General features: G+C 64.1%; 43 protein-coding genes and 2 tRNA genes. 26 read left to right on the top strand and 19 right to left on the bottom strand.

Features of this window, described 5'->3' with window-relative positions; genetic code table 11:
- Positions 1-271: 271 nt before the first annotated feature.
- Positions 272-1840, top strand: coding sequence for a catalase (locus KBX19_RS10885; protein ID WP_255995915.1), 1569 nt, complete (start codon positions 272-274; stop codon positions 1838-1840).
- A gap of 129 nt (positions 1841-1969) precedes the next feature.
- Here KBX19_RS10885 and KBX19_RS10890 read toward each other — a convergent pair whose 3' ends face one another.
- From KBX19_RS10890 to KBX19_RS10915, 6 genes are read right to left on the bottom strand one after another with little or no spacing between them, the layout of a single operon-like run.
- Entirely contained in the window at positions 1970-2407 is a 438-nt protein-coding gene (locus KBX19_RS10890; protein ID WP_255995916.1) for a Na+/H+ antiporter subunit G, read from the bottom strand.
- Entirely contained in the window at positions 2407-2673 is a 267-nt protein-coding gene (locus tag KBX19_RS10895) for a cation:proton antiporter (protein WP_255998982.1), read from the bottom strand. The genes KBX19_RS10890 and KBX19_RS10895 overlap by 1 nt, the downstream gene beginning before the upstream one ends.
- Positions 2673-3074: a monovalent cation/H+ antiporter subunit E gene (locus KBX19_RS10900; protein ID WP_255995918.1), complete on the bottom strand. Its 402-nt coding sequence runs from the start codon at positions 3072-3074 to the stop codon at positions 2673-2675. Before KBX19_RS10900 ends, KBX19_RS10895 begins: the two co-directional genes overlap by 1 nt.
- Positions 3074-4624: a monovalent cation/H+ antiporter subunit D family protein gene (locus KBX19_RS10905; protein WP_255998983.1), complete on the bottom strand. Its 1551-nt coding sequence runs from the start codon at positions 4622-4624 to the stop codon at positions 3074-3076. Before KBX19_RS10905 ends, KBX19_RS10900 begins: the two co-directional genes overlap by 1 nt.
- Positions 4624-5013 carry a cation:proton antiporter subunit C gene (locus KBX19_RS10910; RefSeq protein WP_005287241.1) on the bottom strand — a complete coding sequence of 130 codons (390 nt, stop codon included), beginning with the start codon at positions 5011-5013 and terminating at the stop codon, positions 4624-4626. Before KBX19_RS10910 ends, KBX19_RS10905 begins: the two co-directional genes overlap by 1 nt.
- Complete coding sequence (locus KBX19_RS10915; protein ID WP_255998984.1) at positions 5010-7913, bottom strand: DUF4040 family protein; 2904 nt, start codon at positions 7911-7913, stop codon at positions 5010-5012. Before KBX19_RS10915 ends, KBX19_RS10910 begins: the two co-directional genes overlap by 4 nt.
- 231 nt (positions 7914-8144) lie before the next feature.
- Between KBX19_RS10915 and KBX19_RS10920 the strand changes: the two genes are divergently transcribed.
- Positions 8145-9791 carry an ABC transporter permease gene (locus tag KBX19_RS10920; RefSeq protein ID WP_255998985.1) on the top strand — a complete coding sequence of 549 codons (1647 nt, stop codon included), beginning with the start codon at positions 8145-8147 and terminating at the stop codon, positions 9789-9791.
- 50 nt (positions 9792-9841) lie between these two features.
- On the opposite strand, the gene KBX19_RS10925 is transcribed toward KBX19_RS10920, so the two are convergent.
- Both KBX19_RS10925 and KBX19_RS10930 read right to left on the bottom strand, forming a co-directional pair.
- Positions 9842-9918 (bottom strand) — tRNA-Pro (locus tag KBX19_RS10925).
- A gap of 322 nt (positions 9919-10240) precedes the next feature.
- A complete protein-coding gene (locus KBX19_RS10930; RefSeq protein ID WP_255998988.1) occupies positions 10241-11131 on the bottom strand; it encodes a metallophosphoesterase in 891 nt (296 codons plus the stop codon).
- Positions 11132-11155: 24 nt separating this feature from the next.
- Here KBX19_RS10930 and KBX19_RS10935 point away from each other — a divergent pair, with 24 nt between their 5' ends.
- On the top strand, positions 11156-11605 hold the full coding sequence (locus tag KBX19_RS10935) for a GatB/YqeY domain-containing protein (RefSeq protein WP_255996242.1): 450 nt from the start codon (positions 11156-11158) through the stop codon (positions 11603-11605).
- A gap of 12 nt (positions 11606-11617) precedes the next feature.
- Here the strand turns inward: KBX19_RS10935 and KBX19_RS10940 are convergent, their stop codons facing one another.
- Complete coding sequence (locus tag KBX19_RS10940) at positions 11618-14023, bottom strand: transglycosylase domain-containing protein (RefSeq protein WP_255998989.1); 2406 nt, start codon at positions 14021-14023, stop codon at positions 11618-11620.
- A gap of 208 nt (positions 14024-14231) precedes the next feature.
- Here KBX19_RS10940 and KBX19_RS10945 point away from each other — a divergent pair, with 208 nt between their 5' ends.
- From KBX19_RS10945 to KBX19_RS10960, 4 genes are all read left to right on the top strand, one after another.
- Complete coding sequence (locus tag KBX19_RS10945) at positions 14232-14591, top strand: WhiB family transcriptional regulator (RefSeq protein ID WP_255998990.1); 360 nt, start codon at positions 14232-14234, stop codon at positions 14589-14591.
- A gap of 66 nt (positions 14592-14657) precedes the next feature.
- Positions 14658-14810, top strand: coding sequence for a DUF4177 domain-containing protein (locus tag KBX19_RS10950; protein ID WP_005287216.1), 153 nt, complete (start codon positions 14658-14660; stop codon positions 14808-14810).
- 1 nt (position 14811) lies between these two features.
- Positions 14812-15267: a RidA family protein gene (locus KBX19_RS10955; RefSeq protein ID WP_255998992.1), complete on the top strand. Its 456-nt coding sequence runs from the start codon at positions 14812-14814 to the stop codon at positions 15265-15267.
- A gap of 10 nt (positions 15268-15277) precedes the next feature.
- Positions 15278-16099, top strand: a complete 822-nt coding sequence (locus KBX19_RS10960; protein WP_255998994.1) for an MBL fold metallo-hydrolase — start codon at positions 15278-15280, stop codon at positions 16097-16099.
- A 33-nt stretch (positions 16100-16132) separates the two neighbouring features.
- Here the strand turns inward: KBX19_RS10960 and glxR are convergent, their stop codons facing one another.
- Entirely contained in the window at positions 16133-16816 is a 684-nt protein-coding gene (gene glxR, locus KBX19_RS10965; protein WP_005287208.1) for a CRP-like cAMP-activated global transcriptional regulator GlxR, read from the bottom strand.
- 366 nt (positions 16817-17182) lie between these two features.
- On the opposite strand from glxR, the gene nth reads away from it, so the two are divergent.
- From nth to KBX19_RS10985, 4 genes are read left to right on the top strand one after another with little or no spacing between them, the layout of a single operon-like run.
- Complete coding sequence (gene nth, locus KBX19_RS10970) at positions 17183-18010, top strand: endonuclease III (protein ID WP_255996246.1); 828 nt, start codon at positions 17183-17185, stop codon at positions 18008-18010.
- Positions 18007-18609, top strand: coding sequence for a TlpA disulfide reductase family protein (locus tag KBX19_RS10975; protein ID WP_255998996.1), 603 nt, complete (start codon positions 18007-18009; stop codon positions 18607-18609). The genes nth and KBX19_RS10975 overlap by 4 nt, the downstream gene beginning before the upstream one ends.
- A complete protein-coding gene (locus KBX19_RS10980; RefSeq protein WP_255998997.1) occupies positions 18610-19341 on the top strand; it encodes a CoA pyrophosphatase in 732 nt (243 codons plus the stop codon).
- Positions 19341-20528, top strand: a complete 1188-nt coding sequence (locus KBX19_RS10985) for a MarP family serine protease (RefSeq protein ID WP_255998999.1) — start codon at positions 19341-19343, stop codon at positions 20526-20528. Before KBX19_RS10980 ends, KBX19_RS10985 begins: the two co-directional genes overlap by 1 nt.
- Positions 20529-20531: 3 nt before the next feature.
- Here the strand turns inward: KBX19_RS10985 and KBX19_RS10990 are convergent, their stop codons facing one another.
- The 3 genes from KBX19_RS10990 to KBX19_RS11000 form a co-directional block, all read right to left on the bottom strand.
- Positions 20532-21449, bottom strand: coding sequence for an alpha/beta fold hydrolase (locus tag KBX19_RS10990; RefSeq protein ID WP_255999001.1), 918 nt, complete (start codon positions 21447-21449; stop codon positions 20532-20534).
- A gap of 68 nt (positions 21450-21517) precedes the next feature.
- The gene (locus KBX19_RS10995) at positions 21518-22096 is read right to left on the bottom strand and encodes a phage holin family protein (RefSeq protein ID WP_005287193.1); all 579 of its coding nucleotides are present in this window, start codon (positions 22094-22096) and stop codon (positions 21518-21520) included.
- 141 nt (positions 22097-22237) lie between these two features.
- Complete coding sequence (locus KBX19_RS11000) at positions 22238-23095, bottom strand: HAD family phosphatase (RefSeq protein ID WP_255999002.1); 858 nt, start codon at positions 23093-23095, stop codon at positions 22238-22240.
- Positions 23096-23536: 441 nt separating this feature from the next.
- On the opposite strand from KBX19_RS11000, the gene ssd reads away from it, so the two are divergent.
- The 7 genes from ssd (at position 23537) to KBX19_RS11035 (ending at position 28303) form a co-directional block, all read left to right on the top strand.
- Positions 23537-24601, top strand: a complete 1065-nt coding sequence (gene ssd, locus KBX19_RS11005; RefSeq protein WP_255999004.1) for a septum site-determining protein Ssd — start codon at positions 23537-23539, stop codon at positions 24599-24601.
- Positions 24601-25746 carry a TadA family conjugal transfer-associated ATPase gene (locus tag KBX19_RS11010; protein WP_005287177.1) on the top strand — a complete coding sequence of 382 codons (1146 nt, stop codon included), beginning with the start codon at positions 24601-24603 and terminating at the stop codon, positions 25744-25746. The genes ssd and KBX19_RS11010 overlap by 1 nt, the downstream gene beginning before the upstream one ends.
- On the top strand, positions 25743-26543 hold the full coding sequence (locus tag KBX19_RS11015) for a type II secretion system F family protein (protein WP_156774781.1): 801 nt from the start codon (positions 25743-25745) through the stop codon (positions 26541-26543). Before KBX19_RS11010 ends, KBX19_RS11015 begins: the two co-directional genes overlap by 4 nt.
- A complete protein-coding gene (locus KBX19_RS11020) occupies positions 26540-27217 on the top strand; it encodes a type II secretion system F family protein (protein ID WP_255999008.1) in 678 nt (225 codons plus the stop codon). Before KBX19_RS11015 ends, KBX19_RS11020 begins: the two co-directional genes overlap by 4 nt.
- A 204-nt stretch (positions 27218-27421) precedes the next feature.
- Positions 27422-27631, top strand: coding sequence for a DUF4244 domain-containing protein (locus tag KBX19_RS11025; protein ID WP_040423996.1), 210 nt, complete (start codon positions 27422-27424; stop codon positions 27629-27631).
- Positions 27632-27647: 16 nt separating this feature from the next.
- Entirely contained in the window at positions 27648-27956 is a 309-nt protein-coding gene (locus KBX19_RS11030) for a hypothetical protein (RefSeq protein ID WP_255999010.1), read from the top strand.
- Positions 27956-28303: an Rv3654c family TadE-like protein gene (locus tag KBX19_RS11035; RefSeq protein ID WP_005287163.1), complete on the top strand. Its 348-nt coding sequence runs from the start codon at positions 27956-27958 to the stop codon at positions 28301-28303. Before KBX19_RS11030 ends, KBX19_RS11035 begins: the two co-directional genes overlap by 1 nt.
- A gap of 34 nt (positions 28304-28337) precedes the next feature.
- On the opposite strand, the gene KBX19_RS11040 is transcribed toward KBX19_RS11035, so the two are convergent.
- Positions 28338-30704 (bottom strand): DEAD/DEAH box helicase, encoded by a 2367-nt coding sequence (locus KBX19_RS11040; protein WP_255999013.1) that lies wholly within the window; start codon positions 30702-30704, stop codon positions 28338-28340.
- Positions 30705-30856: 152 nt separating this feature from the next.
- Between KBX19_RS11040 and KBX19_RS11045 the strand changes: the two genes are divergently transcribed.
- Positions 30857-31060, top strand: coding sequence for a cold-shock protein (locus tag KBX19_RS11045; protein WP_005287157.1), 204 nt, complete (start codon positions 30857-30859; stop codon positions 31058-31060).
- Positions 31061-31122: 62 nt separating this feature from the next.
- Here the strand turns inward: KBX19_RS11045 and KBX19_RS11050 are convergent, their stop codons facing one another.
- Positions 31123-31758: a DedA family protein gene (locus KBX19_RS11050; RefSeq protein WP_370687025.1), complete on the bottom strand. Its 636-nt coding sequence runs from the start codon at positions 31756-31758 to the stop codon at positions 31123-31125.
- A gap of 124 nt (positions 31759-31882) precedes the next feature.
- Here KBX19_RS11050 and topA point away from each other — a divergent pair, with 124 nt between their 5' ends.
- Positions 31883-34798 carry a type I DNA topoisomerase gene (gene topA, locus KBX19_RS11055; protein ID WP_255999015.1) on the top strand — a complete coding sequence of 972 codons (2916 nt, stop codon included), beginning with the start codon at positions 31883-31885 and terminating at the stop codon, positions 34796-34798.
- A gap of 55 nt (positions 34799-34853) precedes the next feature.
- On the opposite strand, the gene KBX19_RS11060 is transcribed toward topA, so the two are convergent.
- On the bottom strand, positions 34854-36380 hold the full coding sequence (locus KBX19_RS11060) for an adenylate/guanylate cyclase domain-containing protein (RefSeq protein WP_255996231.1): 1527 nt from the start codon (positions 36378-36380) through the stop codon (positions 34854-34856).
- A 96-nt stretch (positions 36381-36476) separates the two neighbouring features.
- On the opposite strand from KBX19_RS11060, the gene KBX19_RS11065 reads away from it, so the two are divergent.
- The 5 genes from KBX19_RS11065 to KBX19_RS11085 all read left to right on the top strand — a co-directional run bounded on the left by KBX19_RS11065 (position 36477) and on the right by KBX19_RS11085 (position 39487).
- Complete coding sequence (locus tag KBX19_RS11065; protein WP_255999017.1) at positions 36477-37688, top strand: DNA polymerase III subunit delta'; 1212 nt, start codon at positions 36477-36479, stop codon at positions 37686-37688.
- Between the two features lie 83 nt (positions 37689-37771).
- A complete protein-coding gene (locus KBX19_RS11070) occupies positions 37772-38338 on the top strand; it encodes a TetR/AcrR family transcriptional regulator (RefSeq protein ID WP_255996229.1) in 567 nt (188 codons plus the stop codon).
- A gap of 157 nt (positions 38339-38495) precedes the next feature.
- Entirely contained in the window at positions 38496-38681 is a 186-nt protein-coding gene (locus KBX19_RS11075; protein ID WP_255996228.1) for a hypothetical protein, read from the top strand.
- A gap of 26 nt (positions 38682-38707) precedes the next feature.
- Positions 38708-39265 carry a DUF4865 family protein gene (locus KBX19_RS11080; protein WP_255996227.1) on the top strand — a complete coding sequence of 186 codons (558 nt, stop codon included), beginning with the start codon at positions 38708-38710 and terminating at the stop codon, positions 39263-39265.
- Positions 39266-39411: 146 nt separating this feature from the next.
- Positions 39412-39487 (top strand) — tRNA-Thr (locus tag KBX19_RS11085).
- 133 nt (positions 39488-39620) lie between these two features.
- On the opposite strand, the gene KBX19_RS11090 is transcribed toward KBX19_RS11085, so the two are convergent.
- The gene (locus KBX19_RS11090; protein ID WP_255996062.1) at positions 39621-40769 is read right to left on the bottom strand and encodes an MFS transporter; all 1149 of its coding nucleotides are present in this window, start codon (positions 40767-40769) and stop codon (positions 39621-39623) included.
- Between the two features lie 64 nt (positions 40770-40833).
- Here KBX19_RS11090 and KBX19_RS11400 point away from each other — a divergent pair, with 64 nt between their 5' ends.
- Positions 40834-41175, top strand: a complete 342-nt coding sequence (locus KBX19_RS11400; RefSeq protein ID WP_370687026.1) for a MerR family transcriptional regulator — start codon at positions 40834-40836, stop codon at positions 41173-41175.
- Between the two features lie 177 nt (positions 41176-41352).
- Here the strand turns inward: KBX19_RS11400 and KBX19_RS11095 are convergent, their stop codons facing one another.
- Both KBX19_RS11095 and KBX19_RS11100 read right to left on the bottom strand, forming a co-directional pair.
- A complete protein-coding gene (locus KBX19_RS11095; RefSeq protein WP_255996009.1) occupies positions 41353-41751 on the bottom strand; it encodes a multidrug efflux SMR transporter in 399 nt (132 codons plus the stop codon).
- 27 nt (positions 41752-41778) lie between these two features.
- Positions 41779-41966: integrase core domain-containing protein (locus tag KBX19_RS11100; RefSeq protein WP_255999018.1), on the bottom strand; the 188-nt coding region annotated here is incomplete at its 5' end.

Raw genomic sequence — 41966 nt, forward strand, 5'->3', positions numbered from 1 at the left:
CAGAGCTCTGCGTCGCTGCTCCTTGGTGTATGAGCGGTTCATGATGGAATCCTCCAAGATTCCGTCCGCATCCCCTTTTGTCGTTTAACCCCTTTTCGAAGCGGCCGCAATCACCGATAGCGAGTTTGATGGGGATCTCTAGACCCTGCCCCTCATCCGCAGGTCAAACAAACGATTGAGTTAGGGCGAGCTTCCTTGAAGGCCTGTCAGAGCGTACGTAAGCTCGCGGGTATCCCCACCGGATAAACCTGACTTCGAGGAGGGCCATTTCATGGCTGACAACACCCCTGACAACATCCTGAACAAGGGCGAGCGTGACGCCGGCAACGGCAAGACCACTCGTCTTGGCGGCCAGCCGGTCGCATCCGAGAACATTTCTGTCACCGCCGGTCCGCAGGGCCCGAACCCGCTGACGGACATCCACTTGGTGGAGAAGCTCGCGCACTTCAACCGCGAAAACGTTCCGGAGCGCATCCCGCACGCAAAGGGCCACGGTGCATTCGGTGAGCTGCACGTCACCGAGGATGTCTCCCAGTACACCAAGGCGAAGCTGTTCCAGCCGGGCACTGTTACCCCGATGGCAATCCGCTTCTCCACGGTTGCCGGTGAGGCTGGATCCCCCGACACCTGGCGTGACGTGCACGGTTTCGCGTTGCGTTTCTACACCGAGGACGGCAACTACGACATCGTCGGTAACAACACCCCGACGTTCTTCCTGCGTGACGCTGTGAAGTTCCCAGACTTCATCCACTCCCAGAAGCGCGACCCGCGCACCGGCCTGCGCTCCGACGAGATGCAGTGGGACTTCTGGACCCGTACCCCGGAGTCCGCTCACCAGGTGACCTACCTGCTCGGTGACCGCGGCACCCCGAAGACCTCCCGCCACCAGGACGGCTTTGGCTCCCACACGTTCCAGTGGGTCAACGAGGCTGGTGACGCCGTGTGGATCAAGTACCACTTCAAGACCCGTCAGGGCTGGGAGACCTTCACCGACGAAGAGGCAGGCAAGATGGCTGGCGACAACGCTGACCACCACCGCGAAGACCTCTTCAAGGCGATCGAGCGCGGTGACTACCCGATCTGGGACGTCAAGGTGCAGATCATGCCGTTCGAGGACGCAGAGAACTACCGCTGGAACCCGTTCGACTTGACCAAGACCTGGTCCCAGAAGGACTACCCGCTGGTGGACGTGGGCTACTTCATCCTCAACCGCAACCCGAAGAACTTCCACGCACAGATCGAGCAGATCGCACTCGACCCGTCCAACATCGTCCCCGGTGTCGGCCTGTCCCCGGACCGCATGCTCCAGGGCCGCGTGTTCGCTTACGCTGACCAGCACCGCTACCGTATTGGACCGAACTACAAGGACCTGCCGGTGAACCAGCCGATCGTGCCGGTGAACACCTACGCCGAGCGTGGCCCGATGCAGTACTTCTTCAACAACGAGGGCGAGCCGAACTACTCCCCGAACAACACGGAGAAGGGTGCAGGCTACCTGGACAACGGTGAGGACTCCGCCTCCAACCACACCTCCTTCGGTCAAGCTCAGGACCTCTACGTCAACCCGGACCCGCACGGCACCGACCTGGTCCGCGCTGCTTACGTCAAGCACGCCGATGACGATGACTTCATGCAGGCCGGCATTCTCTACCGCGAGGTCTTTGATGATGCTGCCAAGGAGCGCTTCATCCACAACGTGACCAACAAGATGCTGCCGATCGAGAACAAGGACGTCGAAGAGCGCACCTTCGCCTACTGGGGCAAGGTCGACGCTGATCTCGAGCCGAAGCTGCGTGAGGTGCTCGCTCAGAAGCGCGCCGATGCGGCTAAGGACTTCTAGGAGGGCGTTTCCTTCAACGGCTAGCAGCTGCCGGCGCTTAAGCGTGAACCCCGCCGCGAGCTCACGGAATGTGGTGAGTGCGGCGGGGTTTCGCTATGGCGTGGATAGGCGACGCGAACGCGCGCGGTGTTACCAGCGTTCAGGGGGAGCTTGCGGCTCCGGCTCTGGTTCCGGGGCCTGCTCTGTGGGTGTCTCGCGCAGCTCGCTGTCTGCGTGGTCACGGCTGGGTTCACGCCGCCCGCCGGGGCCGATCGCGTCGGTGACGGTCACACCGTAGATGGAGCGGCCGATGATGAAGGAACCAACAGAGGCGACAATCCACACGCCGAGAATGGCGATGATGGCGCGAAGAAAGTTGTTCAGGTCGAAGCCTTCTGTCGACCATTCGTGGATGAGCATCGCGATGATCAGTGCCGGGAAGGCGACACCGACCAGCGGGCCCATGAGGTTGGCGCGGGTTAGCGCATTCGGGGCGCGCAGCTGCAGGACGACAGTGGCGACGGTCATGAACACCGCCACGAAGACGAACAGCAAGACAATGATCTGCCAGATGGTCAGTGCGGTCATTAGCGGCGCCCCCTCGAGATCACGCGGGCCATGGACAGGGTCGGGATCGCACCGCACACCAGGGCGGCCAGGATGGCGACTTCGTAGGCGATGAACGTGTCGTTGAACAGCGACCACGCGAAGAAGATGCAGACCATAGCGTAGAGGATGTAGTCGGCCATGACGGCGCGGGAAAGCTCGTCACGCTCGCGGAGGATGGCCACGAGGCCGACCAGCAAGCTGACGGCCATGATGGCTATGCAGACGGTCAGGATTGTCTCGAACATTAGGTGAGATCTCCTTTGGGTACGTAGGGCTCCCAGGCCACATCCGCGACGTCGAGAGGTGTGGACTTCACGGCGGGGGAGACATGCTCTTCCATGTCGATCAGGCCCTCGATCACGTCGTTGGCATCGTCGCCGAAGGCGGACTGGACCAGCAGGGTCCGGGGCTTGCCCGGTGCGACTGGTTCACGGAATCCCATGGCCAAAGTCGACGGTGTGGCGGTAATCGAGGTGGAGAACCAGAACAGTTCCCAGTCGGTGGTGAGCCGCAGTGGGTAGTGAATGACTATCGGCTTGAGACCGGCGTCCGGTTTGAACGCCGTGAAGGCGGTGTTGAAACCGGAGACGATGATCTCTTTGACAATCCAGAAGAAGTAGCCGATGCCGTGGATGATCTTGTTCATTAGCGCTGGCCTCCTTGCAGGGAATCAGTATCGGGTACGCCGAGCGGGTCCTCGCCGAGGACGGCGGAGGTGTAGGACGGGACGTCGAGAAGCGCGTCGGCGGAACCCGTCGCTGCGTCCCACAGCGGGCCGGCACCGAAGAACATCGCCAGCGAGATCCCCATCAGCACGGCGGACGGCGCAAGCAGCGCCCAACGCACCCGGAGTGTGTCGGGGTAGTGCTGCATGGGCTGGCCCCAGAAGACCTCGCGCCAGACGCGGAACATTGCGAGCATCGCTGCAAACGAGGCGATGATGATTGCGCCGATGGCCACCCAGGACCGAGCATCTCCGGCAGCCGCGGCGGCGAAGATGAGTGTGAGCTTGCCCCATAGCCCGGAAAACGGTGGGAAGCCGATCACCGAGAATGCGCCCGCTGCGAAGATCGCGGCGGTCCATGAGTCGCGGCGCATGAGACCCGACAGCTTTGACAGAGTGCCGGTGCCGTAGGTCTCCTCGATCGCACCGGAGTTCAGTGTCAGCGCACCAATGGTGATCATGTGGTGCAGCGTGTACATCAGGCCGGCGGCCAGCGCGTACCGGGCGGCGTCCGGGCCGATGCCCGGGCCGCCGGTAAATGCAAGCATGATGAGGATGAACGGCATGCCGTTGACCATCTGGTAGCCCAGCACCTGGCGGATGGTGGCTTCGCCCAGACCGGCGAAGGCGCCGACGAGCATGGATACGACCATGACGGCGATGATCAGCCAGTTCCAGCGCGGGTCCATGTCGAAGATGACCACCCAGATGCGGAACAGCATGTACACCGCGACCTTGGTGTGCAGTCCGGAGAACAAGCCCATCACCGCAGCGCTTGTCGACGTATATGTCCGCGGCAGCCACGTGTGTAGCGGGAACACAGCTGCCTTGGCGCTGATCGCGATGACAATCAGCCCCATCGCGACAGTGACCGGGCCGTTGCCGGCCGCCGCGCCCTGCAAAGCACCGATGTTCACCGCGCCGGTGACGGCGTAGACATAACCGACGCCCATCACCAGCAGGGTGGACGCAGCCAGGTTCACCAGCACGAACAGGCGAGCCGAGGACAGACGGAAACGCGTTCCCGTCATCGCGATCAGGCCGTAGGACGGCAGCAGCATGACCTCGATCATGACGAAGAAGTTGAACAGATCCGCTGTGAGCAGGGCGCCAGAGACACCGGTGATCAGCACCAGCGCCAACGGGACGTAGTACCGCGGCTTGGTGTCGCCGGAAACGATGGCGAACCAGTTGGAGATCACGGCCACCGTCATGGTTGTGATCAGCATGATCGCCGAGAACTGGTCGGCGGCGAACGAGATGCCCGCCCCGCCTTGGTAGAGGCCGATGACGTGGCCGATAGCGCCGTGCTCGGCCGTGTAACCGAACAGCCAGATGCCGCCGATCAGGTTGATGGCGGGGATGATGATGCCCAGGGCGTCGTTCAGCGGCTTGAACGGCGACAGCGCCGCGATGGCCGCGACGATCAGCGGCAGCGCGACAAAGACCGGCAGGATTGCGTTGATCTCCATTACTTGCGCACCCCCCTGTAAGCGGTGCGGCCGGTGGTGGTGAGCGCACCGGGGCCGATCTTTTCTGCCTGTTCAGCGTCGAGAATGTTGTCCAGGGTGTCGTCGTCGCGGCCGAGTGCTGCGAGCATGAGCAGAATCGTCGTGGTGGCCATCGCGATGACGATGGCGGTCAGCACGAACGCCTGCGGCAACGGGTCCGACATGTCTTCGAGACCGGTGGAGGAAGGAAACGCCTCCCCTCGCCATGCGCCGTTGCCGGCGGCGAGAATGGTCAGGTTCGACGCGTGGCCGAACAGCGACATGCCGAAGACGATGCGCACCATGCCGCGTTGCAGCACCAGGTAGACCGCCCCGGCCATGAGGATTGCGATTGTCAGTGCGTAAATCATGCTCGTGCCCTTTCCTCGCGTGCCTCACGCTCGCTTGTCGACGGATCCAGCGGCACCGGATGCGATTCTGTCGGGTGCTCCGGTTCCTCCGGCTCGGGGATGTCCGGCAGCGGGTTGTGCTCGTCGCGGCGGTAGTCCAGATTCTCCCTGTCGGTGCCTGGGCGCAGGTACCCGCCAAGGTCATTGATCGCCATGGTGAGCATGCCGAGGACGGCCAGGTAGATACCGGCGTCGAAGATGAGGGAGGTGGTCATGTGTTCCCCGGCGATCTCACCGTGGATGGCGTACATGAAGCCGCCCTCGATGAAGCCGAGGAAGCCGGAGCTAATAGCGACGATGATGCCGATGCCGGTGAGATAGACCGGGGTCATTGGCTTGACCACGTTCTCATCACGGCCCTTGGACATGTAGCTGAGCACGAACGCGGTGGCCAGCACCAGCGCGGCGATGAAGCCGCCGCCTGGGGCGGTGTGGCCGCGGAAGAAGATGAACACGCTGAGGATCACCAAGATCGGCATGGTGAGCGTGACCACCTTGCGCAGCGACATCGTGTTGAGCTGCGACTGGCCAAACGGTGCGGGGCGGGTTCCGGCCTCGAACCGGTAGCGCGGTACCGAGTTGGTCACCGCCGCGATGACCACGGCGGCCATGCCCAGCACGGAGAGCTCGCCCAAGGTATCGAAGCCACGGAACTCAACGATGATCACGGCGACGATGTTGTCGGCGCTGGTTACCTCGACGCCTTCGGTGAGGTACCAGTTGGCCAACTCGGAACGGTCGCGGCGACCCGTCAGGGCGTAGACAGCGGTGAAAGTGACCACGCCGGTGAGAACTGCCAGTGCCCCGGCCCATGCCTTGCGGCGCGCCGGGACCGGCGGGAACAACCGCGGCTGGTAGCGCAGCACCATCATGATGACCACGACGGTGAGTGATTCCACCGTGAACTGGGTCAGAGCCACATCGGGTGCGCCGAGCAGCATCATCTGCAAGCTCATGCCCACGCCGGCGGTGCCCAGGAAGACCGCGGCCGTCATGCGCTTCTTCGTCAGGACCAGGCCGAGGACGGAGATACCGATGATGGCCAACGGGAGGATGTCCCAGTAGTTGTCCAGGCCTTCGGTGCGCGGTGCGAGCGGCATGCCGTCGATACCGTCGGTAAGCAGCAGCGTGACCACACCCAACCCCAGCGTGGTGACAATGAGCCACACGAGGTGCTTCGACGGGTTGAACGTGCCGGCCATCTTGCCGAAGAACATGCCCAGGTCGCGGGAGCGGTCCACGATGCCAGCCAAGACGTCGTTACCGGTGAACGGCAGCAGCTGCTTGTTCTCCAGGGCCTTCCACACTGGCTTGCGGAAGAAGATGAAGGCCACACCTGCGATGAGAACCAGCATGGACACGATGAACGGCGCGGTGATGCCGTGCCACAGTGCCAGGTGGGAGTGGTAGTCCGCATCCGGGATGATGGCGTTGACGCCGGCGGTGATGGGGCCGTCGATAAGCGAAAGCACGAACACCGCGGGCACAGACATCAGTCCCGGGAAGGCGGCTGGCAGCCAGAAGCTGACCGGTGCTTCGTGCACCTCGCTCATGTCGCGCTCGCCGTCAACAAAGGCGCCGAAGACGATCTTCGCGGAGTAGACGAAGGTGAGGAAGGCGGCGAGACCAGCGAGGATGAGCAGCACGGTGCCGTACGGGCTCTCGTGGAAGGCCTCCAGGATGGACTCTTTGGACACAAAGCCGAACAGTGGCGGGACGGCGGCCATGGACGCGGCGGCAACGATGACGGAACCGAAGGTCCACGGCATCTTGTCGTACAGCTTGCCCAGGCGGCGCATGTCGCGCGTGCCCGTTTCATGGTCGATGACGCCGATGAGCATGAACAGGGAGGACTTGAACAGCGCGTGCGCGAGGGTGTGCGTCAGCGCGGCAGCAAGCGCCAGCGGGGTGCCGATACCGATCGCCGCGACAATCCAGCCCAGGTGGGACACCGTCGAGTACGCCGTGAGGTGCTTCAGGTCCGTCTTCGTGATGGCGAAGATCGCCGACATGAGTGCCGTGCCCAGGCCAGTGACGGTGAGCAGGATGTTCCACGTCGGGTTGTCGTGGAAGATCGTGGAGAACCGCACCAGCAGGTAGATACCGGCCTTGACCACGGCAGCGGCGTGCAGGAACGCCGACACGGGTGTCGCGGCCGCCATGGCCTCCGGGAGCCAGAAGTGGAACGGGAACTGCGCGGCCTTGGTGAATCCGGAGCACGCGATGAGCACTGCGACAATGGTGGTCAGGCGCGGGTTGTCGGCCCACACGTCGGAGGCGAGGATCTCGTGCAGGCGCGTTGTGCCCGTCGAGGTCGCAGCCAGGGCCAGGCCCGCCAGCAGCGTCAACCCGCCGAAGAACGTCAGGGCGAGGGTGCGGAACGAGCCGGCCTCACCCGACGATCCAGAGCGGGCGATAAGCAGGAACGACGCAATGGAGACGAGCTCCCACCCGATGAAGAGGAGCACGACATCGTCTGCAAGCACGAGCAGCAACACGGACAGCGTGAATGCCGTCATGATGGTGTAGAAGCTGGTGTTGCCGTCCTTCTCTGGCAGGTACGCGGCCGAGTAGATCAGCACGATACCGCCGATGATAAGGGCAAGCAGGGCGAAGAAGGCGCTCAGGCCGTCGGCGCGCAAGGCGAAGGACACCGCAGTGCCCTCCCCGAGAAGGTCATTAGCCCAGACAAGGTCGTAGGTCACAGGGGTGCCGGCGCGCAACGCGTTGGCTATCACGGCCGCCGCAGCGAACATGGCGGGTCCGGCGACCCACCCGACGCGGCGATCCATCACGCGCACGAGCACGGGGGAGGCCACCACTGTCGCGGCGACAATCCCGAGGGCGATTAGCAAAGCCATAGGCTGTATTTCCGTTTTGTTGGAGCGGCAGGGGGTCATGCAGTGTCGTGGCGCTGGCGGGAATTCACGCTAAGAAACCCTCAGCCAGGACAAAACAGTTCATAGGGTAACAGGGATGGGCGGGATCAACATGTCGAGTGAATTCGAGGGGGTGGGGTACGTAATGGCGGGAAGCCCCATTTCCCGCGTGTCACGCGCACCCCAGTAGCCACAACCGTTACATTTCTCTCTATGAAATGGAACGTTGTCCTGGCTTTTGCTGTGCTGTTGGTCGCCGCATTCACCCCAATGAATCCGGCATCCACGTGGGCCACGGGGGACGACACGTCTGGTGCCCCGGCTGCCTACGCCGGGCCCGATCAGCTTGTCGATGCCCGCCGCGCCGCCGGTGACGCCTCCGCCGAAGCCGGTTTCCTCACTCAGGGCACCAAGCAGCTCAAGGAGGGCACCGACCAGCTCAAGGACGGCTCCGGGGAGCTCGCTGAAGCTGTGCGCAGCGCGAGCGACGGCGCGGACAAGCTATCCAAAGGCATGGTGGAAATCCAGGCGGGCACCGGCCAGCTTGCCGACGGCGCTACCCGCGTCGCTGACTCCGTCGGCGGTGCGGTGGACCAAGTGGTCGGATTCGAAGCCGTGCGCGGCCAGATCCTCGGAGCACTGGATGACACCATCAAGGCCACCGAGAACAACCGCGACCCCCAAGTCACCGACCTGCGTAACCAGCTGACAGACCTGCGCGGCCAAGTCGAGACAGCCGAGCTGCCTGACGACATGAACACGCAGCTCACCGAGCTTCGCGACGGCTCCCGCGAGCTGGCCAACCAGCTCTCCACCCCCGGCTACGCCTACCACGACGGAATTTACTCCGCGACGAACGGCGCTTCCGAGCTGTCCAAAGGCCTGTCTGAAATGAATGGCAAGGTCAAGGAGGCAACCGACGGCGTGAACCAGCTTGCCGACGGCGGCAAGAAGGTCGACGAGATGGCCAACACCAACAAAGACAACATCGGGGCCATCCAACGCGCCCTGCCCGCGCCTGTGCCCGTCGCCGGAGCGTCGGGAACGACGACCGGCACCGCAGCTGGTGCAGACGGGCAAGCGGCACCTGCACCGGCGTCCGCCCTGGCGCCGTTGGCCGCAATGCTTGTGTCCGCTCTGGCGATTCTCGGCGGCGTGGTCACCGCGCTGGCCGCGTACGCCGGATCGCGCGCCCGCGCACGCTGGCTCATCCTCGGCCTGGGCACTGCCTTCAGCGCCGCAGCCGGACTCATCCTCGTGGCCATCCTGGGAACGAACCTGTCTGCGAGCGACCTGGCTATCGCCGGCCTCGCGCTTGTCCTGGGCACCTTGGCGTCGGCGGGTCTAACCTGGATCTTCCGCTCTGCATTCGGCACGATCGGTGGCGGTGCGGTCGCCGGCATCTTCGCCCTGCTGCAGATGGGTGTGGTCGGCTGGGTCTGGTCGTCCGCCGCGACCGGAGAGGTCTCCTTGCTGTGGAGGGCCGCCTCCCAGGCGCTGCCCATGCACTGGTCGACGGCAGCCATCTCCGCTGCCGGTAACGGCGGATCCACTACCGCCATGTGGACGGGCATCGGCCTCGCAGCGTTCATGGGTCTGATCGGTCTCATTGCCATGGCGCACGACATCCGCAATGACATCGGCCAGGGCGATGCGTACGACGATTACAACGACGAGGCCGATGTCTACGACGAGGCTGTCGAGACCGATGAAGCCGACCGATATGACGACGATGACTACCAGGTCTCCGAAGACGTTGAGACCGTCGATGACTATGACGACTACGACGCTCAGACTGAGGGATTTGCCGATGGGCTGAGCGGCAGCACGGTGTACGAGAGAAGCAGCCGCGTGCGGTGAGTAAGTAATGATAAATGGAGAAAACCCCCTGTTTACAGGGGGTTTTGTTGTGGTCGGGATAACAGGATTTGAACCTGCGACCTCTTCGTCCCGAACGAAGCGCGCTACCAAGCTGCGCCATATCCCGGTTGTACGTCCTAGGAGCCTCTGGTCGGGTGCACATCGGTTACCGTCAGTGCTCCTTGGTACTCGGAACACTCTAGTCCAACACCATGGGTGCGCCAAAACCGCTGTTCATGGCAGACAGGCCATAGTTTTCCAGGCTCGCGGTGAGGGGGCGCAGTGGTATGAGGGCTGTGCGGGCGGAGGCTTGCGGAAAAGTTGACAAACTCGATATCGATTTACTCCCTCGCGATGCTCTGACCAGCCGGGATAGAAAATGCCCGGTTTGGGGATGTCAACTTTTCCGCAATACGCCGCTGCCCGCCGCGGCCGCCGGCCCCCGAAACCTACGCCTCCCGCGCTGTGAGCTTGAGCAGCGCCGCAGATGGCCGGCAGAAGATCCGCACTGGCGCGTACTTGGAGGTGCCCAGTCCGTTGGAGACTTCGAGCCACATGTCGCGGCTGCCGTAGCGGTGCAGGCCTGAGGCGCGTTCGCGGTCGATGTCGGCGTTGGTGACAAGGGCGCGTTCACCGGGCAGACAGATCTGCCCGCCGTGGGTGTGGCCGGCGAGGACGAGCTGGTAGCCGTCGGCATCGAACTGGTCCAGTACCCGCCGGTAGGGCGCGTGAGTGATGCCAAGGGAGAGGTCGGCATCGGGGTTGGGGGTGCCTGCGATGAGGGAGTAGTCGTCGAGGTCGTGGTGGGGGTCGTCGGTACCTGCAATGGCCAGACGCACATCCCCAACCTTGAATTCGAGGCGTTTGTGGGTGGCGTCCTGCCAGCCGCGCTCGATGAATGCGGCGCGCATGCCCTTCCAGGGCAGGTCCACGTAGCTGGGCTCGCGCTTGGCGTCCAGAAGGTATGTGACTGGGTTGACGGGTCGCGGTGCCCAGTAGTCGTTCGTGCCGAAGACGAACACGCCGGGGCGGTTGAGCAGCGGCTCGAGAGCGGCCAGCACGTCAGGCACGGCATGCTCGTCCGAGAGGTTGTCGCCGGTGTTGACCACCAGGTCGGGGTCGAGTGTGTCGAGGGCAGAGACCCACGCGATCTTTGACTTCTGTCCGGGAATCATGTGCAGGTCAGAGACGTGCAGGATGCGCAAGTCGTCCACGCCTTCGGGAAGGATGGGCAGCTCGTAGGTTTTCAGGCGGAACTTGGTCAACTCGCTGTGGCCGAAGGCGAGCGTCGATAAGCCAAGGGCTGTCACCGCGCCGAGCGCTTGTGCGATCTTCTTCATTGGAACAAGGCTACCCTGGCAGCCATGAGTGAATTGAAAGATCAGATCCGCGCCGACCTCAAAGAAGCCATGAAGGCGAAGGAGAAGGAGCGCACGGGTGCGATCCGCATGCTGCTCGCCGCGATCCAGACCGAGGAGACGGAGGGCGCCAAGCACGAGCTTGACGACGCTGCTGTGCTCAAGGTCGTCGCCCGCGAAATCAAGAAGCGCCGCGAGTCGGCGGAGATCTACCAGCAGAATGATCGTCAGGACCTCGCCGACGCTGAGCTCGCCGAGGTCGCCGTGCTCGAGGCATACCAGCCCAAGCAGCTCGATGACGACGAGCTCGCAGCGCTTATCGACGAAGCAGTCGCCGACACCGGCGCCACCTCCATGAAAGAGATGGGGCAGGTTATGAAGGCCGCCACCGAGAAGGCTGCTGGCCGCGCCGACGGCAAGCGGCTGTCTGCGGCAGTCAAGGCGCGACTGTCGTAGCCGAAGCGGGCGCTATAGGTCGCCGAACAGGTCCGCAAGATCGTCGGCGAAACGGCCGATTTCGTCTTCGAGGTCGTCGCGGTAGCGGGAGGCTTCGTCGTCATCGTCGCGGCCGCGGTCATCGCGGGTGTCCCTGCGGTTGGGCGGGTTGTTCCGCGCCGGGGAGCCGTCCGAGACGACGAGAGTGACCACAGCGCCTTCGCCTGCGTTTTCAGGAGTGCGGGCCTCGACGACTTCGCCTTCGGGTTTGCCGGTGGCGGTGCCCTTCGTCTCCCGGACCTTGAACCCAGCTGCCTCTAGTTGGGAGCGCGCCTCGGCGGCTTGGAGGCCGACGACGCTGTCGAACAGGTCGTTGCGCGAAGCAGGGTCATACAGCGGGCTCGGGGTGGGGAGCCCAGCTCCTTGCACGCCCGGAATCTGCGTGGCCATCTGGAACCACGAACGGGCCGCTTCCTTACCGCCGAAGAGATCGCCGTAGTTGCACTGGCGGACCGGTCCGGAGCACAGCGGGGTGGTCTGGGTGCCGTCGTTGTAGATGTAGGTGGCGGCAGCAAAAGCGTTGTTGAAGCCGAGGAATGCCGAGGACTGGTGCGATTCCGTCGTTCCCGTCTTGGCAGCGACGGGGCCGCTCCAACCGTATGCCGCAGCCGCGTCTTTCGCGGTGCCGCTAACAGTGTCCTGGGCCATGCCGTTGGCCAGGCCGGAGGCGAGCTCGGGGGAGACAGCCTCCTCGCAGTCGGGGCGCTCGATGAACACTTCCTGGCCGAGCCGGTCCTCCACCTTGGCCACCGGGTTAGGCTCACACCACTTACCGCCGGACGCCAGCGTTGCCCCAACGTTGGACAGCTCCAACGGGTTCACGGCGGTGGGGCCAAGGGTGAAGGCGCCGAGGTTGTTCTGGCGGAAGTAATCCCCGATGGAATGGTCCTCGTCGAAGCTGCCCGGATCCTCGTAGGAACGCAGCCCCAAGCGCACGGCCATGTCGACGGTCGCTTCCACGCCGACTTCCTCGAGAAGCTCGATGAACGTGGTGTTGGGGGATTTTGCAAGGGCGTCGCGAAGCGTCAGCTCGCTGGGATAGGATCCTGCGTTTTCCACGCAGTACGCGCCAGCCGGACACCCGGTAGCACCGCCGGTTCCCATGCCGTATTTCACGGAACGCTTTGGCACCGGCAGCTTGGCGTCGAGGTTGTATCCCTGCTCCAAGGCTGCTGCGGCGGTGAAGATCTTGAACACAGACCCAGCACCATTCCCCACCATGCTGGACGTCTGCGGTAGGACGGTCTGACTTTCGTCGCCATCCAGGCCATACGTGCGCGACGAGGTCATGGCCAGGATGTTGCGGGAGTTTTCGCCGGGCTCGATGACATTGATCACCTCGGCGACGCCATGCTGGCCCGGGCTAACTGCACTTGCGGCGGCGTTGTGCGCAATCTCTTGAACTCCCGGGTCCAGCGTGGTCCTAATGGTGTAGCCGCCGCGCTCGAGCTCCTCCATGGGCAGACCCTTGCCGGCGAGGTACTCCAGTGCGTAATCACACAGGAAACCCGCAGAACCAGCAGAGATGCAGCCCTCAGGCAGCAAGGCGGGTTCTTCGAGGACTCCGAGGGGTTCGCCCTTGAAGCGGTCTGCCTCATCTTGCGCGAGGTAACCGGAGGTGACCATTGCCTGCAGCACCGTGTTGCGGCGCTCCGTGGCCCCTTCGGGGTTGGTGTACGGGTTGAGCATTTCGGCGGACTGCAGCATGCCGACGAGCAGCGCTGACTGCGGGACATTGAGCTCGGCGGCGGGGATGCCGAAGTAGGTGCGCGCGGCGGCCTCAATGCCGTACGCGTGGTTGCCGAAGGGGACGATGTTCATATATCGCGCCAAGATCTCTTCCTTGGGCAGCTGCTTGTCCAGGTCGGACGCCATGCGCATCTCGCGCAACTTGCGTGGAATCGACTGTTCGACGGCGGCTGTTTGCTCTTCGGGATTCTCAGCGTCGACAAGCAAAAGATAGTTCTTCACGTACTGCTGGTTGATTGTGGAGGCACCTTCCTCCACGCCGCCTGCCAGCACGTTCGTGACCATCGCGCGGGCAAAACCCTGCATGTCCACGCCTTCGTGCTCGTAGAAGCGGCGGTCCTCGATGGCGACCAACGCGTCTTTGGCGGCCTGGCTGATCTGCTCCGCCTTCAACTCATAACGGCGCTGGTTGTAGATCCAGGCTATGGGCTCACCGTTCTTATCGGTGATCGTGGTCACGCCGGGGGCGGACCCGTCGGTTAAGTCGGCGAGATTGGACTGCATCGTCTCATCGACGCGAGCGACAGCAGCCCCGCTGATCCCCACGACGGGGGCAAGACACAGCACCACTGCGAGACCCGCGGCAACGACGCCGAGGAGCAGTTTTCCCAGGGAACCTAGTGAAGACACCTTTCATACACTACGGCCTAGACCCCCACAGCGGAATCGGTGCCTACCCCCGCTCGTGTGATCTATTCGACAATAATCCCAGGGGGTGAATACACTTACATTCAGAAGGCGCAATGAATTCGATTGGCTTTCCTAAAGCAGGCAAATACGAATTTGCCAGGGTTATTTCTATGTCCCAAGAAATTGGGGCTATGGGAAGGAGATTTTCGTGACCGCAACGATTCGCAATCGCTCGCTTGATAAGCCGGTACTACCCGCTTCCGCACGAACTTCTCCGCCCAAGGTCGATTCTTTTGAGCGCGGCGAGTGGGTCACCCTCGCTGTCTGCCGCGCCGGCGACCCGGATGCCCTCTTCGTTCGCGGTGCTGAACAGCGTAAAGCCGCCGCGATCTGTCGCCGTTGCCCGGTCCAGATGGAATGCCGCGCAGATGCCCTGGACAACAAGGTCGAGTTCGGCGTGTGGGGTGGCCTGACCGAGCGTCAACGCCGGGCCGTGCTGCGTAAGAACCCGCACGTGACTGACTGGGCCGCGCACCTCGCAGCGGGCGAGGAGATCGTCGGGCTGTAACTCCTGACGTCGCTACAGCGATGCCGCATCGTCGCTGCAACGGAGGCGAACAGCTAGAGTGGCGGCATGACTAAATGGGAATACGCCACCGTTCCGCTGCTCACGCACGCCACCAAGCAGATCCTGGACACCTGGGGTGAGGATGGCTGGGAGCTTGTCGCTGTCACGCCCGGCCCGAACCCGGAGAATGTCGTCGCCTACATGAAGCGGGAGCTCTAAGGTGAGTGCCCTTTCGCGTATCAGCGCTTTGGGTCTCCGCCTCCCCGACGTCGCCGCCCCCGTTGCGGCGTACGTGCCCGCAACGCGGGTGGGCAACCAGGTCTGGACCTCGGGCCAGCTGCCGTTCGTTGACGGCGCGCTTCCTGCGACCGGCAAGGTCGGCGCGGAGGTCTCTGCCGAGGATGCCTACGAATACGCCCGGACATGCCTGCTCAATGCTCTCACCGCGGTCGATGCGGAAGTGGGGCTGGATGCCGTCACGCGCGTGGTGAAGGTGGTTGGCTACGTAGCCTCCGCACCCGACTTCACCGGCCAGCCCGGTGTGATCAACGGGGCATCGGAGTTGATCGGGGAGATCTTCGGCGATGCCGGCGCGCACGTTCGCTCGGCTGTCGGTGTCGCGGTTCTGCCGCTTGACGCCCCAGTGGAGCTCGAGCTCATAGTCGAGGTGGCGTAGGGTGGGAAACATGCAGCATCCCGCTTATAGCCAACTGCGTCCTGTCACCCCGTCTGCCGCCGTCGTGCTGGCGATGAACCCCAGCTACGCAGCACTGGAGGGCACGAACTCGTGGGTTATCCGCGACCCGGAGGATGAGTACAGCATTGTCATCGATCCGGGCCCGGAAGACGAAGGCCACCTCAACGTGCTCCAGTCGTCGGCCGACAAGGTCTCTCTGGTGCTGTTGACGCACCGCCACCACGACCACGCTGACGGCGCTCACCGGTTCCGTCAGCTCACGGGCGCTCCGGTCCGCGCTTTCGACGAGCGTTACTGCAACGGTGGCGAGCCCCTCCAAGACGGCGAAATCATCGCCGTCGACGGCATCACTCCGCGCATCAAGGTCGTGCACACCCCCGGCCACACGGGCGACTCGGTGTGCTTCTACATCTACTCCGGCGACCCGGAGTCCCCGGAGTCGACGCTGGAGGGCATCTGCACCGGTGACACGATCGCCGGCCGCCACACCACGATGATCTCGGAGACGGACGGTGACTTGGGTGGATACCTGGATTCCTTGAGCACGCTCGAGGAAGACGGAGCAGGCATTAAGCTTCTGCCGGGCCATGGCCCGGAAGGCGAGGACCTGTCCGGATTCGCCCGCAAATACATTGACCGCCGCGAGTACCGGTTGGACCAGATCCGCAAGGTGCGCGCCGAGCGCGGCGCAGATGTGAGCATCAACGAGCTGGTTGATGCGATGTATGACGATGTTGATCCGGTCCTGCGCGGGGCCGCGGAACAGTCCACCCGTGTGGCCCTGCGCTACCTCGAGGGCAAGGAAGCCTAAAAAGGCTCACACGGCGCAAGCCGCCCCGGGAGGCTAGCGCGCGCGGCGCGCGAGGTGCTCCGTGTCCACGATGACGACGGACTTGCCTTCCAGGCGGATCCAGCCGCGCTGCGCGAAGGTGGCCAGCGCCTTGTTCACCGTCTCACGGGAGGCACCGACAAGCTGGGCGATCTCTTCCTGAGTCAGGTCGTGGTTGACGCGCAGGGTGCTTCCCTCTTGGGTGCCAAAGCGGTTGGCCAACTGAAGCAGCGTCTTGGCCACGCGGCCCGGGACATCAGTGAAGATGAGGTCCGCCAAGGACGCGTTGGTCCGGCGCAGACGGCGCGCAAGAACGCGCAGCAGCTGCTGAGAAATCTCCGGGTGCTCGTTGATCCATGTCTTGAGCATCTCGGAATCCATCGTGGCTGCTTGGACCTCGGTCACGCACACTGCGGAGGAGGTGCGCGGGCCGGGGTCGAAGATGGACAGCTCGCCGAACATGTCGGACGGCCCCATGACGGACAGCAAGTTCTCGCGGCCGTCGGGGGCGTGGCGGGCAAGCTTCACCTTGCCGTCGATGATGATGTACAGGGTGTCGCCCGGCTCACCTTCGTCGAAGATGGTGGTTCCGCGGGGAAACGTCTCCGTCTGCATGTCACCGATGAGGTTGGTCACTGCAGCGGGGTCCACGCCTTGGAAAATGCCGGCGCGTGCCAGTGTCTCCTGTACGTCGTCCATGTGCGCTCCTTCTACTTGGCGCTTACCCGCGAGCCGTGCGTTCCAGGATGTGGAATCAGTCACCGCGACCCCGGCAGACGCGCCACGTCACACTGTGCGACTCTATCACGCGCACTGGGGCACAGGCGGAGAATCATGCGGGTTTACTTTTACCCCAAAATAAAAAATGCGCGTTTAGACCGCGTTGAGGCCGTGTTTAGTCCGCTTCTAGGCAGGGTGCACGACGGCGACTTCGAGACGTTCCATGGCCACAACGAACACGGCGAGGAACAGCGGGGCCAAAAGCGCGAAGAGAACACTCATCATGGTTCCCTATCGTAGTTCCTCGGAGGGGAGCCGGTGGTACCCATCGCTATAGTTGTGTGCATGTCCGCCCCAGATGCAGCAGGAAGTCCAGCAGGCTCCGTCACGCCAGTGCGCTTCCGCCGCCCCGGCGCGCACCCCGCGTCAAAAGGTACAGAGACTGAGCTGGGGCGCACCCGTCGCGCAAGGCGGATCAACCGCACATTGGCCGCGACCTATCCGGATGCGCACGCGGAGCTGGACTTCACCAATCCGCTCGAGCTACTTATTGCAACAGTACTCAGTGCGCAAACGACGGACGTGCGCGTCAACTCTGTCACACCGGAGCTGTTTCGGCGCTACCCCGACGCAGCGAGCTACGCGGCGGCCAACGTCGACGAGATCGCAGAGATCATCCGGCCGACAGGGTTCTTCCGCGCGAAGGCGGGGCATTTGAAGGGGATTGGGGAAGCGCTCGTCGATAAGCATGGCGGCGACGTGCCCACCGCGATCGAGGATCTGGTGAAGCTGCCCGGCGTTGGCCGCAAGACAGCGCATGTGGTCCGCGGCAATGCGTTCGGGATGCCGGGGCTCACCGTGGACACGCATTTTCAGCGCCTGGTGCACCGCATGATGCTTATCGACGCATCTATCACCGACCCCGTCGCCATCGAGCACGCGATTGCCAGCGTGATTGAGAAGCGTGAATGGACGATGTTCTCGCACAGGATCATTTTCCACGGCCGACGCGTATGCCATGCTCGCAAACCGGCATGCGGGGCGTGCCCGGTGGCGTTTGACTGCCCGAGTTTCGGAACGGGCCCTGTTGAGTGGGACGAGGCTGAGAAGTTGGTGACCGGGCCGGAGCGCGAGCACATCCTGGACATGATGGGGCGGGGTGAGAGCGAGTGAAGCGCAGTGTGCTGATCAGCGTGCTCGCCATCCTCGCCGCAACGGTGCTGGTGGTGGTCGGCGCGGTGTCCATGCTGAGGGGGCAGCCGGGCTCGAACATCGCAGCGCCCGAAGGTGAGGAGGGCGCGGGGGAGCGCAGCACCGTGACCAACACTGTGAGCGAAATAGAAGCCGGCAGCCGACCTGAATGCCCGCACGGGGCCGTCGGTGGGGTGGAGCTGCCCTGCTTGGGAGCGACCTCAACGGACGGGGCTGTGGCCGATGACCAGGTTACGGTGGTCAGTCTGTGGGCGTGGTGGTGCGAACCGTGCCGTGAGGAGCTGCCTGCGCTGCAGGAATTCGCGGACGCGCACCCCGAATACAGCGTTGTCGGCGTGCACGCGGACGGGGACGCGCAGGCCGGCGCCGCGCTTCTCGACGAGCTTGGCGTGACCCTTCCGAGCTACCAGGACACCGAGAACCTTTTCGCTGCCCAGCTGAAGCTGCCCCCGGTCGTGCCGGTGCTGGTGGTGTTGCGCGGGCAGGAGACTGCTGGCGTGGTGCCCACGCCGTTTACCGACGCCGATGACATTGCCGCGGCCGTCGAGGAGGTGCTCTAAATGTCTGAGACTCCCGAGATGTCCGCGATGCTGCAGCCGGAGCGTGCGCCCCAGTGGCTGGACCCGCTGACCCACAAGCTGTCCGCGCCGGGCAGTGCCAGCTTGGTCACGAAGATGCAGGGCCACATGCGGTTTGCGTCCCAGAAATCGAAGCGGGCAGCCGTGCTCATGTGCTTCACGGGTGATCCCGAGGCGGCGACGTTGCCGGATGACGCAGAGATCCTCATCACGCACCGCACGCCGTCGTTGCGGAACCACTCCGGCCAAATGGCCTTCCCTGGCGGGAAGGTGGACCGGCAGGACTCCGGCCCGATCGACGCGGCACTGCGTGAGGCCCGGGAGGAAACGGGCCTGCAGCCCGAGCGCGTCGTGCCGCTGGCGGTCCTTGAGACCATCGCAGTGGGCCCATCGGGCAACCCAGTGAACCCCGTGTTGGCGTATGCGCAGGAGCCGGGGGAGGTGTGGTCTGCAAGCCCCAATGAGAATGACGATGTCTTCTTCGTCCCGCTCAGCAACCTCATCGACCCCGACAACCGCTTCCGTGTCGCCCGGTTGGGCTGGTCCGGGCCCGCCTTCGAGCTCCACGGCTACGTGGTGTGGGGGTTCACCGCCTCGCTGCTGTCGGTCATGATCCGCGAGGCCGGGTGGGAGGAACCCTGGGAGCACAAGGATGCTGTCGACCTGCGGCATGCCCTGCGCACGTCGCGCAACGGTGAAGGGCACGGTTTCTAGTGACCGCAGCGATCCTTGTGGACGTGTTCCTTGGCGTCATTCTCCTAGCCTCGCTCCGCAGCGGCTGGCGGCATGGTGCCTTCTCGGCCGGATTCGCCGCGCTGGGAATTGCCGCGGGTCTGATCGTGGGCATCGTGGTGTCGGCCTTCGTCGTGGACCTTGCGGATGTCACCAGCATTCGCGTGCTCCTTTTGCTGGCCACGGTGGTGCTCTTCGTCGCGCTGGGAAACATCGTGGGCACAACAGTCGGTTCTGGGCTGCGGGAACGGATGCGCTCCAAAACGACCCAGCGGTGGGACTCCGCAGTGGGTGCATTGTTGCAGCTGGTCATCGCGGTGGTGATGGTGTGGCTCGTGGCCATCCCGGTGGCCGCCAACGCCGGTGGCTCGCTGGGTAAAGGCGTGCGGGAATCCCGCGTGCTCACCGCCATCGACAGCGTCGCACCGAGCTGGGCCAACAAGGTGCCTGAGCATATCGCCGCGCTTATCGACGTCACCGGCCTGCCTCCCTTAGTCTCCCCCTTCCAAGGAGCGGGCGCAGACGTTGAGGCCGTGAATCCGGAGGCGGTCGACCCGGCCGTCATTGACGCGGCGCGCGCCGGAGTGGTGCATGTCCTCGGGGACTCGACGAGCTGCAGCAGGCACATGTCGGGGTCCGGGTTCGTGGCCGCACCGGACTACGTGATCACCAACGCCCACGTCGTCGCCGGCACCGACGAGGTCGAATTGGACACCGTGGTAGGGGTCAAACAGGCCACCGTGGTGTTCTTCGACCCGGAGGTGGATCTCGCGGTCCTCCACATCCCGAACTTAGGCATTGAACCGATGCGGATCGCGCAGGACCCAGCCCATACCGGCGATGATGTCGTCGTCCTGGGCTATCCCGGCACCAACCCGTTCACAGCGTCCCCGGCTCGCGTGCGGGACCGCATCATGGTGTCCGGCCCGGACATTTACGCCACCGGGCGCACGGAGCGGGAAGCCTACACGCTGCGCGGGGATGTGCGGCCCGGCAACTCCGGCGGCCCGGTGATCACGCCCGACGGCGCCGTGGTCGGGGTCATCTTCGGCACGGCTGTCGACGGCTCCGAGACTGGTTTCGCAGTCACCATGGACCAGGTGCAGCGTGTGGTGGGGGAGTACGTTGGGTTGACTGCGGCCGTCGATACGCAAGCCTGCGTGGCATGACGCTTAAGTGAGAAAAGTCGTGAGGGCCTCGACGAAGCCCTGCGGATTCTCCACGTGGGGCACGTTCTTCGCCCCGGGGATGCTCGTGCGGGTCAGGGGGCCGCGGGTGCGGGCGCTGGAGAGTTCGTCGATACGCGTCCACACGTCTTGGGGCGGGTGGATGAGCAGCACGGGAGCGTGGGTTGGCGCGTTGGCGTTGGCTCTGTTCGGCAGCGAGATGAGTTTCGGTGTGAGCATGCGGGAGTTGTGAATGATCCCGCGCAGTGCGTTGTGGATGCTGGCGGCCTGCACGCGCAGAGCGAGGGTCTCAGTGAACGCGTCGGACCGGTGGAAACCCGGCTGGGTGTTGATGGTCAGCTCGCTGCGCCACACCTGCGGAATTGCCCTGGCGAACCAGCGCAGGAACCAGCTGGGGAGGCGTCCGATAGCCACGCGCGTGGTCATGTAGATCAACTGCCATGGCCGCCGGCGCATGTAGCTGCGCAGATCGTAGGGGTGGGCTGCCGACACGGCGACGAGACTGTCGACTCGGTGCGGGTAAGCGGCCGAATACACCCAGCTCAACGCCCCTCCAGTGTCATGGCCGACAAGGTGCGCGCGCTCGTGCCCGAGGGCGGTGATCATGCCGTCGATGTCCCCGACGGCCAACAACGTATCGTCGCCGGGGCGCGACGGGGGCTTGTCCGACATCCCGTAACCGCGCATGTCCACGGCCGCGACGTGGAACCCCTCCTGAGCTAACGGTTCAATCACGTGGCGGAAGTCCAGCCACGCTCCGAATGTGCCGTGAATGAGCAGCACGAGCGGGTCGCGCGGATCCCCGGCGACAACTGCGTGCAGACGAATGCCGCGGGTATGCAGCATGACGTGCTCAAACGGGCCGGGAAGGGCGACAGTGTTCGGGGAGATGGGTTGTTTCATGGGGGTGCGTCGATAAGCGAAAAGCCCGCGACAATGCGCGGGCTAAACAGCTAAAAATTAAGCGGTACTTAGTCGGTCACCTTGGTGGAGCCGGTGCCCTGCGCGGTGGGGTAGCCAGCCGGAACAGTGGTGCCGGTGCCGTAGGAGGTGTACAGCTCGGAGGTGTCCTTCTCCAGGTTCTTCTGTGCCTGGCCCGGGACGAGGCCCTTGAGCTCGTTGACGGACTGGATGGTCTTCTCCGGCTTCTTCATCGCCTGGAAGCGCTTCACGCCCACCAGGGCGAGGATGCCTGCGGTGATGAGCATGAGCAGGAAGACGATGCCGAAGCCCCATGCGTCATTCGTCCAGATGGCAATCAGCTTGGCCAGGAAGAAGAAAAAGAAGAAGGTGGAGAACAATGCAATCACACCAGCGGCGACGAGCATGCCGCTGCCGATCGCTGCCTTCTTAGCTTCACCGACAACCTCGGTCTTAGCCAGTTCAATCTCGTTGCGGACAAGGCTGGAAACCTGCTCGGTGGCGTTGGACACCAGGGTGCCCAAAGAGTCCGCGCCCGGCTGCGTCACGTCCGTGTCGCGCAGGGGGATGGAATCGATCTTCGCCTTGTAGCTGGTCGATCCGCTGGTGTACATCCCGTCGTTGCTCACTGTTCTAAAACCTTCCTCGGGTGGGCCCCGCCCATTGCAGGCAGATTCTCAACCTTGCTTTGAGCTTTTTCAACCTATCTCAACGGAAGTCTACTGTATATGACATTCCTGCTGAGTGCGTGACGTAGGTAACGGTGGGCCTTAAGCGCTCTTGCGGCGCTGGGCTAGCCACACGCCGAAAGCAGTCAGGGCGGCGACGCTGGCGACCATTCCGGCGCCGATACCGATCTCTTTCGCGCCGGGGGAGGGGAAGAGGGGCTCCGGGTTCTTGAAGCTGCGGATGTCCCAGCCGTTTGCTGCCGCATGCTTGCGCAGCCCCCGGTCGGGGTTCACGGCGACGGGGTGGCCGACCATCGCGAGCATGGGGACGTCGGTAAGCGAATCGGAGTACGCGTAGCTGCGCGCAAGGTCATACCCGCGCTCGTCGGCGAGGCGCCGCACCGCATCCGCTTTCGCGTCGCCCTTGAGATAGTGGGTGATCTCACCGGTGAGCTTCCCGTCTTTGACCTCCGCCTCTGTTGCCACAATTGTCTCGATGCCCAACTCTGCCGCGATCGGCTCCACCAGGATGGACGCGGATGCGGACAGGATGACCAGGTCGTGGCCCTGCGCGCGGTGGTAGTCGATGAGTTCCCGGGCCTCGGAGTAAATCGCTGGGGTGACCACGCTCACCATGGTGTCGGCAACGACGTCGCGCACTTGCTCGACTGGCCAGCCCTTCACCATCGCCGCCATGCGGTCGCGGGTCGCATCCATCTTCGCACTGGAGCGGCCGGAGAACATATACGACGTCTTGGACAGGTAGAGCTCTAACGCCTCCTGGCGTGTGATCAACCCGTTGTCCATGAACCCGCGACCGAAGGCGTAGGCCGACGAGGTGGCGATGATTGTTTTGTCCAAGTCGAAGAACGCGGCCACGCGCTCACCCGTGCCTTCGCCGACGCGTTGCGGTGACGCTGGTGACGCTGCGGCGCTGTGATCCGGGCCAGTATCTGTCATGCGAATGATTCTACATCCACAAACTGCCCAACTTGCCGCGGAAAACAGCCAGCTCACATGCGTTTGTACGGGGGCTTCGAAATATTTTTCGAACTATCTGAGTTTGGGTCTTGTGCAGAATCGAATTTATATGCCATAATCAGATCTGCACGGCCCCGATATACAGTGTGGCCGGCCCCGGCCCGATCCCCCCCTGTGGCCGGGTAAGACGGCCCGCGCACCCCCCCGATAGCGCGGGCCGTCTCTTATTCTCTCCGCATGCTGTCGCCGCAGCGGCCGGTTCCCTGGCCCCTTAGTTGTGGTCACTGCAGTGCGCACAATGCGCGGTAAGCGCCAGAGCTATCCACAGAAAAATGGTGACACGTCCGCGAAAACGGGGGTTGTCCACAGGGCCGAAAGCAACCGCTTGAGCTGGGGGTTGGCAGCGCTCACAGTGAAGCCATGCGCAGCGACACAGCACCCATCCTCATCGCCGTCGGCGACCCGATCGTGCACCCCGAGGCAACGCACCTCGCGGCCGCAACGGGCCGCCCATTGATCGACGCCCACAGTCCCGCCGACATCACCCGCCACCACTCCCGCGCGTTCGCCGTGCTTATCGACGACGAGAACCTCCCCGCCCTCACCGGCCTTCCCGAGCGCCACGGAGTGTTCCACCTGCGCAGCGACACCACCGGTGGAACAACCGACACGGCTCCACCGGGAGCGGCCGATTCATTCGCGCTGCCGGCGGAGGCTGCTGATCTCCTCGGAGCGATTGGGAAGTTAGCACTGCGCGCGGCAACCGGGGTTGCCAGTGCCCGCACTGCGACGACGGGCACAGTACTGACGTTCATCGGCGCGGCTGGTGGTGCGGGAACGTCCACCTTCGCGGCGGCCGTTGCCCGCACAGCGTCGACGGAGGTGCAACCCGTCATCGTCGACGCCCACCGTTACTCTGGCGGGATCGACCTGTTGCTCGGCGTCGAGGACGTTGTCGGTGCGCGCTGGGGTGACCTCGACATCGGCCAAGGCAGTGTGGACCGGTCACAACTGCGCCAGGCACTGCCGGTGACGAAGGACGGGATCGGGGTGCTCACCGGGGCCCGGACGGTGGTGCCCGAAGCGGCGGGGATTAGCCGCGTGGCCGCGGGAGATCTCGACCGGGTCGTCACAGCGCTGGGCACGGGCGGACTGACCGTCGTTGACGCGCCTGCAGACGGGCTGCCCAACCGGTGCGACCACGCATTCATCCTTGCGCCGGCAGAGGTCCGAGCGGCCGCTGCCACCGCGCTCATCGCCGCGGAATGCCGGGGCGCGAACATTCCGGTGTCCATTGTGCTGCGGCACCGCGGTTGGTCCGGGATGACCGCCGAGGAGATGGAGAACGTGACCAGCACGGAGGTGGTGGCGGAAGTCAAGCACGTTCCGAAGCTCGTCCGCGCAGTCGAAGTCGGCGGGTTGCCGGCGCGCCTGCCGCGATCACTCACCGCGGCAGCTCGAACGATTTTGAAGGCGGCGAGCTAATGGAGCGCGCAGACATCATCGCCGCCGTGCAACGCCGCCTCGCCGACGACCCGTCAATCACGTCACCGGCCGAACTCGCGGGTCTCATCCGTGAAGAGGCGGTGGTCATCAGCGACCTCGACGTGCTGGACATCATGCGTGCTCTGCGCGACGAAACGACGGGAGCAGGGCCGCTCGAAACATTGCTCGCCATCGACGGGGTCACCGACATCTGCGTCAACGGCCCCGATGACATCTTCTTCGACCGCGGCAGTGGGCTGGAGCGCGCAGACATGAGCTTGGGTACCGACGATGCGGTGCGCCGCCTAGCCACGCGCCTAGCCGCCAGTTGCGGGTGCCGCCTCGACAGCGCGAAGCCATACGCCGACGGGCACCTTTCGCGTGTCGACGGCACCGTCTTACGCTTCCACGCCATCCTCGCCCCCACCTCCGCGGGCGGCACCTGCATTTCCCTGCGCGTGTTGCGCAGCAAGACGGCCACGTTGGACCAGCTGCGTTCCTCTGGGGCTGTGGATGGGGAAAGGGAGGCGGTGCTGAGGGGAGTCGTCGATAAGCGAAAAGCTTTTCTCGTTGTCGGTGGCACCGGGACAGGCAAGACGACGCTGCTGGCGGCCATGCTCGCGCAGGTCGCGCAGCACGAGCGCATAATCGCGATCGAGGACACTGTGGAGCTGACTCCGGCGCACCCGCACGTGGTCAACCTGACCTCGCGCGGGAAGAACACGGAAGGCGCAGGTGAGATCACCATTGCTGACCTGCTGCGACAGGCTCTGCGCATGCGGCCCGACCGGATCGTGGTGGGGGAGATCCGTGGAGCGGAGGTTGTCGATCTTCTCGCCGCGCTGAACACAGGCCATGACGGGGGTGCGGGGACTGTCCACGCCAACTCCATCGATGAGGTGCCCGCCCGGTTGGAAGCGTTGGCGGTGCTCGGCGGGCTCGACTGGGAAGCGCTGCACTCGCAGCTGGCAGCGGCGGTGGATGTGGTGATCGTGATGCGCCGGGAGAGCGACGGCCGACGCATTGTCCACCAGATCGGTGTGCTGGAAGGCAACCCGGTGGTGCCGCGGGTCGTGTGGGATTCGCGCGCCGGGCAGCGCGACGGGTACCGGGAGCTTTGCACCGAACTGGGGGTGCAGCCGTGATCTCAGTGATTTCGTGGCCGGCTGCGCTGCTGCTCGCCCTGGCCCTGTGCGTGCCGCCTGCGCGTCCTGCACTGCGCATCGGTCAAAGATCCGCCCCGATGACTCAGGCGGCCCTGCGTCCCTTGGTGGGGATCGGTGGTGTGGTGGCTGTGCTCGCAGTGCTCGCGACGGACCGGGCGACGCTGATGCTCAGCGTGTGTGTCGCCGGGGCGACAGCCATCCACTCGGTGGTGGCGGCCCGCCGGCGCCGCGCCCACCACGACCGTGCCGTTGCCGCTGCCGGCTACCTCGGCCACTTGGTCGCAGCCTTACGCGCTGGATCGAGCGTAGCCGAGGCATGCGCCCGGGCCGCCGAGCAGACCGCCGACAACGCTCCAGCAGACCTTGCCAGCGAGCTGCGCCGTGTGGCCGCCCACACGAGAAGCGGCGGGTCGGGTGCGGCGATCCTGGCAGCGTCACCCCTGCCTGAGCTGCGGGATGTCGGTGTCCTGTGGGGCTTGTCGGCCAAGCTGGGCATTCCCGTTGCGGACCTGCTCGGCAGCGCGCGGTCCCGCCTGGACAACGCTGTGCGGCACCGCAACGCTACTACGGCGGCGCTGGCGGGTCCTCGGGCAACCGCAGTGGTTCTGTCTGTACTGCCGCTCGCGGGGATCCTCATGGGGCAAGCAATGGGTGCCCGTCCGGTGGCCCTACTCACCGGCGGAGGGCTCGGCGGCCTGTTGCTGCTGGTGGGAACGGCGCTCGTCTGCGCCGGGTTCGCTACGTCGCAGGCGATCATCGGGAGGGCGGCAGGATGAGTGCGTCGATAAGCACGGTGCTGGCAACAGCCTTCCTCGCCGGGGCACTTGCTCTGCCTGGGGTGGGACCAGCGGGCCGGATAAGCGAGTCCACCCGGGACCCGAAGGCCCCGCGCGACGGGCCCGGCAACACCAGTCGATGGGGGAAGCAGAAAAAGCGGTGGGACAAGCACCGCATCGCCAGCGACATTGAACTGTTCGCCGCCTGCTTCCGCGCGGGGTTACCGGCCGCCGCGGCAGCCGCCGCAGTGGCAGAAAGCTACCAACAGGGTGGCCAGGATGAAGCACTCAACGAGGGGGAAAACGTGGGGGACACGGGGGAATCGGGTCAGCTCGCGCAGCTGGGGCAGCTCTGGCGCCGCGTTGTGGCCTACAGCGAACTCGGGATTGAACCCGAACGCGCATGGGCCGTCATGCACGGCGTCCCAGGATGCGAAGAGCTGGCGTCGACGGTCACGTTGTCGCACGCCTCAGGATCAGCGGTAGCCGATTCCTGCGACCGCATCGCCGAGTCCCTGCGCGCTGACGCAGCCGACGACGCAACGGCGGCCGCAGAACGCGCCGGAGTCCTCATCAGCATTCCGCTCGCCGCGTTCTCCCTCCCGGCGTTCTTCGTCCTCGGGCTCGCGCCCGTGGTCATCGGGTTGGGGTCAGACATGTTCGGGGGTGGATGAAAAACCAGAGAACCGAGATAACCAGCACAAAACCCAGGAAACAAGAACAACCAGCACGAACCAAGCAAACAACTCTCAAGACACACCGTCATCAGAAAAGGAGACACGATCATGACTGCAGCCATCATCAATCCCACCGAGAACAACATCCAGTCCGCCCCGATGGGCCTGCGCGGGGCCGTCGATAAGCTCAACGCCGCCACGCTGCGCGCCTACGCACGAGCATCCCAGCGTGGAGCCGAAAGTGCCGCTGCCCTGCGCAACGAGCGCGGAATGTCCACCATCGAATACGCCATGGGCAGTCTCGCCGCAGCCGCTCTCGCCGCGGTGCTGTACATGGTGATCAACGGCGACGGGGTGGTCAGCGCGATCGAGGGCATCATCACCGACGCGCTGTCCAACACACCGAGTTAGGTAGAGGGTGGCGCTGATGAGAAAGGTGCTCGTCGCTGACCGCGGTTCCGTCACGATCGAGGCCGCGCTGTCGCTCTCCGTGTTGGTCACGGTGGCTGCGGCGATCGTGGCGGGGATCTCCACCATGGCCTCTTACATCACGGCTGTGGACGTCGCGGGTGCGGCGGCGCGCTCCCACGCCATCGGCATCACCTACACCCCGCCGCGGGACGGGATCAGCGTCACTGTCACCGAGGATGCCGAGGTCGTGCGCGTGACGGCGGAGGTCCCCGCGACTATCCGCCCGATGCGCGCTACCGCGGTGTATCCGGTGGAGTTCCGCTGATGCGCACGCTTATCGACGACCGCGGCCACGCCACCATCCTCTCCGCCTCCATCGTCGCTGCCGTGGTCAGCTTGGCAATGGTGGTGGCCGGCCTGGTCAGCCACACCGCCGGCACGCACCGGGCGCAGGTGGCGGCGGACCTCGCTGCCGTCGCCGGGGCAACTGCGCTCTACACGGGACATACCGCGTCGCAGGTGTGCTCCACTGCGGAGAGAACTGCGAGCTTGAACGACGCGGAGGTACGCACCTGCACGATCGACGGTGCGGATGTGATCGTCACCACTGCCGTGCGCACGGCGGGTGGGGCGAGACATGCCGAAGCGACGGCGCGTGCCGGGCCGCTGTGACCGCGGTGCTGCCGGGCCACCGGTAGCCAGGGGCTCAGCGCACGCGGTCGCTCAAACCAGCTGTCATGGTGACCAGCGCGCCTAGTACCTTCAGCGCGCCCGCTTTATCCAGCGGCTGGTTTCCGTTGCCGCACTTCGGCGATTGCACGCACGAGGGGCAACCAGTAGCGCATCCGCAGGACTTCACGGCGTCGTAGGTCGCGGCAATCCACTCGTGGAAGCGGGCGTAGCCCTCGTCCGCGAAGCCGGCGCCGCCGGGGTGGCCGTCGTACACGAACACGGTGGGCAGCATCGTGTCCGGATGCAACGCGGTAGACACCCCGCCGATGTCCCACCGGTCGCAGGTGGCTAGCAGGGGCAGCAGGCCGATCGCGGCGTGCTCTGCGGCGTGCAAGGTGCCAGGCACGTCGCCGGCAGCGATACCCAGCTCGTCGAGCACGACCGGGTCGATCGTGTAGGCCACCGCCCGTGTGACCAGGGTTTGCGGTGGGAAGTCGAGGGGGATGTGCTCGGAGGTGGTGCCGTCGGAAAGCTTGACGACGTACCCCGTCACCCGGTCCGTGACCTCCACATCCACGCTGGCCACCCACAACCCAGGCGAGGGGTTGACCTTGTCCACCGTGCCGATGACAGCGATGTCCGTGGTGGACCGCGCCATCGTGGAATAGTCGGGCATCTCCGGGCGGGCGAGCGCGACGTAGCCCTCCAGGTCGAGCTCTTCAATGACGAAGAATTCGCCCTGGTGGACGTAGACAGCCCCGTCGTGCACCTGCGACATGGCGCGGGCGGAATCGACGGTGCCCAGCAGGCGGCCGTCGGTGACATCGACAATCATGACCTCGTCACCCGTGCCGCCACGCAGGCTCACCGAGGCATGCGCCGACTCCGGCGTGATGGGCCCGTCCAGCTGCGGCACGGCGAACCAGCCCTTGGCGCGGCGACGCAGGAAACCCTGCTCTTCCAGCTCGGCGACGGTGCGGGCGATGCTGTCGCTGGCTGCCACCTCATCGGGCGTGAGCGGCTTCTCGACGGCCGCGCAATACACATGCCCCCGCAAAATGAACGGGTTCCACGGGTTGAACACGCTATTCTCCACCGGCCGGTCCAGAAGCGCCTCAGGGTGGTGGACCAGGTAGGTGTCCATCGGCTCGTCGCGGGCAACCATGACCACCAGGGACGACTGCCCGCGCCGGCCCGACCGGCCCGCCTGCTGCCGGAAGGAGGCCACGGTGCCGGGGAACCCCGCCATGACCACGGCGTCGAGCCCGCCGACGTCGATGCCGAGTTCCAGCGCGTTCGTCGTGGCCATGCCGAGCACGTCACCGTTGTCGAGATCCCGCTCCAACGCGCGACGGTCCTCAGCAAGGTACCCAGCGCGGTAGGAGGCGATCCGTCGCGCGAAGTCGACCCGGCCGGCGGCAACCAAATCCTCACCCGCGCGCATCGCCACAATCTCGGCGGCGCGCCGGGAGCGCACGAACGTCAGCGTGCGGGCACCGGCCCCGACCAGGTCCGCCATGATCGTGGCTGCTTCTGTCGTGGCGGCGCGGCGGACGGGGGCGCCGTTCTCGCCCTCGGCACCCTCGATGAAACCGGGCTCCCACAAGGCGAAGGTGCGTTCGCCGGTGGGGGCGCCATCCTCTGTCACAGCGGTCACATCGCGGCCGGTCAGACGGGACGCGTGGACGGCGGGGTCAGCGGCCGTTGCAGAAGCACACACGAACACTGGCCGCGACCCATAGGCCCGGGCGATTCGGTCTAGGCGGCGCAGCACCAGCGCGACGTTGGCACCAAAAACGCCGCGGTAGGAGTGGCATTCGTCCACCACGACGTACCGCAGGTGGCGCAGCAGACGGGCCCACTTCGGGTGGCCGGAGAGGATGCCGGCGTGCAGCATGTCGGGGTTGGTGAACACGAAGCGGGTGGTCTCCCGCACCACGGGACGAGCCTCGGTAGGTGTGTCTCCGTCGTAGGGTGCGGGGTTGATAGGGGCGGAACCAGCCCCACCCAACACCGGATGACCCTTAATGAGGGTATTCACCGCCATCAGCTGATCGGATCCCAGCGCCTTCGTCGGCGTCAGGTAGATCGCGCACGCGGTCGGATCCTCCGCCAGCGTCGTCAGCACCGGCAGTTGGTAACCCAAAGATTTGCCTGACGACGTCCCAGTAGCCACCACCACATCGCGGCCGTCCCACGCGAGTTGGGCGCATTCGGCCTGGTGGGAAAACGGGAGGGTGATGGAAGCGTCGATAAGCGTCGTGCGCAGCGCCTCATCTGTCCACTGCGGCCATTCAACATGGCGCGCGGGGCGTCCGGGGACGGTGCGCGCATGCGTGATGGTGCCCTGCGGGCATGCGCGAGTGAGCCCTTCGAGCAGCTCTTGGGCCATCACATCCATGCGGATCCCTCCAACGGTAATTAGGATACGGAAAACTTTTCGGCTCGCCCGGCGTGATTGGCCAAGTCATGGCACACTGGTCGGTGGTCGCAGATTGTGTGCGCCTTACCGGGTGCTCGCGAGCTCCAAGCATCTACGAAAGGTTAACCACAATGGCAACAGGAACTGTGAAATGGTTCAACGCCGAAAAGGGCTTCGGCTTCATCGCACCTGATGACGGCTCTTCTGACGTTTTTGTCCACTACTCCGAGATCCAGGGCAGCGGCTTCCGCACCCTCGAAGAGAACCAGCAGGTCGAGTTCGAGATCGGCGAAGGCAGCAAGGGTCCGCAGGCACAGCAGGTCCGCGCGCTTTAACGCTTGTCGACGGTCAAAAAACGGCGCCCCACTCGGGCGCCGTTTTTGCGTGTGCGGGCCTCTTAGATCACTGAGACACCGCGCCGGACATCGCGCCAGTCCAACAAACGTGACTGCAGGCGCTGAATGCCCAGGCCAACCAGCGAGCCGAGGATCACACCGACGATCATGGCCAGCAGCGGGAAGTCCGACAGGATCGTGCCGCCGAGGTACCCCACGCCAACGCCGATGAAGACCCACAGCACGACGCCGATGGTGTCGTACAAGAAGAACTTGAACCAGCTGAAGCGCACGGAGCCCAGCAGAATCGTGGCCACCCACCGCGCCCACGGGATGAACCGTGCCACGATGATGGTGACAGGACCGTGCTGGTTCATGTTGTCCCGCACCCATTCGATGGCGCGGCCGGCGTTCGAGTCTGGGTCCAGGCGGTTGACAAAGTGGATCAGTTTCCCACCCAGCATGAAGCACAGGTTGTCGCCGATCAGCGCGCCGATCATGGCGGCCCCGATGACCCATTTGACGTCCGGCACACCCTGGGAGGCGGAGAAGGCGCCCGCCAAGTTGAGGACGGTTTCGCTGGGGACGAGCGGGCACAGAGCGTCGACAGTGATGAGCAGGCCTAGCAGCGGATAGAAGATAGGCATGGTCATCAACTGCTCCAAGAATTGGATCAGCGAATCGATCATCTCAGCCATGTCAGGAAAGTGTACTTCGCGTGGAACTTATTCAGGGAAGTTTTCATGATCAGTCACAAAGACCTTATATTCCGTGGTAGTTGTCATAGAGAATGAGCTCGAGAGGTTTAAGGAGTCACCCGGCGTGACGGATAACGGCAAAACACTGGTCATTGTGGAGTCACAGACCAAGGCGAAGAAGATCCAAAAATACTTGGGCGACAACTACTTCGTTGAAGCATCTGTGGGCCACATCCGCGACCTGCCCGGCCGCGCCGCTGACATTCCCGCCAAGTACAAGAAGGAAACGTGGGCCAAGCTCGGAGTGAACCCCGAGGACGGCTTCCAGCCGATCTACGTGGTCAGCCCCGACAAGAAGAAAAAGGTCACGGACCTCAAAGACAAGCTGAAGCGCTCCGACAAACTGTTGCTGGCAACAGACCCGGACCGTGAGGGTGAGGCCATTGCCTGGCACCTGCTCGAGGTGCTCAAGCCGAAGGTGCCGGTAGAGCGCATGGTGTTCAACGAGATCACCGAATCCGCCATCCGCGAGGCCGCAGAGAACACCCGTGAGCTGGACATGGACCTCGTCGACGCGCAGGAAACCCGCCGCATCCTCGACCGTCTCTACGGCTACGAGGTCTCGCCCGTGCTGTGGAAGAAGGTCATGCCGCGCCTGTCGGCGGGCCGTGTGCAGTCGGTGGCCACGCGCGTGATTGTCGAACGTGAACGTGAGCGCATGGCTTTCGTCTCCGCCGAATACTGGGACGTGACCGCCACCTTGAACGCGGGCAGCGGCGGGGCCGCCAACCCGGACGAGTTCGACGCGAAACTGTCCACCATCAACGGGACGAAGATCGCCCAGGGTCGTGATTTCAATGACCGAGGTGGGGTGAAGAATGATGCGGTAGTTGTCGTCGATAAGCAGCGTGCGGAAGTGCTCGCTGAAGGTTTGACCGGCCAAGACCTGACGGTTGCCAGCGTGGAGTCGAAGCCGCACTCCCGCCGGCCGTACGCCCCGTTCATGACGTCGACGCTGCAGCAGGCCGCGGGTGCGAAGTTGCACTTCACATCGGCGCGCACAATGCGCATCGCGCAGCGCCTGTACGAAAACGGTCACATCACGTATATGCGTACGGACTCCACATCGCTGTCGAAGCAGGGGCTCGATGCCGCACGCAACGCCGCCCGAGAGCTGTACGGGTCGAACTACGTGACCGATCAGCCGCGCCGCTACGACCGCAAAGTGAAGAACTCGCAGGAGGCGCACGAAGCGATCCGCCCCGCCGGCGAGCGCTTTGCCACCCCGGGCGAGCTCGCGAGCGCCCTCGACGCAGAGGAGTTCAAGCTGTACGAGCTGATCTGGCAGCGCACCGTCGCCTCCCAGATGGAAGACTCCCGCGGTACCACGATGACCGTCGTTGTCGCAGGTCAAGATGCCGACGGCACCGACGTCGAGCTGACCGCCTCCGGCCGCACGATCACCTTCCCCGGCTGGCTGCGCGCCTACTCCGACACGCAGGACAACAAGGAAAAGCACCTGCCGCAGCTTTCTGAAGGCGACGCGCTGACCGCCCGCGAGGTCACAGCTGACGGCCACTCCACCAACCCGCCGGCGCGCTACACAGAAGCGTCGCTGGTGAAGAAGATGGAGGACCTGGGCATCGGTCGCCCGTCGACGTACGCGTCCATCATCAAGACCATCCAGGACCGCGGTTACGTGGCTACCCGCGGCAACGCGCTGGTGCCCACCTGGGTCGCGTTCTCCGTGGTGGGGCTCATGGAGCAGAACTTCGACGCGCTCGTGGATTACGAGTTCACCTCCTCGATGGAGGACGAGCTCGACGAGATTGCCCAAGGCACCGAGAACCGCACCGAGTGGCTCACCGGCTTCTACTTCGGCGACGCCGAGGCCTCTGACACCACCGCCGAGGCTGTGGCGCGCCGCGGCGGCCTGAAGCACATCATCGAGGCCAACCTCGAGGCGATCGACGCCCGCAAGGTCAATTCCCTCGAGCTCTTCCGCGACGAGGAAGACCGTCCCGTCTACGTCCGCGTTGGCCGCTACGGGCCGTACTTGGAGCGCCAGGTCGGCGTGGGAAGCGACGGCGAACCGGAGTTCCAGCGCGCCAACCTGCCCGAATCCACGACTCCGGACGAAGTCACCCAAGAGATGGCGGAAAAGCTCTTTGCCACCCCGCCGACCGGCCGTGAGCTGGGGCAGAACCCCGATACCGGCCGCATGATCGTGGCTAAGGAAGGCCGCTACGGCCCCTACGTCACCGAGCTCGTGCGTGATGACGAGCGTGCCACCGCAGAAGCCCGCGCCCAAGAAGTCATCGCCGCCGAGCGCGCCGAGGAAGATGCCCAGCGCGCGGCCGAAGGCAAGCGCGCGAAGAACTGGGAGACGAAGACCGCGGAAGCAGCGCGCGTCAAGCGCACCGAGCAGCTTATCGACGAGCAACTCAAACCCGCCACCGCCTCCCTGTTTTCCTCCATGGAACCGTCGACGGTGACGCTTGAGGACGCTCTGAAACTGCTTTCCCTGCCCCGCGAAGTCGGCGAGGACCCCTCCGACGGTGAGATGATCACCGCCCAGAACGGCCGTTACGGCCCGTACCTGAAGAAGGGCAACGACTCTCGCTCGCTGGCCAACGAGGACCAGATCTTCACCGTGACGCTGGATGAGGCCCGCCGCATCTACGCCGAACCGAAGCGCCGCGGCCGCGCCGCCGCTCAGCCGCCGCTGAAAGCGCTTGGCGACAACGACGTCTCCGGCAAGCCCATGACCGTCAAGGACGGCCGCTTCGGCCCCTACGTGACCGACGGGGAAACCAACGCCTCCCTCCAGCGCGGCGACACCCCCGAAACCATGACGGACGCCCGCGCCAACGAACTGCTCTCGGCCCGGCGCGCCCGCGAAGCCGAGGACGCTGCCGGCGGCGGAGCGAAGAAAGCCACGAAGAAGAAGGCCACCAAAAAGAAGGCCACCAAGAAGGCTGCGAAGAAGCCGAAGCAGACCACCAAGCGTGTGGTGAAGGCGGGCACGCGCAAGAAATAGCGCGGGGCTGGCGTGTGTAGGGCGCGGCCGCACCCTCGCTGAGTGCGAGGCGCGGCTAGGCGCTGTCCGCCATCGTCGCGCGCACCGGGCGGGCGAGCTGTGTCATCTTGTTGCGGCCGCGCAGCTCGATCGACTTCATCACGGTCCAGCGCGCCTGCTCGATCTCGTTGGCGCTTGTCAGCGTCGAGGCGTTGGTGAGCACTCGGCCCGGCGTGTCCTTGGCCACCTCGGTGAGACGGGCGGCGGTATTCACGGCGTCACCGATGACGGTGTACTCGAAGCGGTCTTGGCCGCCGATATGCCCGGCGACCACGTGGCCGCTCGCAACGCCAATACCGGCGTCGAGCTCGAGTCCGCGCAGCTCTTGGCGCAGCTCGCGTGCGGCCTGGAGGGCGTGGGAGGCCGAGTCTGTCACCGCCAGCGGCGCACCGAAGACGGCCAGGGCCGCGTCGCCCTGGAATTTGTTGATCACGCCCTTGTTGCGGTGCACCACGTCCACGACGATCTCGAAGAAGGCGTTGAGGGCCTCCACGACCTCTTTAGGGGAGTGGTTGACGGCGAAGTTCGTCGAACCGATGACGTCGACGAACACGACGGCGACCTTGCGGTCCTCGCCGCCGAGCTCCGGCTTCTCCTCGAGGGCCTTCTGGGCCACCTCGGAGCCGACGTACTGGCCGAAGATGTCGCGGACGCGCTCACGCTCGTTGAGCCCGCGCATCATTTCGTTGAAGCCGGCTTGCAGGACGCCGAGCTCGGAGCCGTCGTAAATAGGCACCTGCGTGTCCGTCTCACCGCGGCGCACTCGGTTGATCGCCTGCTGGAGCTCCTTGATCGGGTCGACGACGTTCATGACGGCGAACGCGGTGCCCGCCATGCCGGTGAAGATCGCGGTGCCCGCCAGGGCACTTACCGACGGCAACAGCTCACCGGGGGTGTCTTCGAAGAACCCGTAGTACTGGGCGGCCAACAGGAACAGAATGCCCAGCAGCGGCACGCCCGAAGTCATGAACCAGGTCATATACAGACGCTGTTTGATCGGAGGTTCCAGAGTGGAGTCCTCGTGTTGCCGCGCCAAGGTCGATGCCGCCACGGGGCGCACGAGGCGTTCCGCCTGGACGAAGGTGAGCACGCAGGTGACCAGGCCCGCCATGAGGGTGGAGATGGCGATGACGAGGGCTAAGGAGCCGTCGTAAAGCGCCGTGGCTGTGGTGGCAATGATGATGCCGAGGAGCCAAATCACCCCGACCACGAGTGTCTGCAGCACCGGAATGCGGAGCACAAGGCGGTAGACGCTGTGGGCGTCGAAATCGTCGGGGCGCCGCTCATACAGCAGGACCGGTCGAAACAGCATGTAGGAGACAATGCCGCCGAAGATCACGGCGATGACAAGATAAACGACCGCCAACGGCCCGAAGACATTCGCCACATCCGCCAAATACTCCGTGCCCTGCATCGGGATGAGGTAACGGACGAAGAACATGATCGCGATCGCGCTGACCACGTTGGTGAACAGCAGCACGGAAGCATACAGAGGCCATGGTGTGCCCATGAGCCACTTCACGCCGCGCCAGATTCTTTCCACGTTCACCTACTCTACGTCGGGGGTAGGTGAAGAGTGGACAAGCCATCGCGGAGCGGGCCCAGGGTGGTGTTCGGGAGGGGTTGTAGGCTGGTGAGCGTGAGTGAGCTGAGCGTTCCGGAGAGGCTGGCGGGAACCCCGTCGGTCCGTGAGACCATCCTCGGCGCCGCGGCGGCCGCACGCGGAGTGCCCGGCGCTGACCCGCACGCGATGACGCATTCCTGGTTGTTCACTGGCCCGCCGGGGGCAGGACGGTCGACAGCGGCTGTGGCGTTCGCAGCTGCGCTCGTGTGCGAATCGCCCGCGGACGCACTCGGTTGCGGGCACTGCCAAGCCTGCCGGGACGTCTTCGCCGGCGCCCACACGGACGTGGTGCACATCGTGCCGGAGGGCATGACCATCAGCATCGACATGGTGCGCGACACGATCATTCCTGCAGCGACACGCTTACCGACGGTCGCGAACTGGCGCGTCATCATCATCGAAGACGCCGACCGCTTCTCCCGTGAGGCCCCCGAGGCCATCCTGAAGACGGTGGAGGAGCCGCCGGAAACCACCGTCATCATCATGTGCGCCCCGTCCACCGACCCGCAGGATTTCTCGGTGACCTTGCGCTCGCGCTGCCGCCACCTGTACGTGCCCGCCCCGTCCGTCGACGAGATCGTGCGCATCCTGGTTTCTGAAGAAGGCGCAGCGGAGTCCGACGCGCGGCTGGCCGCCGTCACGTCACTGCGGCACATCGGCCGGGCGCGCCGCCTGGTCAACTCGGATGCGTCGCAGAAGCGCCGGGCGGCCGCTATCAACATCGCCGAACTCGTCTTCCACGGCGACCAGGCCTTCCAAGGTGTGGCGGCGTTGGTGAAGTCCGCAGACGCGGAAGCCAAGGACGCGTATGCCTCGTCCGACGAGGAGGAGCGCAAGCGGCTCGAAAACGCCCTCGGCATGGGTGCGAAAGGCAAAGGCGCGGCGAAGGCGCTGCGCGGCACGGCGTCCTCGCTCAAAGAGCTCGAAGCTGCGCAAAAGGCGCGCGGTACCCGTCGCCTGCGCGACGTGCTCGACCTCACCCTGGTGGACCTCGCCGGGATCTACCGCGACGCGATGATCACCAGCAGCGGGGGAGGAGTGCCCCTGGTGCACCCTGACTTTGAGGGGCTATCCACAGAGATTGCCAACCACGCCGACCTGGCGGGCATCACGGAGTGCCTCGACGCCGTGGCCGAATGCCGCGCGCGCCTGCACCAGAACGTCATGCCCGTCATCGCCTTCAACGGCATGCTCGGGCGCATCCGCATCGCGTGCGGCGTGAGCTAAGTGTACTGAGCGGGGACATAGATTGAGCTCGGCGCGGAGCGGTCGACGAGAATTCTGTAACTACTGGTATGTACACTGGGGGCATGGACACAAGGACACGTCTCTTGGATGCGGCCCAGGAACTGCTGTGGGAGCGGGGTTATGCAGCAACTAGCCCGAAGGACATACTGAGCCGAGCCGACGCGGGGCAAGGCAGCATGTACCACCACTTCTCGGGCAAGCAGGACCTCGCGGTGGCCGCTCTGGAGGCCAGTGCGACAGCCATGCGGAATGATGCGGATGCGTTGCTCCGTGGCAAGGGAACGGCCACGGAGCGTCTCGTTGCCTATCTCGAGCGCCAGCGCGACTCCCTCCGGGGCTGCCGTATGGGTCGTATGACTTATGACGTCGACGTGATCGCTACGCCTGAGCTGCTTCAGCCGGTCTCCTCAACCCTGGCATGGCTTGTCGAGACGATCGGGACAGTCATTCACGAGGGGATCGATGCGGGTGAGTTCCCGTCTGGAACTGACACCCACCAATTGGCCTCGATGGTCGTGGCCACAGTGCAGGGTGGCTATGTCTTAGCCCGTGCCCAGCAAGACCCTGTAGAGTTCGACGCCGCTATCCGCGGCGCAATTACGCTCCTGCGCACCTGGAGCCGGCGATGAGCTTCGCTCCCGGGTACTTCACGGGCACAGTCGAAGCCAAGACCTTGGCCGGGCACCCACCCGTGAGTCGACACTGGCTGTGTACGCCGTCACGTTTGCGGCTGGGGCGCACACTCATCCCAAGTGTCAGGGACTGTATGCCACGGACGGCGTTGCCATGGTTCACATTGAAGGGCAAGTGCCCCAGTGCCTGGCTGGGGGCGAGTCCATCTGGCTCGATGCCCGCCGGCGACACTGGCATGGCGCTGCACCCGAACAGCCCATGACACATGAGGCCTACCAGCAAGCCGCTGATGACCTGTCGGTTATCGAATGGCCGGAACCCGTCAATCCCGCGACTTAGTCCCACGCAACAAAGGAGAACCACTGATGTACGCCATGCAGTATCAGATCACGCTGCCCACTGACTACGACATGCAAATCATTCGCGATCGTGTCACCCGGACGGGGCACCTCATGGACGGCTACCACGGACTGGAGTTCAAGGCCTACCTCATCCAAGAGAAGGCCAGGGGTGCAACCCACAACGCCTACGCACCCTTCTACGTCTGGCGCGACATCGACGGGATGCGTCAGTTCTGCTGGGGCGAACCTGGATACTCGGCCATCGTGCACGACTTTGGCCGCCACCCGATCCAAGACTGGACTGTCCATCAGCTCGTTGCCGGTCCGGCTGACTACGTCGCAGCCCGCAGCTTGACCATCAAGACCGTGCCCCTGCCGGACGGCGCCGCGCCGTCCCACTGCATCGAGGGCATTACTGCGGACTTTCTCGTTACGACCATTGACTCCACCGTGGCCCGCGTCGCTGCCGTGGACGTCACCGCCTGGGCCGCCGTCCTCGTCGAGCTCAGCACCAAAGAAGCCGACGAGACCTCCACCGATGTCTCCGCCTACGAGGTGCTGCACGTTTCCGCTGCTGCCTGACTCGGCCACCATCGAGCCTCCCTGGAAGGCTTCTTCATGTCTCGGCCCAACGCTGCCCACACACCCCGTCACCGTCTCAAGTTTGCCCAGTTTTGTGCGGGGGTGCGCGTCGATTATGCTATCGGTTCGGACCTTTAATAGTCCCCGCCGCCTTAGCTCAGTCGGTAGAGCATCTCACTCGTAATGAGAAGGTCGCGAGTTCGATTCTCGCAGGCGGCTCCAAGTGACACACCCCCGTGAACTGCGAAGGCAGCGCGGGGGTGTGTCATTCGCGACTGGTGAGTTCGGCGCGCAGCGTTAAAGCACGCAGCTGACAATGAGGCCGTTCTAGGCTCGTGACAAGTTCGTTTCCTAGTCATCCCTGTCTGACATCGGAGTGGTCGGGGGTGACGACCGTGATTATCCAGGCAATCAGTGTGAAAACAACGCCTACGTGAATCGACGGTGTGAGGCTCGTTTCGTTGGCTAGCACATATCCGCTTGCTGCGGTTGCGGCCGCTGCTCCCATGGTTATGAATCCTGTGTGCACGGTGTTGATGAAAGGGTGGGGGTCAGCCTGTGCCATGAGTCGGGTCACTAACAGCGGGTTGAGCGCCATTCCTGTACCTCCGAGTGCGACTATCGCCAGGGCTGTGATGGGGCCGGCATTGGGGGTCGCAACCAGGAGCAGTAGCGCAACGGCTTGGGCTGAAAGGCCAGCGAGCAGAAACTTTTGAGCATTGGTTTCTGAGACCTTTCCCCACAAGAGATTGCCTGTAAACGCTGCCACTCCGAATCCAATGAGTGCGACGGTTGTTCCAATGGGGGTGAAACCTGCGCGCCGAAGTATTGGATCGATTAATGCGAATGCCGCAAAGGAACCACCGATGGTGAAGAAGCTGGTCAACATGCGGCTCCACACACCTGGGTTACTGACAACGGAGACTCGCTCAGTTCCTTCGCCCGATAGTGCAGGGATACGCGGAAGGGCCGCTGCCAACACAACCGCGATCATGAATGCTGCGAAACCTAGAAGGATGAACGACATGCGCCACCCTGCAAGCCATCCAATGACGTGGCTAAGCGGTAATCCAAGAAGTGTTCCGGCCATGAGCCCGGAGAGGATTGCGGCAGCAGCTCGAGATTGATTCCGCGTGCCCGCTAAGAGGACGCCAGCAGTGAGACTAAGACCAAAAATCGCCCCAGAAAGACACCCAGTAAGGAAGCGGATGATGAGTAGAACCGTGAACGTGGGTGAAAACGACGCGGTAATTTCAACACCCGCGTACACGAAAACCGCTCCCGTTAGACACGCACGAACTGGTTTGCCGTTAAGTGCCCATGCCAGTGTTGGTCCACCAAGGGCCATACCTAAGGAGTACGCCGTCACCAGATGAGTGAGCTTACCGATGGGTTGGCCGAGGTCGACGGCCATGTCGGTCATCATTGCAGAGACTTGAAACTCGCTCGTGGTTACTACGAAAAGAGCTGTAGCGAGCACAAATATGGAAAGTTTGGTGGTCATCTTTTGCACAACGCAACGGTAAGGTTTGAGACTAGTGTGAAGGTCAAGTCAAAGGAGATCTGAAATGAGGATTGCCCGGGCTGCGCAGGAAATTGGCGTACCTGCACACCGCTTGCGACACTACGAATCAGTGGGCTTGGTGGTTCCCGATCGAACGGAGACTGGGTACCGTGATTATTCTTCTGCCCAGATCGAACGAGCACGACAAGTGAAGTCGCTTTTCGACATGGGTTTCACAGCTAAAGATGCCATGCTTATGCTGCCGTGTATGACGGAAGAGCCGGCACCGAACCCTGAATGCGCGGCGACACGGCAACGAATGAAGCGACGGTTGCGGGAGCTAACCGCGCGACGCCGCCAGCTAGAGACTACTGAAAGTGCCTTGGCTGACTGGCTAGGTCACTGACCCCGAATGCTGTTTCGGTTTTGGCCAGTTTTGCCCGTAGATTAGATTCCTACGGATCCAAACCAGCCGAGCGAAACAGGCGAGTCTGCTGGAAGCAGTTACGTAGTGCCGAAATAGTCTGACATTCTCGGGTCGCTTCAGTCCAAAGTTGTGGTGTTCCCACAAGGATAGGATCAGTTACCGGTCGGATTGCATTTCGAACGCTGGGCTGTCAGCGAGTTTCAGCCTGACGACCCCACCAATGATGACCGCGAGCCAGAATCCCTTCGCGAGGGTTAGTGTTTCGTCGAAAAAGACGGGGCCGAGTAAAGCAGCGCCAGCGGCACCGATACCAGCCCATACGGCGTAACCGATGCCGACATCAATCTTTTTCAATGCGACGCTGAGGAAGAACAGCGTGCAGAGGAAGAACACGATGGCGACGAGAGACCATTTGACGTTGGTGAAGCCTTCACTGCCGTTAACACTGAGGGCGTAGCCGACTTCGAATCCCCCGGCGAGCAGCAGAGCGAGCCAGGGCCCGAACTTTGTTCCGGGGCTGTCCAGCGTGGTGTTTTGAGGTGTGGTGGAGGACATGATGAAGTGTCCTGGGTTTAGTTCCGCTTATTGAACGCCCAACGGGTGGGCGTGTGATTGTTGATAGTAGGCGTCTTCCATCTCCTGTGGAGTGATATATCCCAGGGATTGATGAAGTCGCTGGTTGTTCCACCAGTGCACCCAGCGAAGGGTGGCGATCTCGACTTCCCCAACCGACGCCCACGGCCGGTGGGGATAGATCAGCTCGGTCTTGT

It is taken from the genome of Corynebacterium sp. CCUG 71335 (assembly GCF_024454075.1).
GTDB lineage: Bacteria > Actinomycetota > Actinomycetes > Mycobacteriales > Mycobacteriaceae > Corynebacterium > Corynebacterium genitalium.

What these genes read in the sequence shown, in the direction of transcription:
- KBX19_RS10885 (WP_255995915.1), top strand. Translation starts at nt 272, where the DNA reads ATGGCTGACAACACCCCTGACAACATCCTGAACAAGGGCGAGCGTGAC.
- KBX19_RS10890 (WP_255995916.1), bottom strand. Translation starts at nt 2,407, where the DNA reads ATGACCGCACTGACCATCTGGCAGATCATTGTCTTGCTGTTCGTCTTC.
- KBX19_RS10895 (WP_255998982.1), bottom strand. Translation starts at nt 2,673, where the DNA reads ATGTTCGAGACAATCCTGACCGTCTGCATAGCCATCATGGCCGTCAGC.
- KBX19_RS10900 (WP_255995918.1), bottom strand. Translation starts at nt 3,074, where the DNA reads ATGAACAAGATCATCCACGGCATCGGCTACTTCTTCTGGATTGTCAAA.
- KBX19_RS10905 (WP_255998983.1), bottom strand. Translation starts at nt 4,624, where the DNA reads ATGGAGATCAACGCAATCCTGCCGGTCTTTGTCGCGCTGCCGCTGATC.
- KBX19_RS10910 (WP_005287241.1), bottom strand. Translation starts at nt 5,013, where the DNA reads ATGATTTACGCACTGACAATCGCAATCCTCATGGCCGGGGCGGTCTAC.
- KBX19_RS10915 (WP_255998984.1), bottom strand. Translation starts at nt 7,913, where the DNA reads ATGGCTTTGCTAATCGCCCTCGGGATTGTCGCCGCGACAGTGGTGGCC.
- KBX19_RS10920 (WP_255998985.1), top strand. Translation starts at nt 8,145, where the DNA reads ATGAAATGGAACGTTGTCCTGGCTTTTGCTGTGCTGTTGGTCGCCGCA.
- KBX19_RS10930 (WP_255998988.1), bottom strand. Translation starts at nt 11,131, where the DNA reads ATGAAGAAGATCGCACAAGCGCTCGGCGCGGTGACAGCCCTTGGCTTA.
- KBX19_RS10935 (WP_255996242.1), top strand. Translation starts at nt 11,156, where the DNA reads ATGAGTGAATTGAAAGATCAGATCCGCGCCGACCTCAAAGAAGCCATG.
- KBX19_RS10950 (WP_005287216.1), top strand. Translation starts at nt 14,658, where the DNA reads ATGACTAAATGGGAATACGCCACCGTTCCGCTGCTCACGCACGCCACC.
- KBX19_RS10960 (WP_255998994.1), top strand. Translation starts at nt 15,278, where the DNA reads ATGCAGCATCCCGCTTATAGCCAACTGCGTCCTGTCACCCCGTCTGCC.
- glxR (WP_005287208.1), bottom strand. Translation starts at nt 16,816, where the DNA reads ATGGACGACGTACAGGAGACACTGGCACGCGCCGGCATTTTCCAAGGC.
- nth (WP_255996246.1), top strand. Translation starts at nt 17,183, where the DNA reads ATGTCCGCCCCAGATGCAGCAGGAAGTCCAGCAGGCTCCGTCACGCCA.
- KBX19_RS10980 (WP_255998997.1), top strand. Translation starts at nt 18,610, where the DNA reads ATGTCTGAGACTCCCGAGATGTCCGCGATGCTGCAGCCGGAGCGTGCG.
- KBX19_RS10990 (WP_255999001.1), bottom strand. Translation starts at nt 21,449, where the DNA reads ATGAAACAACCCATCTCCCCGAACACTGTCGCCCTTCCCGGCCCGTTT.
- KBX19_RS11000 (WP_255999002.1), bottom strand. Translation starts at nt 23,095, where the DNA reads ATGACAGATACTGGCCCGGATCACAGCGCCGCAGCGTCACCAGCGTCA.
- ssd (WP_255999004.1), top strand. Translation starts at nt 23,537, where the DNA reads ATGCGCAGCGACACAGCACCCATCCTCATCGCCGTCGGCGACCCGATC.
- KBX19_RS11010 (WP_005287177.1), top strand. Translation starts at nt 24,601, where the DNA reads ATGGAGCGCGCAGACATCATCGCCGCCGTGCAACGCCGCCTCGCCGAC.
- KBX19_RS11020 (WP_255999008.1), top strand. Translation starts at nt 26,540, where the DNA reads ATGAGTGCGTCGATAAGCACGGTGCTGGCAACAGCCTTCCTCGCCGGG.
- KBX19_RS11030 (WP_255999010.1), top strand. Translation starts at nt 27,648, where the DNA reads ATGAGAAAGGTGCTCGTCGCTGACCGCGGTTCCGTCACGATCGAGGCC.
- KBX19_RS11035 (WP_005287163.1), top strand. Translation starts at nt 27,956, where the DNA reads ATGCGCACGCTTATCGACGACCGCGGCCACGCCACCATCCTCTCCGCC.
- KBX19_RS11040 (WP_255999013.1), bottom strand. Translation starts at nt 30,704, where the DNA reads ATGGATGTGATGGCCCAAGAGCTGCTCGAAGGGCTCACTCGCGCATGC.
- KBX19_RS11045 (WP_005287157.1), top strand. Translation starts at nt 30,857, where the DNA reads ATGGCAACAGGAACTGTGAAATGGTTCAACGCCGAAAAGGGCTTCGGC.
- KBX19_RS11050 (WP_370687025.1), bottom strand. Translation starts at nt 31,758, where the DNA reads ATGGCTGAGATGATCGATTCGCTGATCCAATTCTTGGAGCAGTTGATG.
- KBX19_RS11070 (WP_255996229.1), top strand. Translation starts at nt 37,772, where the DNA reads ATGGACACAAGGACACGTCTCTTGGATGCGGCCCAGGAACTGCTGTGG.
- KBX19_RS11075 (WP_255996228.1), top strand. Translation starts at nt 38,496, where the DNA reads ATGGTTCACATTGAAGGGCAAGTGCCCCAGTGCCTGGCTGGGGGCGAG.
- KBX19_RS11080 (WP_255996227.1), top strand. Translation starts at nt 38,708, where the DNA reads ATGTACGCCATGCAGTATCAGATCACGCTGCCCACTGACTACGACATG.
- KBX19_RS11090 (WP_255996062.1), bottom strand. Translation starts at nt 40,769, where the DNA reads ATGACCACCAAACTTTCCATATTTGTGCTCGCTACAGCTCTTTTCGTA.
- KBX19_RS11400 (WP_370687026.1), top strand. Translation starts at nt 40,834, where the DNA reads ATGAGGATTGCCCGGGCTGCGCAGGAAATTGGCGTACCTGCACACCGC.
- KBX19_RS11095 (WP_255996009.1), bottom strand. Translation starts at nt 41,751, where the DNA reads ATGTCCTCCACCACACCTCAAAACACCACGCTGGACAGCCCCGGAACA.